Source organism: Pseudomonas sp. GM84 (genome assembly GCF_000282535.1).
GTDB lineage: Bacteria > Pseudomonadota > Gammaproteobacteria > Pseudomonadales > Pseudomonadaceae > Aquipseudomonas.
The window spans coordinates 1-57,671 of sequence record NZ_AKJC01000305.1 but is presented as its reverse complement, the minus strand read 5'-3'; the positions used below and the strand labels follow the sequence as shown (position 1 = coordinate 57,671).

Sequence of the window (57,671 nt, the reverse complement as noted above, 5' to 3'; positions counted from 1 at the left end):
TTTCGACGACTATGGTTTCTGGGGGTGTGAAGGCGTTGCCAGATTGGTTGAAGATTTGGCCGATCACCCGGAATACTTCCTGTTGCGCAACCTCAACGGCCATGCCGTGATGCTCAAGCTGACCGAGGCAACGCATGTTTGAGCTCCTCGATGCCGAGCGTTTCCCAGCCCATTACCAAACGCTGGAAAGCCGTAAGGTTGAACAACTTTTTCAATCGTGGAAGGCAGACAGCAATGCGCCTCTCGCCGTACTCGACTATGGCATGGGGCGCGGCAAGTACTTGCGAATATTTCATGCCATGGGGCTACAGGCCACGGGCGTGGATATCAATGCCGACTACATCGAGCAGGCCAAGAATGCAGGCTTCGAGGCGCTTCACGAAAGTGAGCTGGGCGGCCTCGAAAAGCGTTTCGATGTTATTTTCCTAAGCCACCTGATCGAACACCTGGACCCTGACCAGTTACTGCACTTGCTTGACCGGTTGATCATCCTGCTCAAGCCTCAAGGCCGCCTGGTGATGATCAGCCCGGTGCTGGGCGAACGCTTCTTCCATGACTTTTCTCATGTTCGCCCCTACTACCCGCAAAGCATTCGCCACGCATTCGGCCAGTCCAGCTCGCCGCTATCCTTTGGGGCCAATGAGCGCATCGTGCTCAAGGACATTCACTTTTTCCGCGACCCTTGGCGCACGCGGCTATGGCGCTCTTTCTATATCCAGGACAGTCCGTACGCTCCCCTCACTCGCTTGCTGAACAAAGGTTTCGACCTGGCCTGGAGACTTTCCAATGGCCAACTGGGCGCTACAAGTTCCTGGCTCGGGGTGTACCACAAGTGCTGAATCGATCTACCGGCACGGGCGGACAGCACAGCAAGCGCGTGGTGCTCATGCAACCCTATTTCCTGCCCTACATGGGCTACTACCAGTTGCTGGGTGCGGCCGACCTGTTCATAAGCTACGACACCGCGCAGTTCATGAAGAACGGCTGGATAGAGCGTAACCGCTACTTGCTCGATGGCGAGCCGAAATGGTTCGGTATCGCATTGGAAAACAGCAGTCACACCCTACCGATCCGTGACAAACGAATAAGCCAAAACTTTCACTACCCGCGCATGCTCGAAAAACTCAGGCATGCGTACCGCAAAGCGCCGCATTTCCACACGGTGATGAACTGGCTGACAACCTTGCTGGAACAACCAGCCTCGAGCATTGCTGAGCTGAACCTGAGGGTTCTGCGTGCGAGCTGCGCCCTCATCGGCCTTGACACCCCCATCATTGCAGCCAGCGATCTCTCCCCCGGCGCAGGTCTCGGAGGTCAGGCACGGGTACTTGAACTGATGACCGAAACGGCTGCAACTCATTACCTGAACCCGGCCGCAGGCGCGTTCTTGTACAACGCGGATGCATTTGCCGATGCGGGGGTTCAGCTGGAGTTACTGCGCGCCGAACTTCCCCACTACCCACAGCACAAGCATGAATTCGTGGGTGGCTTATCCGTGCTCGATGCCTTGATGTTCAACCCACCCGAGATCGTTGGCGAATGGGCCAGAAAGGGGAGCATCGAGCATGCCTGAAGCCATCGGCGGTTACTTCGAACTGGAGCTTCGCCAAGGCTACAGCCTCTATCCGCATGCGCTCGGTTTCAACTCTGCGCGCTCAGCGCTCAAGGCGTTGCTGAGCGCCAACGGCACCCTGACGCTACACCTGCCACACTACATCTGCCACGCAGTACCCGATGCCGCCCAATCCGTCGGGGCAGGCCTGCGGCGTTACGCGCTCGACCCACACCTTGAGCTGACGACACTGCCGACGCTGGACGCCAACGAGCAACTGCTCTATGTGAATTATTTCGGGTTGAAGGACAGTTACATCTGCAACGTCCTGGCGCCACATTACGGTGAGCGCCTCATCATCGATAACTCTCAAGGCCTGTTCAGCCCTGCCCTTGCCGGCATCCCGACAATTTATTCCCCTCGCAAATTCGTTGGCGTACCCGATGGCGGATGGCTGCTCAATGCGCCGGCGGGTGATTGGGAACTGCCGGCCAGCCAATCCTCATCGCATTTCGACGCACTCCTCGGGCGCCTCGAAGCTGCCCCCGAGCAACATTATGCCCAGTTCCAGCGTGTTGAAACGGCGCTGGCGGGCGCGCCGGTGGCTGCCATGTCGAACAGCACCAGGCGGGTGCTCGATAGCCTGGATTACCCTTCGATCATGGCACGCCGCCAGAGCAACCTGAGCGTCCTGGCCCACGCTCTGGAAACACACAATCGACTGGATATTGTGCCTACCGCGCCGACGGCAGCACTTTGTTACCCACTGCTGCTGAGCGATTGCGCACACGTGCGCGCCATCCGTGAGCAACTGCTGAGCGAACGAATTTTCGTCCCTTGCTACTGGCAAGAAGTCGTCAACGCCTTGCACAGCCCGCCGATGGAACGGCAGCTGGCAACCTGCTTGCTGCCTCTACCGATAGATCAGCGCTACGACGCTAAACACATGGCAAGGCTGGCCGAGCGAATCAACACGCTGCTGGCGACTTCCTGAAGACTTTTACATTCATCATGGACGGTGCGCAGCGCCGTACCTGGATGGGGCTGCCCCTGGACAACAAACATGAAAATGTCATCACTGCATAGAAAAACGGACAATCCCTACTACATCTATGCGCCCGATTATCGCGACACCTCTTCAGGTGTATGCGTCATGCATTTCCTCTGCCATGCGCTCAATATCAGCGGCCAGGAAGCGTACGTGGTCGGCTGCAAAGTGACCAATCCGAATTTGCGCACACCGGTACTGACGGACGCCATTGTCCAGTTGCACAAAAGCACAGGCGCCGTGTCCATTGCCGTGTACCCGGAAGTGCTCAGTGGCAACCCATTGAATTGTCCAGTCGTGGTGCGTTACATGCTCAACCGCGATGGTTTCATCAGCGGTTTGCAACTGGCGGCACAAGAAAGCGACCTGTTCTTCTATTACGCTCATGACTTCGGTGAAGGCAAACGGCGCAAGGACATGCTCACGCTGCCAATGATCGACTCCGAGCTGTTCGCCCCTCACCCAGAGCCCGTGGTTCGAGGCGGCAATTACCTGTACCTGCACCGCTTCGATAGCTCAAAAATCGACTACAACCTGCTCCCGCCCGATATTCAGGTACTTAGCCTCAGCAATCCTCGTACGCTGCCGCAATTGGCTGAGCTCTTCAAAACAGCGGAAACCTTGTACTCCTACGAAATCTCGGCAACCTGCACCATGGCCTTGATGTGTGGTTGCCCAGTGGTCTATCTGAGCGGCGGTCACGTGAAAACGCTCCCCTTCACCGAACACATCGGCGACGCGGGCACGACCATGTATGAGGAAGAAGGCGGTCTTGAACGGGCGCGAAAATCCGTAGGATTGGCCCGCCAGCGCCTACTGCATATGGAAGATGAGTTCTGGCCACAGCTGGAGCATTTCGTCGCGCGCACTCAGCGCAGTGCGGCAGACCACCATGACGCCACCCGCAATCCGGCCGTACGCGAGTGGTTGCTCAACCGCCTGCTGACACCCACCCAACAGGCCTTGGTCGATGAACGCCGGCAGCATCTGCACGGTGCTACCGGTTTGACCATCGTGGTCAACGATCACCAGCGCGACCAGCAGGCACTGTCTGCCACCCTCGAGAGCCTGCGCCTTTGGAGTACCAGCAGCCCGCTGAAGCTTCGCGCCTATGTCATCAGCCACCTGCCGATGCCGGCAGACTTGCCGGCCAACATCATCTGGCTGGATACCACTCCAGATGCCAGGGCATTGAACCAGATAGCCCGCGAGGATGACGGTGACTGGCTGCTGTTGCTTGATGCCGGGGATGAAATACTGCCTAGCGGCAGCCTGATGGTCGATCTCGAGCTGTCTGGTGCGCAGTCATGCCGAATGATCTACTGCGACGAATACTATCGTGCAGAAAATGGCTCCAGCCCGATATTCCGTCCTGACATAAACCTTGACTACCTGCTCTCCCTCCCGCTGATCATGGGACGCCACTGGCTGCTGCGGCGCGACCTGTTGCTGACTGTCGGTGGTTTCGACGAGCAATTCCAAGGGGCACTTGAGCTCGCAGCGATACTGCGGTTGATCGAGGCCAGCGGTCTCGATGGCATCGGTCACCTCGACGAACCTCTGGTCATCTGCAACAGCCCTGACATGACCAGCAACCCTGATGAACGTGCGGCCATCGAGCGCCACCTGGCAGAGCGCGGATACGCTCATGCGCAAGTACGGGAAGAACCGACCCGGCACTACCAGATCGATTATGGGCACCAGCAACAGCCTTCGGTCTCCATCATCATTCCCGTTCACGATCAGCTGGAACTGGTACAGCGCTGCGTGGAAAGCGTGTTGTCCAAGAGCAGTTATGCGTTTTTCGAGATACTGATTGTCGATCACGCCAGCAGCAACCCCGACCTGCAGACATGGCTGGAGCAGTTGGTGACCGCAGGCGAAGGTCTGATCAAAGTCCTGCGCGATGATCAACCACTCAACCGGAGCGCCCTGTACAACCTCGCCGCCTCCCATGCCGTGGGCGACTACCTCGTCCTGCTGGACAACGACACTGTCATCTTTCAGGACGATTGGCTCCAGCGTCTGCTCAACCACGCCCAACGCCCGGAGGTGGGTATCGTAGGCGCCAAGCAGCTGGACGTCAGTGGCAATGTCGCCCACGCCGGCTGGGTACTGGGCATGAACGGCTCGGCGGCAAGCCCGGCTGTCGGTTTGCCAAACAGCGAACCTGGCTATCTGCAATGTCTACGTGTCGACCGCAACGTCAGTGCTGTCAGCAGCGCGTGCCTGATGATGCGCAGGAACTTGTTCATCAGCATGGGTGGGCTGGACGAAAAGGCATTCGCCCTGCGGTACGCGGATATCGACCTCTGCCTGCGCGCCAGCGCCGAAGGCCTGCTTAATGTCTGGGCCGCTCACGCCATGGTTGCCAACGAGCAAGGCAAAGGCTGGACCAATGCATTGCGTCATCCGGACAACCAGCAGCGCGCGCGACATGATGAAGAAAACCTCTACGAAAAATGGCTCGACGCGCTGGTGCGAGACCCCTGCTACAACAAGAATCTTTCACTGCGTGGTCGTGGCCATGAGCTCCCTGCCCTGCATGGCCTGACATGGCGCCCCTTGAACTGGCGCCCTCTGCCAGTCGTACTGGTACACCCGGACCGTGAAAGCCCCCAGCGTTGCACGCTAGCCTTCCAGCAACTGCAGGCACACGGTCAGATAGAAGGCCACCTGAGCAACACCTTGCTCAGTACCGTGGAGTTGCAACGCCTGCAACCCGACGTGATTGTCTTCCACCACATTGCCGATGCCCGACGCCTGGAAGTCATGGCCCGGGATTACCGCTACAGCCAGGCTTTCAAGGTACTCGAGGTTGCTGAGCTGCCTGACAGCCCCAAGGCTTGGGAGCTGCTGCATGAAGCCATGGCTTGGGTCGATAGAGTCATCGCTGCCAACACCGAAATAGCTGCTGGGCTGTATGGGTTGCATGGCGATGTTCAGGTTCGCGAGTGCCGCCTGGCAAACAACTGGCAAGCATTGCCAGAAGTGATGCCAGTAAACGGCAAACCGCGCGTCGGCTGCCATGTCAGTGTCCAGACACTGCCGATCATCGACCCGATAATACGCGCACGGGCCGATCAGGCTGACTGGATCCTGTGGGGGGAAGTCCCGACGCACCTGGCTGCCCTGGCAACCGAGGTCTATTCCCGCGACATTGGCTCGTCACCCGAAGTCCTTTCGGGCCTTTGCCTGAACATCGTGCTGCATCCGGCGAGCGATGACCCCAAGCGAGCCGATCGTCTCGCGCCGTTGCGCCATGGTGCGTGCGGCCATGCCATCATCAGCAACGACCGACAGGCACGCTATGCACAATGGCCGATGTCCCACGTAGACAACCTGCCCGCCCAATGGCTGAAAGCCCTGGACCACTACCTTGAAACCCCGGAAAGGGTGCAGTCCAGTGGGCAACGATTGCGTGAAAGAACGCACAGCTTCGGTTTCATGGATGCTGAGTACCGAGCGTTATGCCTCATGGCCTGGGCACCCGCTTGATTCAGTGTCTTGAGCGTCTCACCGGATAGTGAGCGCAGAGGGTCGAAAACCGATGCCCCTAGGGGCATCGGTTTTTTTTCGCTCCACGCCACCCAAAGTCTATTAGCCCTGAGTGGCGCGCGTGCCGATACGGCGGATAGCTTGGGCGATATCGCGTTCAGTTTCGCAGCGGGCTTAAATCATCACTCGCCCAATTACCGGCAAACGCCTGTGGCCAACGCGCCTGCAGCGCTTCGCAGGCCGCCAGATCGACCGGTCTCGGCGCATCGTCCAACACCTGCGCAACCGGCGTCCAGACCACCAGCAACCCTGCCTCAGCGGCAGCCAGGCAGATATCCACATCGAATGCTTGCAGCGCTTGCACTCCGCCGCAGTGATCGTAGAGATCGCGACGGAGCAACATGCAGTCGGCCGATACCGCGGTGCAGTTGCGCACCGACGCCGGATGACGGGCCTTGGCGCAATCGGCCAACGTCCACCCTTGCCACGGCGAACGCACGGCAGGCCCCTGCAGCAGGTCGAACCCGGCGTGCACAACCGTGCCATCGCGTGCCAGCAACCGCGCCCCCACCACCCCGACTTCCGGCCTGAGCCCTTCATTGAGCAGCCCTTCGATCCAGGCCGGCGAAATCACTTCACAGTGCTCGGCCAGCAACAGCAGATGCTCACCCCTTGCTTGCTGGGCCGCCAGGTTGAGCAAGTCAGCGCGCCCGCTCACCTTGCCCGCCAACAGCACGACGCGCTGGCCGAACCCTTGCAGTGCCGCGGCGGTCGCTTCGGCCTGCTCGGCGCTGCAGGCTACGCGTACCTCGTATCGAGGGTAACGAGTACGCTGCAGGACGCTGGTCAGGCACGCCTGCAGACGCGGCAGATTGCCCTCGGCTGCCACCAGAATGCTCACCAGCGGCGTAGAGGAATGACGGTAGTCAACCACCAGGCCCGCCTCGCCCTGATCATGCACTTCACCCCGATAGCCCAGCAACGTCAGGTGGCGCTTGAGCGTCACCAGCGCGTCAGCCTGCAGCGAGGCCGTCGCCTGGTGGCCGACCACAAGGTATTCGTCCATGTGCGCAAGGCCACCCTGCCCCTGCTGTTCCACCAGGCGCAGCAGCAAGTCGAACTCCAGCGCATGGCGGCACGTTTCACTGAAGCCGCCCAGCTCCACCACGGTCTGACGGCGCAGGCACCAATGCCGCGACATCAACCCGGGTTGCGCGCGCAGCAGGTCAAGATTGCTGCCTGGGCGAACCACGCCATGCAGGCGGCCGTCCGCGTCGCGTTGCACTTCGTTGGCAGACACGGCGTGGCAGCCCTGGGCCTGCTCAAGTTCCTTCTCCAGGCGCAGCAAACCACCCGTGACCAGGGTATCGCCGGCGTCCAGCAGCAACAGCCAATCGCTGCTCAACTGACGCACCTGCTGATTGAGGTGAGTGACCCAGTTGCTTTCATTGACCTGAACGAAATGCAGGGTATCGCGCGAGGTGGTGATCGCCGGCGGCTTGCCGCCCTTGAGCACCACCAGCTTGAACTGGCGCAAGCCGCTGGCCAGCAGGCTGTCGAAAGTGGCCTGCAAGGCCAGGTCGTCGTCCGCAAGATCGCTGACCACGAAGGTGATCTGAGCAGTCGAGCGCTTGTTCAACGGCGCCAGCAGGCGTTGCTGCGTGGCCTTGTCGGGTGTCGACGCAGTCAGCACGTCGAGGACCTGGCCAGAAACCGTGCTGCGCAGCAGGGCGTTGCCGTCCACGCCAGGAACGCCCTGCAGGCGCACCAGCCAATCGCCCAGCTCGCGGGCGCGCAGTGCATCGTCCTTGCCGGTCAGGGTCGGCACCAGCCGCTGGCATACGTCCAGGTTGAACAGGCCCAGCGCCAGCGCTTTCCAGTAACGCTGCTGAAGCGTCTCGGCAGTGTCGTTCGGATGCACCTGCAACAACTCGCGCTGGCGCACCCACGTGCCCTCCAGCGCCTGGCGATGCGCCTGGCCGGTCGGCCAGACATGGCAGAGAAACTCCAGTGCACTCAACTGCTCGAACAGTGCACGGTTGTAGTAGGGCAACTCGACATACTGACGTGGCTCGAACACGCGGTCCGGCTCGCCAATCACCGTGCCCCAGGGCGAGGTGAACAGCAGCGGCGCATCGCTCTGGTCATAGGTTGCGCGTACAAAGCGATTCAACACGGCGAAGCCGGACTCGTCGGCGCACAGCCCTTGCCGCTGCCCGTCCCATTCGCGCAAGCGGCGCACGGTGTGGCTCAACTGTTCTTCGCGGGCCACCGGTGTCAGCCTGCTCGGCGCCAACTCACAGATCACGGCGGTGTGCGGCAGCGGGGCAATGGCGCCTTCGACGACCAGTGCGTAGGCAAGCGCCACGCGCCAGGCGGCGAAATCAAGCTCGCCTGGCAAGGCGTCGAGCGCCCGCTGCAATGCCTCGACCCGCAAGACTGCACGCCAGGCCTGTTGCCCGGCCAAGGCGTACTGACGCAGGCGCGCCTGCGCATCCGAGGCTGTCTGCGGCTCGAACGCCGAGCCCATCTTGTGATAGGCGAGCTGGGCGTTACCCGGTGCATAGGCCAGCGCATACCCTTGGGCACCCTGGGCCTGAGGTTGTGCGTGCAGCACGGTGACGGCCTGCTGCAACGTCGACGCCAGGACGAAGTCGGCATCCAGGGTCAGGACCACGAATGGTGTGCTGACCTGCCGCAGGGCCTGGGCCAGCTGCGCACTGCACTGCTCCCCTGGGGTCTGAGCCTGCAGCGGCTCCAGCGCCAGGCACGAGATACCGGCCTGGCGATAGAAATGAAGGGCACGCGCTCGATGGTCTGCCTGATCATGCCCCAGCAGGACGACGGTCACTTCGTTGTGCGACCCAGTTGCGATTTCGGCCATAGGGCACCTGTTCATGTTGTTGGTTCGGCGCCCGCCATGGGCGGGTGCCAAGGTTCAATCCGCCAGCCAGGCATTGGCCCACTGTTGCAGGTGGTGTGGCATCAGCACGTAGTCGCGCAATACCACTTCGCGCAAGGCGTCGCCTTGCCGGTAGCTCGCCTGTGGGTCGTCCAGATGCATACGGATCGCTTCCAGCCACTGCTCAGGGGTGTTGTCGCGCACCCGCGTGCACGGCAGGTAGCCTCCGTAGGCCTTGGTGTCGGTGCAAATCACCGGGAATCCGCAAGCGCCGTACTCGAGCAGGCGCAAATTGCTCTTGCAGTCGTTGAACAAGTTCTGCTCAAGCGGTGCCAAGGCCAGGTCGAGGTCAAGGCTGGCCAGCTTCTGCGGGTAGTGCGCCAATGGCACACCGGCGTGAAATTCCTTCACATAGGGCCGCAGCAGGTCCGGGCACATGCCGAAGAACACCCAGTCGACCTCGTCCGCCAAGGCCTTGATCACGTCCAGCAGCAGTTCCAGATCGCCTCGGTGGCTGGTGCCACCGGCCCAGCCCACACGCGGTCGTACACTGCTCTGGCGCCTGCTGGTCAGGCCCGCCCACAGCGGTGCGGCAAGCATGTTCGGGACCACCCGGATGTCGTGGTGCAGGCTCGACAGCGCATCGGCCAGAGGCTGGGTGGACACCACCACCCGGTCACACAAGGCGATGCCCTGAGTCACCAGTTCGCGCATGTTGGCTGGCATGTTGCGAGCGTGCGCGTTCTTCTTCGGCACCTCGATGATGTAGTCATCGATCTCGTAGATGCGCCGGGCATTCGACAGGCGTTTGAAGCGTGTCATCTCTTCGATCGAGTTCACTGTGTAGCGGCATTGCAGGATCATCACGTCCGGCTTTTCGCGCTCGATCTCGATCATTTCCGGGGTGCTGAAATCCAGGCGTCCCTGGATCCATCCTGCGCGCTCCAGCTCCATGAACGGCTGCGCCACCCGATAATGCCCGACCGCAGAGGTGTTGATCGGCAGCGCCAGCACCGATGGCAGCACGCGGCTGATGAACGGGTCCCAACCGCGCCGCAACCCGGCATCCAGGTTGAAGCTGGCCATCTTCAGGCTCAGATTGCGGTTGTAGGCAGGGTCGCGGGCAACCTTGGCCAGCCAGCGCTCATGGAAGTTATCCCGGTCCAGGGCCTTGCGCAGGCTATCGACGCGCACATCACGGCTGGAGGCGCAGCGCGCCAGTACCGCGTGGGGTGTCCAGACTGCCAGGTAGCCCTGTTCGCGCATGCGCAGACACAGGTCGGCCCCCTGCAGTCCCCCCTGCAGCGCTTGTACGTCGAAGCCGCCAAGGGCGTCGAACAGCTCGCGTCGCACCAGCAGGCATTCGTGGCTCAGTGCACTCCAGTTCTGCGCCGCATTGAGGCGGTGCATGTAACCGCCGCTGTTCGCGGGCATGCCGACGAAGGGGCTGCTGACACCGCCATGCAGCCCCAGCACCAGGCCTGCGTTGAAAATTTCCCCGGCAAGGGTACAGAGCTTGGGTGCGACCGCCCCCACCTCAGGACGCTGCGCGTGCGCCAACAGTTCGCTCAGCCAATGGGCATCAATGGCCACGCAAGCGCTGTCGAGCATCAACAGGTAGTCGCCACGTGCGGCCCGGCTGGCTTCGTTCAACTGCGCCACAGCGTCGCTGCTGGCGACTTCGATGACGCGCAGCTGCTCACTGCCCAGCCCCTGCATGGCCTGCAGCCACTGGCGCAGCTCGGCGGGGGTATCAGGCGAGGCAATCAGCAGGATCTCGAACGGCTCATGGCGGTTGTGCTCGAACAGCGACTCGACGCAACGAATGGTTTGTTGCAGGTCAGCCCCGAGGGTTACCAGGATCGAAACCCAGGCTTGGCCCGGATGATGGTAGGTCACCTGACACAACGCAGCATCCTGCGCCCCCACCACCTCGGCATCGATGCCCAGTCGCTGCAAATGCGCCTGGACCACCCGTGGCGCCTGCCGCACGCAACGCGGGTCGGTCAGCCATTGGCCGTAGTCCCACTGGCAATGCACCAGCAGCTCGTCGATGTGCTCGATGGCCTGCAGGCCTTTTTGCTCGGCCAGGCGCCAGAGCAGGTCGTGGGGGGCCAGGATGTCGAAGTCCGCGGCGAACCCGCCAATCTCTTGCAAGGCCTTGCAGTCGAACGCCAGCAGACGTCCGACATAGGGCTGGCTGCGCATCAGGTCGAGGTTGAAGTCCGGCTTGAAGATCGGCAGGGTCGGACGCAGCGAATCGTGGCTGCCTTCGTCGACGTAGATGCACGCACGATCGCGCAATGCCATGCGCTCGGCCATGATTGCCAGCGCATGGGGCACCAGGCGGTCGCCGGCGTGCAACAGGAAAATCCAGTCGGCATCGTCCGAGCGCGTCAGCCGCGCCTGCAACTGGGCCAGCCCATTGCCCTGCACCGGCAGACGTTCGATATCAGCGCTGCCTGCCAGCTCCAATTCGTTGGCAGCGAGCAGCCAGCTTGCTGCAGGGGCATAGGACTGAGCCGCGAGGCTGTCGAGGGTGGCGCGCAGCGCCTGCTCCTGACCCGCCTCGGCCCGGATCACCGTGACGATACGAGGTTGCCACCCCCATTGCTCGATGCGCTTGGGCAGCGCCTTGAGCTGCGCGGCCGTCAGCTCGCGACAGTCCAGCCAGTGGGCATACACCTCATCGAAGGACAAGCAGTCCGTACCGACCTGTTGCGCCTGGCGAGCCTGCTGCGCCCCATAAAGACGGTTGAGTTCGTATTCGTCCCATGGCGCCCCTTGGTCACCTTGGTAACGGTCCAGCGACAGATAGCGCACCCAGCCGGTGGCGGGTGCCGGCTCGCTGGCGCGGGCCGCAAGCATCGCTTTGATCCAGTCGGTCTCGGTGGGGAATGCCATGCTCATGCTCGCCTGGTGGCTCAGGCGCCCCGGGTGCAGACGCTCCATGCTCAGGAAGCGTGCCAGATGCCCCAGGTTGCCACGGCGCATCAGGCAGATGTACAAGGCCATGTCCAGGCGCGCGGAAAAACCCTGGCCGTCCTGCGCCAACGCCGGCAGGAACTCGGCCACCAGCGCTCGGCGCATCAGGGCATGGCTGAGCCCACCAAACAGATTGGGCGCATTGGTCTCCAGCGCTTCGAGCAGATCACTGCCCTTGACCACAGCATCTTCCGGACACATCACGGCATTGAGCATGCGGGGCGGCAGCAAGGCATCGTCGGCGGCGCACAGCATGCGCTGGCAGATGGTCATGCTGACATCGGCATGCCGATTCATGACGTCGGCCTGCAGGCCAACGCACTCCGGGAACAGGCGATCGTCATCGCAAAGGAACTTGATCAGCTCACCCCTGGCCTGCTCCAGACACACCAGCAGGTTGCGCGCAAAGCCCAGCGTCTGCGGGTTGCGCATATAGCGTATTGGCGTTCCGGTCTCGGCCATCACGGCGTCGACGATACCCTGAATTTCCATGTCGCGGCTGTCGTCGCACACCAGCACTTCCAGCGCTGGATAGTCCTGGTTGATGGCACTGAGCAGGGTGGCGCGGAAGAATTCGGGGTTGAAGGCAGGGATGGCGATGCTGACGAGGGTCTGTTGATTCACGGCGAAGACCTTGCAGTGTGCCCGCCTGCCAGCCCGTGACGGGCTGACAGGCGGCGGGTGTCGCTAAAAAAGAGGGATCAGATGTAGTTGACCAGCGACAGACCAGCGACCTTCGCGTACGCCTGCAACGAAGCCTGCAGCATGTTGGTCTGCATCTGCAGGCGCAGCATCACTTCCGCCGGGTCGCTTTCACGGATCGAGCTTTGCGTCTTGGTGTTTTCGGCGCTCAGCGCTTCATTGGTTTCGGCCTGCACGTCCAACGCCTGGCCGCGACCGCCAATGGCGCTGATCGACGACGATACCTGGTTGGTGGCACTGGCGATGTTGCCGATGGCTGAATCCAGCGAAGCCAGGAAGTTCTGCCGGGCAACGGGATCGTTGTCGACCGGGCTGTTCAGCGCCGTGCGCAACTTGCTGATGGTGTCGAGGACGTTCTGGGTCTGGTGCGTGTCGACTTTGACAGCAAACGAGTCACCCGTATTCGGCGCTCCGGAGAGCTCGAAGCTGACGCCAGCCGCCGTAGCGGTAGTGCCGTTCGGCCCGCCCAGGGCACCGGAGGCGACTGGACGACTGTCAGCGGTAACCGGCGCGGCATACAGTTCGAACGTGCTGGTGCCGGTGAACTTGAGCACTGCCCCCCCGGAGGGGAACGCGGCCTTGTAGGCTGCCTGGTCGGTGATGGTGGCACCGGTCACCTGCTGCGACGACGTGTTGCCCGGGCTGCGCGTGCCGGAGACCTGATCGGCCTTGGAACTCAAGCTGAACGTATGACCAGCGATGGCAGCATCTTCATTGCCCTTGTCGCCATCCTTGAAGGTGATATCCAGGCGCAGATCGACACCGCGGAAGCTGATGGTGCCGTTGTCGACGCCAGGATCGAACTTGCCGCCCTGGCTCGCCTCCAGGGTGACGTCGTTGTTGTTGGCGTCGGTGATCTTGTACTCGGTGCTGCTGATGAACTCGATCTTGTACGGCTCCCCACTGCGGAAGCGATCGTTGTAGGTCGAATTGCCGGAAACCTGGCCGTTGGACAGGCTGATGCGGCCATCGTCGGTGGCCGGTGCGGTCAGCCGGGTCTCGCTGCGACTGGTGTTGAGGGCCTGTTCGAAGGCGTCATAACCGGTCTCGTTGGCCGCCAGGGTGAGCATGTCACCCACCTGCAGGTTGAGCTTGCTCTGGTCGCCCTGGTAGCTGTAGGTGCCGTCGGCATTGCGCACGTAGGGCGGTGTATCGCCCTTGGAGCCAGAGAAGAGGTATTTGCCGTTCTCGTCCTTGCTGTTCATGAGGGTGAACAGTTGGTCTTCCAGCGACGCCAGCTCATCGGCATTGGCCTTGCGGTCGGCATCGGTGAAGGTACCGTTGCCCGAGCTGACGGCCAGTTCGTTGACCCGCTGCAGGATGGTACCGATCGAATTCAGGGTACTTTCGGCAGTGCCCAGCGCATTGCGCACGCTGGTGATGTTGCCCTGGTACTGGCTGAGCATGTTCTGCTGCTGCTCCAGCTGCAGCAGGCGCGCCGCACCAACCGGGTCGTCCTTGGCCGACCGCACGCGGATACCATCGCTGGCCTCCTGCTGAGCCTTCACGGCGTTGGCGAAGTTGCGCTGATAGTTGGCCTGGTTGGTGTTGTAGAACTGCGAAGTAGAGATGCGTACGCTCACGATCTACGGCTCCTTAAAGACTGCTGATCAGGGTGGCGAAGGTTTCCTGGGCCGCCTTGATGATCTGCGACGACGCGGTGTAGTACTGCTGGAACTTGATCAGGTTGCCGGTCTCTTCGTCGATCGACACGCCCGACAGGTTGTTGCGGCTTTCCAGCGCCGAGGTGTGCAGCGCCGTGGTGGCATCAGTGTCCATCTGCGCCTGGCCGGCCTTGCCGCCGACGTTGGACACCAGCTTGGCGTAGGCATCGGTGAAGCTGATGCCCTTGCCGTCGGCGCCGACCTCGACGGTGGGTTTGGTCTGCAGGTCGATCACCGACTGGGCGTTGCGGTTGTCGGCTGAGCCGGCAGCGGTCATGCCGACAGTGAAGGTGTCACCGTTCTTCGGCGCACCGGAGACGTTCATCTCGAAGGTGAAGCTGCTGCCCAGCGAGTTGCCGCTGGCATCGACCATCGGTACCGACAGCTGCAGGGTATTGTCCTGGCCCGGCACGATGGTGCCGCTGCCGATCTCGGTGCCCTTGGCGTCGTACATTTTGTAGGCCTGGGGCGAACTGGTGTCGTCGCCGAACACCAGCTTGACCGGGGTGGAGTACTTCAGGCCGGTCTGCAGCTGCGCGCGCTGGGCCGAATCGTAGATGTCCAGCTTCGACGTCAGGTTCGGCTGGGTGATGGTGCCGGTGCCTTTGTTGCCCGAGCCGCTGGTACCGGTCAACGGCGCCGCCATGGCCAGACGCTTGGGGTCGGTCAGGGCGGTTTCGATGTTGGCCGCGGCATTGCGCGTCGGGGTGATCTTGAAGCTGTCACCGGCACTCAGGCCACCGCCGTTGAGCGACAGGGTAAAGCCATCGATGACGGGCGGCGGCGTATCGCTGAGGTCGAAGCTGCCCATGTCGGTGCCTTCTGGCAACTTGCGCACGCTGTAGCCGGTGGCGCTGGTGAAGGTCACCTGGTAGTCGCTGGCGCTCAGCTTGCCGGTGTCCTTGATGGTCACATCGAGGTTGCCGGAGCCGGCACTGTTGCTGCCCTTGGCAATGCTGCGCTCGCTGATGGCCTTGGCGCTGTTGATGTCGCCGAACAGCGAGGCACCAAATTCACCGTTCTTGTCGATGCCCTGGGCCAGTTGGCTGTTGATCGCGTCGGCCACCACCAGGGCTACGCGGCCCAGCTCGTTGAGCGCAGGGTCGAGGGTTTCGCTGCGATAGCGAATCAGGCCGCCCAGCTCGCCACCGGTGGCGCTGCTGGTGATATCCATCTTGGTCGAGCCGCGGTTGAGGATCAGGCTCATGCGCGTGGGATCGGTCGCGCTGGGAGCGACGCCCAGGGTCTGGGTGGTCTTGCCCAGCACCAGGGACTGGCCGTTCTTCAGGTAGATGTCGTAGTTGCCGTCGCGCTCGACCACGTCGGTGCCGATCAGCTTGTTCAACTCGCGCACCGCGCCATCGCGCTGGTCGAGCAGGTCGTTGGGCTGGCCGGTCACGGTGCTGACCCGGGAAATCTGGTCATTGAGCTCGGCGATGGTCTTGGTCAGGTTGTTCACCTGGTCGGCCAGCGACGCCATGTTGGCGTTGATGTTGCTGTTCTGCTGGTTGAGCTGCGCCGACAGGGTATTGAAACGCTTGCTCAGGGACTGGGCGCTGGTCAGCAGCAGCTGACGCGAGGCGTCCTCGGTGGGCTTGGCCGCAGCGTCCTGCATGGCGCTGAAGAAGCTCTGCAGCGCGGCGGTGATGCCGGTGTCGCTGCCAGACAGGGCGGTATCCAGCGGCGTGATCTGTTCCAGGTACGAGGACGCGTCGCTGCTCAGCGAGGTCGTGGTGCGCAACTGGTTCTCGAGGAACGAGTTGTACACCCGGCGCACATCGGCCAGCGTGGTGCCGCTGCCCATGAAGACCTGGCCGACCTGCTGGCCGCCCTTGGTCTTCTGCACGTTCTGCTGGCGCGAGTAGCTCTCGACGTCGGCGTTGGCGATGTTGTTGCCGAGGGTGTACATCCCCGACTGCGCGGCGCCAAGCCCCGACATGCCAATGTTGATCAGACTCGCCATGGTTCCATACCCTTAAAGTTTCGTTGTGGTACCGAGCGCTGCGTATTGCTCGTACGACTTCATCTGTCTTGCGATCTGCGAGATCTTGCTGGCGTAATTCGGGTCAGTGGCGTACCCGGCCTTTTGCAACTCTTGCACGAACTGTTCTGGTTTATCGGCCGACTTCACCGCATCTTGATAGCGGCTGTTGTTCTGCAGCAGGCTGACCAGGTCGTGGAAACTGTCCTGATAGGAATCGTAGGAACGGAACGCCGCCGTCTCCTTGACGAACTGGCCGTCGCGAAACTCGCTGGTGATCGCCCGCGCCGAATCGCCTTCCCAGTTGCCGGTGGCCTTGATGCCGAACAGGTTGTGGCTGCTGCTGCCATCGCTGTTGCGCATGACCGACTTGCCCCAACCGGTTTCCAGCGCCGCCTGGGCCACCAGGTAGCGCGGGTCGACGCCGATGCGTTTGGCGGCCTGTTCGGCCATTGGCAGCATGGTGGCCACGAACGCGTCGCTGTCGCTGAAGGCTTTGTTCGGCGCCAGCGGCGGCTGGGCCACGGCGCGGCCGGTGATACGCAGGCCGCGTTCTGGCACGGCAAAGGTTTTCGCCACTTGCTGGCCGTCGCGGACCGGCACGGCGGCGCTGTTGGTGGCCGCTGCCGGGTTACCCGCCGACGGCACGATGCCGGCCAGCAGGCGGTCGGTGAGCTTGCTGGGCAAGGCCAGGCGCCGCGAATTGAGCGCGGCCACGTCGTTGCGGGAGGCTGACTGCGCGGCATGCACCGGCTCGGCCACCTTGTTGCCCCACAGCGTCGGGGCATTGCCCTCGATCCGCGGGAACGGGCTGGTGTTGACCGGTGCGCTCTTGTTCTTCGACAGCTGGCGTACCAGCACGTCCTGCAGGCCGATACCGCCGCCTTCGCGGGACATGCTCACGGCCAGCTGCTGGTCGTACATGTCGCGGTACTGCTTGACCGTCGCGCTGTTCATCGGGTTGTCGTCGGCCAGCACATCGCTGGCCTTGCGCGAGGCCTTGAGCATCTCGCTGATGAACAGCGACTCGAACTCCTGGGCCACCTTGCGCACGTTGGCATCGCTGTCGCGATCGCCGTGCTTGAGCGAGCTCAGGCGATTGAGGTCGGTATAGGCGCCGCTGTCGGCAGTGCTGGATACCAGGCTCTTGGAGTTCATCGGCTACGTCCTCAGATCACGATCAGGTCGGCTTGCAAGGCGCCGGCCTGTTTCAGGGCTTCGAGGATGGCCATCAGGTCGCTCGGCGCAGCGCCGACCTGGTTCACCGCGCGGACGATCTCATCCAGCGTGGTGCCCGGGCCGAACTTGAACATCGGCTTGGCTTCCTGTTCGGCATTGACCCGCGAGCGTGGCACCACGGCGGTCTGGCCGTTGGAGAACGGCCCCGGCTGGCTGACGATAGGGTCTTCGGTGATGGTCACGGTCAGGCTGCCGTGGGTCACTGCCGCAGGCGAGACCTTGACGTTCTGGCCAATCACGATGGTGCCGGTACGCGAGTTAATGATGACCTTGGCGACCGCCTGGCCCGGGTCGATCTCGAGGTTTTCCAGGATCGACAGGTAGTCGACGCGCTGGCTCGGGTCCATCGGCGCGCTGACCCGTACCGAGCCACCGTCCACGGCCTGTGCCACACCGGGGCCGAGCAGGTCGTTGACCTTGTCGACGATGCGCTTGGCGGTGGTGAAGTCCGGGCGGTTCAAGTTAAGGGTCAGGGTATTGCCCTGGTTGAAACCGCTCGGCACCGCACGCTCGACCGAGGCACCGCCAGGAATGCGGCCGGCCGACGGAACGTTGACGGTGATCTTCGAACCATCGCGACCTTCGGCGTCGAAGCCACCGACCACCAGGTTGCCCTGGGCGATGGCATAGACGTTGCCGTCGATACCCTTGAGCGGCGTCATCAGCAGGCTGCCGCCACGCAGGCTCTTGGAGTTGCCGATCGACGAGACGGTGATGTCCACCACCTGGCCCGGTTTGGCGAAGGGCGGCAGGTCGGCATGTACCGACACCGCAGCGACGTTCTTCAGCTGCACGTTGCCCGAGCCCGGCGGCACCTTGATGCCGAACTGCGACAGCATGTTGTTGAAGGTCTGCAGGGTGAACGGCGTCTGGGTGGTCTGGTCACCCGTGCCGTTGAGCCCCACCACCAGGCCGTAACCGATCAACTGGTTGGAACGCACGCCAGAAATGCTGGCGATGTCCTTCAGGCGCTCGGCATGGGCGCCGAACGCGCAGGACAGGAGCAAGGTTGCGGCAATCAGCTGCCTTAGGTTGAACATGTTCATCCGTACTCAGAAAGGCCAGAGCGGGCTGATGAAGAAGCGGTCCAGCCAGCCCGGCTGGCTGGCGTCGGCGAACGAGCCGGTGCCCGAATAAGTGATGCGTGCATCGGCCACCCGGGTCGAGGGCACGGTGTTGTCGGTGGCGATGTCGTCGGCCCGCACCATGCCGGCAATGCGCACCAGCTCTTCGCCGGTGTTCAGGGTCAGCCATTTTTCGCCGCGCACGGCGATGATGCCGTTGGGCAGCACCTCGGCGACGGTGACGGTGATCGAGCCGGTCAGGGTGTTGCCCTGGGTCGCCTTGCTGTCGCCCTTGGTGGCGCGGTCACCGCTGTAGCCGGCTTCGAGGCTCAGGTCACCGCTGCCGAACGGGTTGTTGGTGCTCGGGGTGGTGCCGAACAGCGAGGTCAGGCCGATGTCGGCCTTGCTGTTCTTCTGGATCTGCGAGCCGGCGTTCTTGCTCGCCGAGGTCTTCTCGTTGAGCGTGATGGTGATGATGTCACCGACCCGGAAAGCCTTGCGGTCGGTGTACAGGCTCTGCTCGAAACCGGCCTGGTAGATCGAACCGTTGTTGGCCGCCGCCGGCAACGGGGTGCGCGGCAGAACCGGCGCATAGTACGGGTCGTTGGGCTTGGGCGTCGGCGCGACGCAACCAGCCAGCAACACCGCCCCCCCCAGGGCGAAGACGGACAACGAACGCTTCATGACACTTACCTCACGGTGTAACAGGGACTAGGGCCTTGGGCTTACAGCTGCTGGGTGACGAACGACAGCATCTGGTCGGCGGTGGAGATGACCTTGGAGTTCATCTCGTAGGCACGCTGAGTGGTGATCATGTTCACCAGCTCCTCGACGGTGCTGACGTTGGAGTTTTCCAGGGTCTGCTGCAGGGTGGTGCCGAAGCCGTTCAGGCCCGGGGTACCGACCTGCGGGGCGCCGCTGGCGGCGGTTTCCAGGAACAGGTTGTCGCCGATCGCCTGCAGGCCGGCCGGGTTGATGAAGTCGGCGGTCTGCAGGTTGCCGATCACTTGCGCGGCCGGGTTGCCGGCGGTGGTGATCGACACGGTACCGTCCTGGCCAACGGTGAAGGTCTGGGCGTCGTTCGGCACCACGATCGCAGGCTCGAGGGCAAAGCCGTTGGCGGTGACGATCTGGCCGTCGGAGTTCAGGTGGAAGGTACCGTCACGGGTGTACGAGACGGTGCCGTCCGGCTGCAGCACCTGGAAGAAGCCACGGCCGTTGACGGCCATGTCCAGGGGGTTTTCGGTGGTCTGCAGGCTGCCGGTCTGGAAGTTTTTCTGGGTGCCGACGATGCGCACACCGGTACCGACCTGCAGGCCCGAAGGCAGCTCGCTGTCCTGGGTGGACTGGGCACCTGGCTGGCGCTTGATCTGGTACAGAAGGTCCTGGAATTCGGCGCGATCACGCTTGAAGCCGGTGGTCGAAACGTTGGCCAGGTTGTTGGAAATGACCGTGAGGTTGGTGTCCTGGGCGGACAGGCCGGTTTTAGCGACCCAAAGAGCCGGAAGCATCAGTTTTCTCCTCGTGCGCCTGTTTTACGGCACCCGTTCAAATGTGGTTAGCCGAGTTGCAAGACACGCGCCATGGCTTCGTCGCCTTCCTTGGCCGCGTTCATCATCTTGACGTGCAGTTCGAATTGGCGGGACAGCGCCAGCACCGAGCTCATTTCTTCCACGGCGTTGACGTTGCTGCCCTCCAGGAAGCCGGAGACCACCCGCACGTTGACGTCGGCAGCGGCCGGCTGGCCATCTTCGGTGTGGATCAGCCCGTCGAGGCCCTTGTTCAGGCCCTTGATGTCGGGATTGACCAGCTTGATCCGGTCGACTTCGGCCATCACCCGCGGGTCTTCGCCCATGGAGCGGATGCTGATGGTGCCATCGGCGCCGACCTCGACTTTCTGCTCCGGCGGAATGGCGATCGGGCCACCGTTGCCGATCACCGGCATGCCGTTGCCGGCGCGCAGCACGCCGAGGGCATCGATGTTCAGGCTGCCGGTACGCACATAGGCTTCGCTGCCATCGGGTGCCTGCACGGCGATGAAGCCCTGCCCGGCCACGGCCACATCCAGCTCACGCCCGGTCTCGACCATCGGCCCTTCGCTGAAGTCGGTGGCTGGGCGCTCGGTCATGGCGAACGCACGTGACGGAAAGCTGTCACCAAACACCGGCATCGAGCGCGCCTGCTCCAGGTCGCGCTGGAAGCCGTTGGTGGAAATGTTCGCCAGGTTGTTGGCGTGTGCCTTCTGCGCAAGCGCGTTCTGGCTGGCGCCGGTCATGGCCACGTAAAGCATCTTGTCCACAGTCATCCTCCGCTGCACTGGCGAGCGTTTGCCGCTTGCCGTTGCTATGCAGGCACTAAAGCAAGTTCCGAACCAACTTCTTGAAAGCGGGAAAAAGCCCGTGAATACGGGCTTTTGGGGGTTTTGCCTGGGAAGTGAACGCCGGTTATCCGGCGCCGACTTGCCGGTACCGGCAATACACCGCGAAGAGGCCGGCGCTGAAAATCACCGGTCGCGACAGCCACCATTGCTGTAAGGGCCGGCAAATCGCTTCCAGCCCTCCCCCGGCGGCCATTGCGAGCACACCAGCCGCCCATCCACCTGGCTCTCCCAGCGCCACCACGGCGCAGTCCCGGCCTGCGCCTGGTACAGGCAAAACGCGGCGAGCAATGCGACAAGCAGCTTTTTCATGTGTCCTCCGGCAAAAACGACGAACCCCTTCACGACAAAGGGGTTCGCCCACACGCCATCAGCCAGCGACCATCAAGCCATCTGGATGATGGTCTGCATGACGGTGCTTTCGGTAGAGATGGTCTTGGCGTTCGCCTGGTAGTTGCTCTGCGCCTTGATCAGCTCGACCAGCTCCTGGGTCAGGTTGACGTTGGAGCCTTCCAGCGCGTTGGACTCGACGCCACCCAAGGTGCCGGTCTTCGGCGCATCGATGCCCGGAATACCCGAGGTGTAGGTCTCGGTCCAGCGCGTACCGCCAATCTGCTGCAAGCCCTGCTCGTTGGCAAAGCTGGCCAGGGCCACCTGGCCGATGGCGCGCGACTGCTGGTTGCTGAAGCTGGCGAACATCACGCCGGTCGAGTCGATGCTCAGGTTCGACAGGATGCCGGTGGCATAACCATCCTGGGACTGCGACATGCGCGCGGTCTCGGTGTTGTAGGAGGTGGTGCTGCTCATCGACAGCTTCATGCCATCGGCATTGCCAGCAGCACCGTTGCTTGCCCAGTTACCCGAAGAATCTTCCACCGCAGGCACCCAGCCAGTCATGGTGAACGTGCTGTCTTTCACCGTGAACGAGGCACCCGGCGGCAGGCCGGTGTTGTTAGCCGTCATGCTGGCAACCGAGCCATCGCTGTTGAAGCTGATGGTACCGCTGAGCGGGGTGGTCGATGACGGGTCGAACGGGTTGCGCCCATCGATCAGGGTGTACGAGGTCCACTCGTTGGTACCGGTCTTGCGGTAGTACTGCTCCATGGTGTGCTCGTTGCCCTGACTGTCGTACACCTTGGTCGGGAACGATTTGGTATAGGTGGATTCGTCAGACGGGTCGAACGCCTTGTTCGGCACCATGTTGCCGGTGCCATCGTCGACCAGCAGCGGGATGTCGGCGGCCGAGGAGTTCAGGTTGATGCCCTGGTCGATCAGGGTGGTGGCCTTGGGCTGCAGCGCCGAGGTGTCGATCTTCAGGTCGGTCAGCACGCCCTTCTGGATCTTGCCGCTGGAATCGGCGGCATAGCCTTGCAGGCGCAGGCCGTCCGAGGTGACGACGAAATTGTCCTTGTCGGCCTGGAAGGCACCGGCACGGGTATAGACACGCGAACCGTTGTCCGAGAGGACGAAGAAGCCTTGTCCCTGGATGCCCATGTCCAGCACGTTGCCAGTGGTGTTCACATCACCCTGGGTGAACTGCTGGGAAATAGCGGCCAGGCGCACCCCGGCGCCTACCTGGTTCTTGCCTACGCCAAGGCGGTTGGCGCCGGCGTAGACGTCGGCGAACTCGGCGCGCGACGACTTGAAACCGGTGGTGTTGACGTTGGCAATGTTGTTGCCGGTAACGTCCAGTTGTTTTTCTGCTGCGTACAGACCGCTAAGGCCGACGTTGAAAGACATGAATTCGCTCCTGTGCCGCGCTAGCGGGCCTTAGATACCGATGGTTTGTACGTCGGAGAGGGAAACCTTGCCGACACCTGCGAGGTTGAGCACCATTTCGCCGGTGGCGTTGAAGCTGACGCTGGTCACCTTGGCCGGCAGCAGGGTGTTCATCTGCACCGACTGGCCATCGACGGTGGTGCTGGCGGTGAAGGTGTAGGTGCCTGGGTCGACTTTTTCGCCGCTGGCATTGGTGCCGTCCCAGATGAAGTCGGCATAACCGGCTTTCTGTTCGCCCATTTCGATGGTCTTGACGGTGTTGCCGTCCTTGTCCTTGATGGTGATCTTCGCTTCGCTGATCGCCTGCGGCACGATGAACTGGCCGTTGAAGCTTTCAGCGGTATCGACCACCGCCTTGTCGTTCTGCACGATCACCGAACGGCCCACCAGCGACGAGGCCTGCAGAGCCTGGGACGACGCCATCGCATTGGTGATGCTGGTGACCGAGTCGTTCAGGTTGGTGATGCCTTCAAGGCTGCTGAACTGTGCCAACTGGGCGACGAACTCGCTGTTGTCCTGGGGATCGAGCGGGTTCTGGTTCTGCATCTGGGTAACCAGCAACTGCAGGAACGCGTCCTTGCCGAGCGTGTCGGAACCGGTCTTGGAAACGGTATCGGTGGTCTTCTTGGTGGGCGTACCGACACCCGATGCCGTGAGGACTTCGTTGAGGTTTACACCGCTGGTGCTATCGACTGCCATGGTCTGGATTCCTTATCACTGACCCAGGGTCAGGACTTTCTGCATCATGTTCTTGGCGGTGTTCATCAGCTCGGCGTTGGTCTGGAACGCGCGGCTGGCGGAGATCATGTCGGCCATCTCCTCGACCACGTTGACGTTCGGGTAGTAGACGTAGCCGTCCTTGTTCGCCGCCGGATGGTTCGGCTCGTAGCGCGCCTCGAGGTTGCTCTGGTCTTCGACGATGCCCTTGACCTGCACGCCCTGCCCGGCCTCGCCCTGGTCTTCGAACAGCGACTGGCTGCTGCCCGCCTGGGCGTCCTGGAAGGTGGTGGCGAACACCGGGTGACGGGCGCGATAGGTCTGGTCGATGCTCGACGACACGGTCTCGGCGTTGGCGATGTTGGAGGCCACGGTATTGAGGCGGGTGTTCTGCGCACTCATGCCGCTACCGGCGATGTTGAAGACACTGGCAAGTGACATGCTTATTCTCCGCGCAGGGCCGAAACCAGCCCTTTGAATTTACTGTTGAGCAAGGTGAAGCTGGCCTGGAAACCGATGGCGTTTTCGGTGTAGTTCGATTGCTCGATGTGCGCGTCCACGGTGTTCTGGTCGATCGACGGCTGGGTCGGGGTGCGGTACTGCAGGGTTTCGTCGTTCATCGCCAGGCCTTCGGCCTCGATGTGGCGGCTGTTGGTACGGTCCATGGCGAAGCGGCCACCGCTTTGCTGCTTCTGGCTTTCGGCGGCGAGCACCGAGGAGAAGTCCATGTCACGCGCCTTGTAGTTGGGCGTGTCGGCGTTGGCGATGTTGTTGGCCAGTACCTCGGCACGCTGGGCGCGAAAGCCCAGGGCTTTTTCGTGGATACCAAGTGCCTTGTCGAAACTGATGCTCATGTCGGGGAAACCTTCGAAGGTTGACCGGAATGTCGTTGGCGAAGCTATAGCAAGGGCTGTGCCAAGGTTTTGAATGCCCGTGAATGCTGGGCTGTGAGGGCGGTGTGAGCGAGGGGCATGCCAGAAAAGCGGCAAAGTGCTTCCGCCTGGCCATGGGAAAGCGGCAATTGGCGGGTGGCAAAAGCGGCAAAACAAAAAATTGACGTCAACTGGAATGGGGCCGCTTCGCAACCCATCGCCGGCAAGCCGGCTCCCACACAAACTCAGCGGGGGTTTTCTGTGGGAGCCGGCTTGCCGGCGATGAGGCCAGTGCAGACAACAAAAAGGCCGGCAACTTTCGTTGCCGGCCTCTTGGCTTACTTGGCCTGGTAGATGATCCCGGGGCTGCACTGCACCATCTGGTAATGGTCCGGCAACCCATTGAGCGCCTCGGACGCCCCGAGGAACAGATACCCCCCCGGTTTCAGCGTGCTGTGAATCCGCAACAGAATGTCCTTCTTCACCTGCGCCGAGAAGTAGATCAGCACATTGCGGCAGAACACGATGTCGAACTTGCCCAAGGCCGCGTAGCTGTCGAGCAGGTTGAACGAGCGGAACTCGACCCGGCTGCGAATCGCCGGCTTCACCGCCCAGCGCCCCGGCCCCTTGGGGTCGAAGTAGCGCTGCAGGCGCTCCTGGGACAAGCCGCGGGCAATCGCCAGGCTGTCGTACTCACCGGTCTTGCAGTTGTTCAACATCGACCCGGAGAGATCGGTAGCGACGATCTGCGCGCCCATCTTCAACTGGCCCAGGTTGCTGCGCTCGAACTCATCGATGGCCATCGAAATGGAGTACGGTTCCTGGCCCGACGAGCAGGCCGCCGACCACATGCGCAGGCGCTGGCCGGGGTTGTTCCTGATGAACTCGGGGATGACCTTGTTCTTCAAAACTTCAAACGGGTAGCTGTCGCGAAACCACAGGGTCTCGTTGGTGGTCATGGCGTCGACCACCTGCTCGCGCAGGCCGCCGCGCGGCTGGGTCTGGATGCGCTGCACCAGCTCACCCAGGCTCTTGATGCCCTGTTGCTCCATCAGCTTGTTGAGACGGCTGGAAACCAGGTACTGCTTATTCTCCCCCAACAGGATGCCACAGGCTTTCTCCAGGAAGACCCGGAACTGTTCGAACTCCAAATTACCCGTAGACACTACTGCCGCCTCTTTTCAATCTCTGGTGCCGGGAGCGCGCCCCCGGCTGCTTCAATGCGCCGCCTTGATCCGGTCGACCACGCGTTGGGCCAGGTCGTCCGGCTTGAACTTGGCCAGGAAGTCATCGGCACCGACCTTCTTGACCATCGCCTGGTTGAATACCCCGGACAGGGAAGTATGCAGGCAGATGTGCAATTTTTGCATGCGCGGATCGTTGCGGATCTCCGCGGTCAGCGTATAGCCGTCCATTTCTGGCATTTCAATGTCCGAGATCATCATCAGGAACTCTTCTTCCGGCCGTTTACCCTCCTCCACCAGCTTGCGCAGGTAGTTCAGTGCCTGGCGACCGTCGTTGAGCGCCACCACTTCCACGCCCACCGTCTGCAGGCAGCGGCTGACCTGCTTGCGTGCCACCGACGAATCGTCAACGGTCAGCACCCGCAACAGCACAGCCTTGTCCTGCACCTCGGCATCCACCACACCCGCGGACACCTGCTCGGAAGACGGCGCCACCTCGGCCAGCACCTTCTCCACGTCGATGATCTCGACCATGCGGTTGTCCACCCGGGTGACCGCCGTCAGGTAGTGGTCGCGGCCGGTGCCCTTGGGTGGCGGATGGATCTCTTCCCAGTTCATGTTGACGATGCGCTCGACCGAATGCACCAGAAAGCCCTGGGTCTTGGTGTTGTACTCGGTGATGATCACGAAACTGTTGCGCGTTTCTTCCTGCAGCCCTGGCAGGCCGGTGGCCATCGACAGGTCAAGGATCGGAATGGTCGCCCCGCGAATGTTGGCCACGCCGCGCACCACCGGGTGCGATTTGGGCAGCACGGTCAAAGCCGGGCACTGCAGCACTTCGCGAACCTTGAACACGTTGATGCCGTAGAGCTGCTGGCCATTAAGGCGGAACAACAGCAATTCCAGGCGATTCTGCCCAACCAGCTGAGTGCGCTGGTTGACTGAATCCATTACCCCCGCCATGCCTGACTCCTTCTGTTTTCTGCCTGTTGGTAGCGACTCGATCAGCGAGTCGGCACGGGCTTTGCTTTTTTGAGCGCCATGTACATGAAAACGACAATTTTCCGACGACTGACGCCGCTACTGAGCGCTGCGCTGGCCGCATTGTGCCTGCTGGCACCCGGCGTTCGCACGCTGGCGGACGCGGTTACCTTGCCTGAACAGCTTATCGGCGTCACCCAAGGGTTTCTTGAATTCGCCGTCGAGGATTACCTGGCCACCACCCAGACGGCCGGACGCTACGAAATCCAGGTCAGCCCGCTCGACCCTCGCCTGCGCATGCCGCTGTGCAGCCAGCAGCTGGACGCCTCGCTGGAAAGCCCGTCGCAACCGGTGGGCCGAGTGACCGTGCGAGTGCGTTGCGATGGCGGCGCACCCTGGACACTGTTCGTACCGGCGACGGTGCGGCTGTTTCGCGATGTGGTTGTGGTTACCCGCCCGCTCAAGCGTGACAACGTGATTGGCGAAGGCGACGTGGCCCTGCGCGAGCGCGATGTGGGCACCTTGACCCAGGGCTTTCTCAACGACCTCGACCAGGCGGTGGGCATGAAGATGGTGCGCTCCACGGTGATCGACCAGGTGCTCACCCCACAGCACCTGGAGCAGGCCGAGGTGGTGCGCAAGGGCGATCACGTGGTCATCACCGCCCACAGCGGCAGCCTCAGCGTGCGCATGCCGGGCGAGGCGCTGGCCAAGGGTGGCCAGGGCGAGCAGATTCGGGTGCGCAATCTCAATTCGAAACGGGTGGTCAAAGCACGTGTCACCGGCCCCGGCCAGGTCGAGGTGGCCATGTAAATGGGCTGGCGATGCGCGGGCGGTTTTCCTAAACTGTGTCGGAAACGGGTACACGGGCTTGCCGACAGGCGGCTGTGCATTTGTGCCTAAAGTTTTATTCGGGTTGGCCGAAAACAAGGCAAGCGTCCAAATACCCAGAGGTTTCTGATCATGGTCATCGACTTCAGTCGTTTGAATAACTCTCCGTCGGTCACCGGCGGCGTTCGCGGCAATGCCGCGCCGGGCACTGCCGACAAGGCGGGCGAGCCGGTCGAAGCGCCGAAAAGCGCCAGCGGAGAAGCGGTACACCTCAGTCAAGAGGCCCAGCAGTTGCAGAAGATCAGCGACAAGCTGCGCGACCAGCCCGTTGTCGACAGTGCCCGCGTGGCGCAGTTGAAGCAGGCGATCGCCGATGGCAGCTACAAGGTCGATGCCGGCCGGGTCGCCAGCAAACTGCTCGATTTCGAAGCTCAGCGCTGACCGTTCGGCGCGCTGACTTCACGGACGCTATAAAAGCCAAGAGTTAGCCATGCACGACATCACTTTGCTGCAACTGATCGAAGACGACCTCGCCCCGACCCAGGAACTGCTCGACCTCCTGCAAAAAGAGGCCGTGGCCCTGCACAGTCGTGACCTGGCGCCGCTGGAAGGCATCCTCGCCCGCAAGCAGTCGCTGATCGTTCTGCTCGAGCAGCAAGGCCTGCGCCGCAACAACCTGCTCGCCAGCCTCGGCCTCAGCGCAGATCGCGCCGGGGTGCAAGCAGTGGCCGCGCAGTCGCCAAACGGCGACGTGATCATGCAACAGCTCAATGTGCTCACCCAGCTGATGGATGCCTGCCAGAAGGTCAACGAGACCAATGGCCGGATCATCCAGGTGCAACAGCACGTCACGGCCAACCAGGTCAGAATCCTCATGGGCGGCGATTCTCCGTCGCTCTACGACAACCGTGGCGCCACCTCGCCACTGGCCAAGCCCCGGGCGCTCAGCCAAGTTTGATTATTCCTATTCAAGGCACAGGACATACTGGCAAAATGCCGTTACTTGCGTGTGTCGTTTTTGCCTGGAGATTGATAACCCGTGTTCAATGAAACCGATGCTCCGCAGCCGCCCAAGGTGCTGAACACTCCTCTGGAGATTGCCGCCAACCTGCGCCAGTTGCAGGAGAGCCATGATCCCTTGATCATCACCTTCCACGAGCGCAGCCAGCGGTTCCAGAGCTATGTGGTACACGTGGACCGCGAGAGCAACACCCTGGCGCTGGACGAAATGATTCCGCGCGATGGTGAAAAATTCATCGAGAACGGTGAAGCGTTCCGTGTCGAAGGCTTCCACGATGGCGTGCGCATCGCCTGGGAATGCAACCACGAACTGAAGATCACCGAAGTCGACGGCCACCGCTCGTACCGTGGCGCCCTGCCGGAAGAAGTGACCTACCACCAGCGCCGCAATGCTTTCCGCGCTGCGCTGAAGCTGTCGCAACTGGTCGACATCATTCTCGACGGCAGTCACCTCAAGGGCAACGGCGCCCTGCGCGGCAAGCTGCTGGACATCTCCGCCACCGGCTGCAAACTGCGCTTCGACGGCAATGTCGAAGAACGCCTGCAGCTGGGCCAGGTGTACGAGCGTTTCAAGGCGGGTAACCCGCTGGGCCTGGTGGACTGCATGGTCGAGTTGCGTCACCTGCATTATGAAGAGCGCATCAACACCACCTTCGCTGGCGTGCGTTTTCACAACCTCAGCGGCCAGGCGCAACGCAAGATCGAGAGCTTCGTGTACCAGCTGCAGCGTGAAGCGCGGCGGTTCGATAAAGACGATTATTGATCGGCTGCTGGATGTAAAAAAACGCCACCCATTGGGTGGCGTTCTTGTTTGTACGCTTCCTGTACCGGCCTCTTCGCGGGGCAAGCCCGCTCCCACAGGAGCATACCTGGCTTCGAGAACTGCACAGTAACTGTGGGAGCGGGCTTGCCCCGCGAAGAGGCCGGTAAAGCCAGTACACGCCTCAAACCGTCTTGCTGACTTCTCCCGCCTCAGCGGGTTCGCCCTTCTCTTCCACCTCGGTATCTTCGGCCGCCACCGGTGTCTGCATCACATCCTGCACGGTCTGCTCATCCACCCGAGGGTCAAGCGCTGCCGACAAAGGCGAACCCGCCGCCGGCATCGCCACGTGCCCCAGTGGCGCGTCCTGCACCTGGTGAAGCCCGGTAACCGCCTTCGGCCGAATGCGCCACACCAGCACCAGGGCGAAGAACGCGAAAAAGGCATAGAGCATCTGCGCGCCCAGCACCTTCATCAACACCCCTGCCGCCAGCGGCCCGATACAGGCGCCCACGCCATAGGTCACCAGCAACATGGCGGTCAGCGAAACCCGTCGCTCGCTTTCCACATGGTCATTGGAAAACGCCACCGCCAGCGGATACAGGCAGAACTGCAGCAACGAGACCACAAAGCCCATGCCGAACAGCAACTCCAGCGGCACGCTGGGCAGGAATGCCAGCGGTGCCGAGACCAGCGCCAGGCCCACCGCCACACTGCGGATCAGCACGGCCCGGTCGTAGCGATCGGACAGCCAGCCCAGCGGCCACTGCACCACCAGGCCGGCGAAGATGCAGCAGCCCATGAACAGACCGATCTGCTCGGTGGTCAACCCTTGGCTGGAGGCATACAGCGGCGCCAGGCCGTAGAACGAACCGACGATCAACCCCGAACCCAGCACCGTACTGAGCGACTGCGGCACCCGCTTGATGAAGAACTTCGGCTCCATCGGTGCCGGGCGCAACGGTGCCGGGTGGATGCGCCGGGTCATCGCCACCGGCACCAGGCACAGGGCAAAGCACATGGCGACCAGCATCAACAGTTCAGGCCCCAGCTGCGGATGCACCACCAGGATCAACTGGCCGAGCACCAGCCCCAGGTAGGAGGCGATCATGTAGCCACTGAACACCGCGCCACGGTGCTTGGCATCGGCCTGCTCGTTGAGCCAGCTCTCGATGACCATGTACTGGCACATCATCCCCAGGCCGACAATCATCCGCAGCCCGACCCAGGCCGGTAGCCAGCTGGTCAGGCCATGGCCAAGCACCGCCGCGCCGACGATACCGGCGCAGGTGGCATAGGCGCGGATGTGCCCTACCCGCCCGATGAGCCGGTGGCCGACCTTGCCGCCTACGGCAAGACCGAAATAGTTGGCCGCCATCAACGCACCGACCCACAGGCTGTCGACATGGTCGGCCGCCAGGCGCAGTGCCAGATAGGTACTGAGCAGGCCCGAGCCGATCAGCATCATCAAGGCAGCGAAATACAGCGACTGAAAGGGCTTCCAGATGTTTCGCATACGTCCCCTCGGGCTCCCTGGTCAGGTGGCGTTGACCTGGCAAGCATAAAAGCAAATGCGCCGTGGCGCAGGCCCCCCAAGGCGAAATACTTCGCCAGGGGCGCGTCCAGTAGCGCTCGTGTCGCGATCAGGCTTGTGCCGCCAGCACTCGCCGCTCCCAAGGCGTGATCTCGTCGAAGAAGTCGGACAGTTCCAGTGTCTTGCTGGCCACGTAACCTTCGATGAATTCGCTGCCGAACAGTTGCTGCGCCAGTGTGCTGCGCTTCAGCCGCTCCAGCGCGGCGTGCAGCGTGCAAGGCAGGCTCAGATTCTCGGGCACCTCGAACTCGCCCTGGATGGCCGGTGCCGGCTGCAGGCGCTGCTCGATACCGTGCAGGCCAGCTGCCAGGCTGGCGGCAATGGCCAGGTAGGGGTTGGCGTCGGCGCCGGGCAGCCGGTTCTCCACGCGCCGCGCCACCGGGGCGCTGGCCGGAATGCGCAAGCCCGCGGCACGGTTGTCATGGGACCAGCAGGCATTGTTCGGCGAGGCATAGGGATGGCACAGGCGCTGGTACGAGTTGACGTTGGGGGCGAACAACGCGGTGAAATCGGCCAGGCAAGCCTGCAGGCCACCAATGAAATGATGGAAGGTCTCGGTCGCTTGCCCGTGTTCGTCGGTGAACACATTTCGCCCGCTGGCCGTATCGACCAGGCTCTGGTGAATGTGCATGGAACTGCCGGGCGTGTGCGCCAGCGGCTTGGCCATGCACACCACGATCAGGCCATGCTTGAGCGCCACTTCCTTGAGCAGGTGCTTGAACAGGAAGGTCTGGTCGGCCAGCAGCAGCGGGTCGCCATGCAGCAGGTTGATCTCGAACTGGCTGACGCCCATCTCGTGCATGAAGGTATCGCGCGGCAGGCCCAGTGCCGCCATGCACTGGTAGACCTCCTGGAAGAACGGGCGCAGGCCGTTGTTGGAGCTGACGCTGAAGGCCGAGTGGCCAAGCTCGCGGCGGCCGTCCTTGCCGAGCGGCGGCTGGAACGGTTGCTGCGGGTCGCTGTTGGGCGCGAAGACGAAGAACTCGAGCTCCGTCGCCACCACCGGCGCCAGGCCAAGGGCCGCGTACCGAGCGATCACCGCCTTGAGCTGGCCGCGGGTGGACAGCCCCGAAGGCCTGCCATCGAGTTCGACGGCATCGCAGATGGCCAGGGCCAGGCCCTCTTCGCTCCACGGCAAGCGGTGGATTTGCGCGGGCTCTGCCACCAGCGCCAGGTCGCCATCGTCGCTGCCGTAAAAGCGCGCCGGCGGGTAGCCGCCCATGATGCACTGCAGCAGAACGCCACGGGCCATCTGCAGGCGGCGGCCTTCGAGGAAGCCTTCGGCGGTCATCACCTTGCCGCGGGGCACGCCGTTGAGGTCGGGGGTGATGCATTCGATCTGGTCGATGCCCTTGAGGGACTCGGCGAGGGGGCGTTGGGCGGCGCTGGTCATGACACTTGTCCTTGTTGTTATCAGCTGGCAACAACATAGGCTGGGGGTGTTTAAAATATCAAGCACCTGGTGTGGTGCCTGTACCGGCCCTTTCGCGGGACAAGCCCGCTCCCACAAGCACACCGCCGAATATGACTACTGCAGAGTATCTGTGGGAGCGGGCTTGTCCCGCGAAGAGGCCGGCACTGCCCCCTTCATTCCCGCAAGGTCATGCCATTGGCCGGCAATGGCAATGCAGTCTTGTACCGCACCTGCTTCAAGGCAAAACTCGACCGAATATTGGCCACCCCCGGCAACCGCGTCAGGTAGTCGAGAAACCGCTCCAGCGCCTGAATGCTCGGCAGCAGCACCCGCAGCAAGTAGTCCGGGTCGCCCGTCATCAAGTAGCACTCCATCACTTCCGGCCGCTCGGCAATCTCTTCCTCGAAGCGGTGCAGCGCCTGCTCCACCTGCTTCTCCAGGCTGACATGGATGAACACATTGACATCCAGCCCCAGCACTTCTGGCGACAGCAAGGTCACCTGCTGGCGAATCACGCCCAACTCCTCCATGGCCTTGACCCGGTTGAAACAGGGCGTGGGCGACAGGTTCACCGAACGCGCCAGCTCCGCGTTGGTGATGCGGGCGTTGTCCTGCAGGCTGTTGAGAATGCCGATATCGGTACGATCGAGTTTGCGCATGAGACAAATTCACCGGTTTTTTGTGTTTATTCAGAATGTTTATCTTCAGTGCGCGTTAAAGGCAATCAACTTGAGAGAAAAATTCTCCCGGGCTGTCACTACTATGTAACTGACGCTGACCTACCAGTCACAAGCCGGTACTCAGCGGCGACCGCTTCAGAGCTCACAAAAACAACACCCGAGCGAGCGTAAAAAGCATGAACGAGTACGCCCCCCTGCGTTTGCATGTGCCCGAGCCTACCGGCCGGCCAGGCTGCCAGACCGATTTCTCCTACCTGCGTCTGAACGATGCCGGTCAAGTCCGTAAACCCCCGATCGATGTCGACGCTGCCGACACCGCCGACCTGTCCAAGAGCCTGGTCCGCGTGCTCGACGAGCAAGGCAATGCGCTGGGCCCCTGGGCCGAAGACATCGACCCGCAGGTCCTGCGCCAAGGCATGCGTGCCATGCTCAAGACGCGCATCTTCGACAGCCGCATGGTAGTCGCCCAGCGCCAGAAGAAAATGTCCTTCTACATGCAGAGTCTGGGCGAGGAAGCCATCGGCAGCGCCCAGGCGCTGGCGCTCAACCGCACCGACATGTGCTTCCCCACCTACCGCCAGCAGAGCATCCTGATGGCCCGCGACGTGTCGCTGGTGGAGATGATCTGCCAGTTGCTGTCCAACGAGCGCGACCCGCTGAAGGGCCGCCAGCTGCCGATCATGTATTCGGTGCGCGAGGCCGGCTTCTTCACCATCAGCGGCAACCTGGCGACCCAGTTCGTGCAGGCGGTCGGCTGGGCCATGGCCTCGGCGATCAAGGGCGATACCAAGATCGCCTCGGCCTGGATCGGCGATGGCGCCACTGCTGAATCCGACTTCCACACCGCCCTGACCTTCGCCCACGTGTACCGCGCGCCGGTGATCCTCAACGTGGTCAACAACCAGTGGGCGATCTCCACCTTCCAGGCCATCGCCGGCGGTGAATCGACCACCTTCGCCGGGCGTGGCGTGGGCTGCGGCATCGCCTCGCTGCGCGTCGACGGCAACGACTTCGTCGCCGTGTACGCCGCCTCGCGCTGGGCTGCCGAACGCGCCCGCCGTGGCCTGGGTCCGTGCCTGATCGAGTGGGTCACCTACCGCGCCGGCCCGCACTCGACCTCCGACGATCCGTCCAAGTACCGCCCTGCCGATGACTGGAGCCACTTCCCGCTGGGCGACCCGATCGCCCGCCTGAAGCAGCACCTGATCAACATCGGCCACTGGTCCGAGGAAGAACACCAGGCGGTCACCGCCGAGTTCGAGGCCGCGGTCATTGCCGCGCAGAAGGAAGCCGAACAATACGGCACCCTGGCCAACGGCCACATTCCGAGCGCGGCCTCGATGTTCGAGGACGTGTACAAGGACATGCCCGACCACCTGCGCCGTCAGCGCCAGGAACTGGGGGTTTGAGATGAACGACCACAACAACAGCATCAAACCGGAAACCGCCATGGCCACCACCACCATGACCATGATCCAGGCCCTGCGCTCGGCCATGGATGTCATGCTCGAGCGCGACGACGACGTGGTGATCTACGGCCAGGACGTCGGCTACTTCGGCGGCGTGTTCCGCTGCACCGAAGGTCTGCAGAACAAGTACGGCAAGTCGCGCGTGTTCGACGCCCCGATCTCCGAGAGCGGCATCGTCGGCACCGCGGTGGGCATGGGCGCCTATGGCCTGCGGCCGGTGGTGGAAATCCAGTTCGCCGACTACTTCTACCCGGCCTCCGACCAGATCGTCTCGGAGATGGCCCGCCTGCGCTATCGTTCGGCCGGCGAGTTCATCGCCCCGCTGACCCTGCGCATGCCTTGTGGCGGCGGCATCTACGGCGGCCAGACCCACAGCCAGAGCCCGGAAGCGATGTTCACCCAGGTCTGCGGCCTGCGCACGGTGATGCCGTCCAACCCGTATGACGCCAAGGGCCTGCTGATCGCCTCGATCGAATGCGACGACCCGGTGATCTTCCTGGAGCCCAAGCGCCTGTACAACGGCCCGTTCGATGGCCACCACGACCGCCCGGTGACCCCGTGGTCCAAGCACCCGCAAAGCGCAGTGCCGGACGGCTACTACACCGTGCCGCTGGACAAGGCGGCGATTACCCGCCCCGGCAACGATGTCACCGTGCTGACCTACGGCACCACGGTCTACGTGGCCCAGGTGGCCGCCGAGGAAACCGGTGTCGATGCCGAAGTGATCGACCTGCGCAGCCTATGGCCGCTGGACCTGGAAACCATCGTCGAGTCGGTGAAGAAGACCGGCCGCTGCGTGGTGGTGCATGAAGCCACGCGTACCTGCGGCTTCGGTGCCGAACTGGTGTCGCTGGTGCAGGAGCACTGCTTCCATCACCTCGAAGCGCCGATCGAGCGCGTCACCGGCTGGGACACCCCTTACCCGCATGCACAGGAATGGGCGTATTTCCCAGGCCCATCGCGGGTAGGCGCGGCATTGAAACGGGTCATGGAGGTCTGAATGGGCACGCACGTCATCAAGATGCCGGACATTGGCGAAGGCATCGCGCAAGTCGAGCTGGTGGAGTGGTTCGTCAAGGTCGGCGATGTGATCGCCGAAGACCAGGTGGTGGCCGATGTCATGACCGACAAGGCCACGGTGGAAATCCCTTCGCCGGTCAGCGGCAAGGTGCTGGCCCTGGGTGGCCAGCCAGGTGAAGTGATGGCGGTCGGCAGCGAGCTGATCCGCATCGAAGTGGAAGGCAGCGGCAACCATGTGGACGTGCCGCAGGCCAAGCCGGTGGAACCGCAGGCCGCAGCCGTCGTCGCCCAACCGGCGCCGCGTGTCGAAGCGCAACCGGCGGCCAGCCAGCCAGCCGCGGCTTGCAGCGCAGCGCCCATCGTGCCGCGCCAGGCCAACGAAAAACCACTGGCCTCCCCCGCCGTGCGCAAGCGCGCCCTGGATGCCGGTATCGAGCTGCGCTACGTGCATGGCAGCGGCCCGGCCGGGCGCATCCAGCACGAAGACCTCGATGCCTTCATGAGCAAGCCGCAGAGCACTGCCGGTCAAGCGCCTGGCGGTTACGCCAAACGCACGGACAGCGAGCAGGTGCCAGTGATCGGCCTGCGCCGCAAGATCGCCCAACGCATGCAGGATGCCAAACGCCGCGTGGCGCATTTCAGCTATGTCGAGGAAATCGACGTCACCGCGCTGGAGGCCCTGCGCCAGCAGCTCAACAGCAAGCACGGCGACAACCGTGGCAAGCTCACCCTGCTGCCGTTCCTGGTACGCGCACTGGTCGTGGCCTTGCGCGACTTCCCGCAGATCAACGCCACCTATGACGACGAAGCCCAGGTCATCACCCGCCACGGCGCGGTGCACGTGGGCATCGCCACCCAGGGTGACAACGGCCTGATGGTGCCGGTGCTGCGCCATGCCGAAGCCGGCAGCCTGTGGGGCAACGCCAGCGAGATTTCCCGCCTGGCGACGGCCGCGCGCAACAACAAGGCCAGCCGCGAAGAGCTGTCCGGTTCGACCATCACGCTCACCAGCCTGGGCGCCCTCGGTGGGATCGTCAGCACACCGGTGGTCAACACCCCGGAAGTGGCGATCGTCGGTGTAAACCGCATGGTCGAGCGGCCGATGGTGATCGATGGCCAGATCGTGATTCGCAAGATGATGAACCTGTCCAGCTCGTTCGACCACCGGGTGGTCGATGGCATGGATGCCGCGCTGTTCATCCAGGCCGTGCGTGGCCTGCTCGAACAACCCGCCTGCCTGTTCGTGGAGTGAGCATGGACCAGACTATCGAAACCACCCTGCTGATCATCGGTGGCGGCCCTGGCGGCTACGTGGCCGCCATCCGCGCCGGGCAGCTGGGCATTCCCACCGTGCTGGTCGAAGGCCAGGCGCTGGGTGGCACCTGCCTGAACATCGGCTGCATTCCGTCCAAGGCACTGATCCATGTGGCCGAACAGTTCCACCAGACAGCGCGCTACAGCGGCGAGTCCGAGCTGGGCATCAGCGTCTCTTCGCCGCGCCTGGACATCGGCCGCAGCGTGGCCTGGAAGGACGGCATCGTCGACCGCCTGACCACGGGTGTGGCGGCGCTGTTGAAAAAACATGGGGTCAAGGTCATCCACGGCTGGGCGAAGATCCTCGACGGCAAGCAGGTCGAGGTCGACGGCCAACGCATCCGCTGCGAGCACCTGTTGCTGGCCACCGGCTCGAACAGCGTGACGTTGCCGATGCTGCCGTTGGGCGGGCCGATCATCTCGTCCACCGAGGCCCTGGCGCCCAAGGCCCTGCCCAAGCACCTGGTGGTGGTGGGCGGCGGCTACATCGGCCTGGAGCTGGGCATCGCCTACCGCAAGCTGGGCGCTCAGGTCAGCGTGGTGGAAGCGCGCGAGCGCATCCTGCCCACCTATGACAGCGAGCTCACCGCGCCGGTGGCCGAGTCGTTGAAGAAGCTGGGCATCGCCTTGCACCTGGGGCACAGCGTCGAAGGTTATGCCGACGGTTGCCTGCTGGCCCGCGATGGCCAGGGTGCACAGTTGAGCCTGCAAGCCGACCAGGTGCTGGTGGCCGTGGGTCGCCGGCCGCGTACCCAGGGCTTCAACCTGGAATGCCTGGATTTGAAAATGAACGGCGCCGCCATTGCCATCGACCCGCGCTGCCAGACCAGCATGCGCAACGTCTGGGCGATCGGCGACGTCGCCGGCGAGCCGATGCTGGCCCACCGGGCCATGGCACAAGGCGAGATGGTCGCTGAAATCATTGCCGGCAAGACGCGGCGCTTCGAGCCGACCGCCATTGCGGCGGTGTGCTTTACCGACCCCGAGGTGGTGGTGGTTGGCCAGACACCGGAGCAGGCCAGCCAGCAAGGCCTGGACTGCATCGTTGCGCAGTTCCCGTTCGCCGCCAATGGCAGGGCCATGAGCCTGGAGTCGAAAAGCGGCTTCGTGCGGGTGGTGGCGCGGCGGGATAACCACTTGATCGTGGGCTGGCAGGCGGTGGGCGTGGCGGTTTCGGAACTGTCCACGGCCTTTGCCCAGTCACTGGAAATGGGTGCCCGGCTGGAAGATGTGGCCGGCACCATCCACGCCCATCCGACCCTGGGCGAGGCGGTACAGGAAGCGGCACTGCGCGCGCTGGGACACGCTTTGCATATCTGACACTGAAGCGGCTGTGGCCGATTTTGGCCCGCAGTGCCTGTCCGGCATCGCGGGTCTTTTTTTTTGCCCTCTATTGCCTGTCCCGGCACTGAAAGCTGCGCTGAACCTGTGGGAGCCGGCTTGCCGGCGATGAGGCCCGACCAGCCCCCACAAAGCGCCAGTCGAGTCACTCGCTGATGGCGTCCTTGCCGGCCCCCTTGGCCCGGTACAACGCCTCGTCCGCGCGCGCCAGCAGCTCATGCTGGGACTCCCCATCCTGTCGCACGACCACCCCATAGCTGAGGGACAGCGCGTATTCCTCCACAGGCTCGACCTTCGCCATCGCCCGTCGCAGCTGTGCCGCCACTTCGAGTGCCTCCGCTAGCGAGGTCTGCGGCAGGACCATGACGAACTCGTCCCCGCCCCAACGCGCCAGCAGGTCCTGCTCACGCAGGCAGCCACGCAGCGTTTCCACCACCTGGATCAACGCTGCATCCCCTCGGACATGGCCATAGCGATCATTGATCGGCTTGAAGTCATCCACATCCATGGCAATCAGGGCCAACGGCTGACGAAAACGCTGGGCGCGCTCGCATGCCTGCTGCAAGGCCTGCTCCAGGCGGTAGCGGTTAGCGACCCGAGTCAGCGCATCGCGCTCGGCCAGCTCGCGGTTCTCGTCGAGCTGGCACTGCAACTGCTGATTGACCCACGACAACTCGCGGGTGTGTTCGGCCACCAGGGTTTCCAGCGACTGGTTCTTCAGTTGAAGCTCGGCCACCAGGCGCTTGCCGGCGTCGATATTGCGGTGGGCGCCGAGCATGCGGGCCACGGTGCCATCGTCGTTACGGGCGATGATGTAGCCACGGTCCTCGACCCAAAGGTAGCTACCGTCCTGGCACAGGCAGCGGTATTCGACGAGATAGCGCTCGGCGCGCTGGTCGATGTAGGCCTCGAAATGCTCCATCACCCGCGGGTAGTCTTCCGGGTGGATGACACCCTCCCAGGTCAGCACGGTGTTGGCCATGGAATGGCTGGCGTAGCCGAGCATGCTGTACCAGCCTGAATTGCGATAGACGTAGCCGGTATTGGCGTTCCAGTCCCAGATGCCGTCGCTGATCAGCTCGAACAGCATGTGCAGCTGCTCTTCGCTGAAGCTGGCAGGTATCGGCCTTGATTCCTCACTCATCGGACGCTCTCCCTAGTGTCCAGGAACTGCGCTACGTTCGGGTAGCGCGGATATTCGCCGCAGGCGGCAGGGTTGCACCCCTGCCTGGCAAGCATATGCCTGGCAGCCCTTCACGCCAACTGCATCAGCGCTTCTTCCACCGCAGCCACACGCACCGACCCGGCAAAGTGCGCAACGATTGAGGCACTGGTTACTGTAAGCGCATGGCTTGAAGTTCGCGGGACGTTTCTTCACTCATCACCGGTAGGCCGTATAATCCCGCGCCCACCCCCTCGATGATGTTTTCTCATGAAGAAACTGCTGTACGTCGTAACCCTCGCCCTCGCCGCCATACCCAGCGCCTTCGCCACTCCCCCCGCGACTTTTACCGAAGCCAAAGTCATCGCCAAGCAGAAGGTCTACCTCGATCAGGCCAACAGCGCCATGGGCGACCTGTACTGTGGCTGCAAGTGGACCTGGGTCGGCAAGTCCGGTGGCCGCGTCGACCTCAAGTCCTGTGGCTACGAAACGCGCAAGCTGCAGACACGTGCCGAACGCACGGAATGGGAACACATCGTGCCGGCCTGGACGTTCGGCCACCAGCGCCAATGCTGGCAGAGCGGCGGGCGCGAGCACTGTGTCGACACCGACCCAACCTTCCGTGCCATGGAAGCCGACCTGTTCAACCTGTACCCCTCCGTGGGCGAAGTGAACGGTGATCGCAGCAACTTCAACTATGGCATGGTCTCGGGTGTTGCCCCCCAGTACGGCCAATGCACGACCAAGGTGGATTTCCAGCAGAAAGCCGCAGAGCCGCGTGACGAAGTGAAGGGGCTGGTGGCGCGCACCACGTTCTACATGTTCGACCGCTACCGACTGAGCATGTCTCGCCAGCAGCAACAGCTGCTCATGGCCTGGGACAAGCAGCACCCGGTGTCTGCCTGGGAAAAAGAGCGTGACCAGCGCATTGCCCGGATCATGGGGCACTCCAACCCGTTCGTCACCGGCGAACGTCACTGGACACTCGGCTACAAGCCTGCGGGCGCTGCTGACGTAGCCACCACCGCAAGCCCGAAATCGGCAGCCAAGCCAGTGCCCCAGCCTACCCTGGCGAGCGCATCGACCGAGGGTGCGATCATCGGCAACCGCAACAGCCATGTGTATCACCTTGCCAGTGGCTGCCCCGGATACAGCCAGGTGTCGCAAAAGAACCAGGTAACCTTTGACAGCGAAGCGCAAGCGCTGTCTGCCGGGTATCGCAAGGCAGGGAACTGCAAGTAACCCAGCAGCCCTGCGGCCACCGCCCCACATGGGCGGTGGCTTTCGGTGCTTCAGCGAAATTCAGAAAGATCCAGTCCCTGACCCGGCGCGCGCGCTCAAATCCACGTCGTGTATTCGAACCACACATACCAATCGACATGCTGTGCGATCTGCGATCGGCCATAGGGCGACTCGCCGCGATGCTATGGCAGCTTGAGGCAACGATGAGCAGAAATGTACTTGAAAGAGTGGCGTCCCAGGGCAGGTTCGAACTGCCAACCTTCCCCTTAGGAGGGGGATGCTCTATCCAATTGAGCTACTGAGACACAAGAACCGGCAGCGAACGCTGCACGGTAGGACGGCGAGCATGTTAACCAGCGGGCTGCCGTTTGTCAGCCTTAATCGGGCCTTTTGCACGTAGGTTTTTTCTGCCTATCAATCGATCAGCTTCTCCTCACGCAGTAGCTGGAGCAGCCCGCCCACCGCAGTAGCCAACGATCCCGAGTTGTCCAACAAGTGCACCGTCGAATCCTGGTCAAGCCGCATCCCCGCACTGCGCGCCAGGCGTTCGTCGATTTCCTGCGGCGTCTCCCGCCCTCTTGCGAGCAGGCGTTCGCGCAGTACCTCGGGCTTCACCACCAGGCATACGGCCAGCAAGTCAGGGTAACGCAGGCGCGCCTGGGGTAGATAAGCACGAGAACCATTGACCAGCACCGAATGCCCTTGCGCCAGCCACTGGTCCACTTGCGCCGGAATGCCGTATTCCAACCCATTGGCCTGCCAATGCATGGCAAATTCGCCGGCTGCACGCATCGCTTCGAAGCGCTCGGGCGTGACGCCATGGGCGGCTTCACCCTTGGCTTCGGCAGAACGGGTAATCACCCGACGGGCAATTTCCACCCCCGCTGCGGCCAGTGGCTCACGCGATTGTTCGATCAAGGAATCTTTTCCCGATCCGGAAGGTCCTATCAGAAATATCAGGCGGCCTGAGGCTTTGCCTTGGGCGCTTGCGTCATGTTGCATAGCCACTATGCTCTATGGAAGGAAACCCGCGCATTTTAGGGGTTTTCTCTACCCTTTGCTGTGTTTTACGGGTTTTTGACGGCAAGGGGCTGACGCAAGGCCGAGCCGGAATATGTAAAACTTTTCAAACCAGTACTCATTTCTGATAATTGGTACTGGCAAAAAGCCTGTATCCGGCCCACTATTTGTCACAGAATTGACGCCAAGGAAACGGCGACCATGGGCAAAAATGAGCACCAAATTTTCCTGTCGGTTGAACATTTTGTCGTCGCCACGGTCGTACCACCATCCCGTGCGGCCAATTTGAGAACCGCTTCCCCTGAACCAAAAACCGGTCAATTTATATGCGCCCAATGAAACAGGCTATTTATTCGAGCCGTACCGCTGACAAGTTCGTCGTCCGCCTGCCAGACGGGATGCGTGAGCGCATTGCCGAAGTAGCGCGCAACCATCACCGCAGCATGAACTCCGAGATCATCGCGCGCCTGGAGCAGAGCCTTATCCAGGAAGGCGCGCTGGGTGACGAGCTGAGCATGCGCCTGGACAGCCCTGAGCTGTCGCTGCACGAGCGCGAGTTGCTGCAGCGCTTCCGCCAGTTGTCCCATCGACAGCAGAACGCACTGGTGGCCCTCATCGCTCACGATGTGGAGATGGCTGCCGACGCCTCCTGAGGCTAACTCACGGCCAGCACACCCAAGGTCCTGCCCTGCAGCAGGCCTTCGACAGAAACGCCCGATGCCCCGCATCGGGCGTTTCTTTTTCCAGCACCCCTAACCCTGCACCACATGGCCTTTTCTCCCGGCAACAGAATGGACGACCCATTCGTACAGTTGCTCAGGAGAAACAGCATGCAGAACCTACAGAAAGACGCCTCGACCCTCGCCAGGGAGAAAGAAATTCTCGATGCTCTACAGCATCTCGTCGGCACTGAATACAGCACTGGGGTGAAGGACACCGTTGCTGCCGTCAGCCATTTCGAAATCGACAATGTCATTGGTCCTGACGACGCTGCAGCAATGACTTATCAGTTGTATATCCACACCGATGAGGGCCGCATGATTACTGGATTTGGTTTTACCCAGTGACTGCGGACACAAAAAAGCCAGCGTAAGCTGGCTTTTTTGTTTTGCCTGTTCCGACCCTATCGCCGGCAAGCCGGCTCCCACAGGTACGGCGCTGCGTTTGAGGGCTACTCGATACCTGTGGGAGCTGGCTTGCCAGCGATAAGGGCTGCGCAGCAGCCCCTGGCTTTTTCCTGCTTACAGCAGGAACACCGTTGCCAAGCCCAGGAAGATGAAGAAGCCGCCACTGTCGGTCACTGCCGTGATCATCACGCTGGATCCCATCGCCGGGTCGCGCCCCAGCCGCGTCAGAGTCATTGGGATCAACACGCCCATCAATGCTGCCAACAGCAGGTTCAAGGTCATCGCAGCCGTCATCACCAGGCCCAGCGACCAGCTGCCATACAACCAGAACGCCACCGCACCGATCACACCGCCCCAGATCAGGCCATTGAGCAGCGACACCGCCAGCTCCTTGCGCATCAGGCGGCTGGTGTTGCCCGGCGAGACCTGGTCCAGCGCCATGGCGCGGACGATCATGGTGATGGTCTGGTTGCCGGAGTTGCCACCAATACCCGCAACGATCGGCATCAGCGCCGCCAGTGCCACCAATTTCTCGATCGAGCCCTCGAACAGGCCGATCACCCGCGATGCGACAAAGGCCGTGATCAGGTTGATGGCAAGCCAGGCCCAACGGTTGCGCAGCGAGCGCCAGACCGAGGCGAAGATATCTTCCTCTTCGCGCAGACCGGCCATGTTGAGGACTTCGCTCTCGCTTTCCTCACGGATCAGGTCGACCATCTCGTCGATGGTCAGACGACCGATCAGGCGATCGCTCTTGTCAACCACCGGCGCCGAGACCAGGTCGTAACGCTCGAAGGCCTGGGCAGCGTCGTAGGCATCTTCCTCGGGATGGAAGGACACAGGGTCAGTCGCCATGACCTCCGCTACCTTCTTCTCCGGGTCGTTGACCAGCAGACGCTTGATCGGCAACACGCCCTTGAGGATGCCGTCATAGTCGACCACGAACAGTTTGTCGGTATGGTTAGGCAGCTCTTTCAGGCGGCGCAGGTAACGCAACACCACTTCCAGGCTGACGTCTTCGCGGATGGTGACCATCTCGAAGTCCATCAGCGCACCCACCTGCTCCTCGTCGTAGCTCAACGCCGAGCGAACACGCTCACGCTGCTGGGCATCGAGGCTCTCCATGAGCTCGTGAACCACATCACGTGGCAGCTCAGGCGCCAGGTCGGCCAGTTCGTCAGCGTCCATTTCCTTCGCCGCAGCGAGGATTTCGTGATCGTCCATGTCGGCGATCAGCGATTGGCGAACGGCGTCGGATACTTCAAGGAGAATGTCGCCGTCACGATCCGAGCGCACCAGCTGCCAGACCGTCAGACGGTCTTCCAGGGGCAAGGCTTCGAGGATGTAGGCGATGTCTGCAGGGTGCAGGTCGTCGAGCTTGCGTTGCAGCTCGACCAGATTCTGGCGGTGGACGAGGTTTTCCACCAGGTCATGGTGATGACCTTCCTGACGGTGGGTCAGGTCCTCTACCACGCGCTGGCGCTGCAGCAGTTCGACCACCTGGGCCAGGCGATCCTGCAGGCTCTCTTGCGCTTTCTTTACTTCTACTTCGGTCATAGGCGAACTCCACTCCCAGCAGCGGAGCACGCCGGGAGAATCAATCGGTCAGATCAATCTGTATGCAGCTTGTTAAGGAGTAACTACTGGGTAAGTCCATGGTGGTATTCCACAAGCCCCGGCGGGGCTGACGGGCGCAATCATACACTGCCTAAGCTGTCAGATCGCTTAAAATTTTGGCCAGAACAATCGTTTGCGCGATAAAGCTAGGACAACGCTCGAAGCCTTCAGTGCGACGGCGGGCGCGGAACAAAGAACACATCTGCCACACAAAAGAATGGCGGACCGGCTTCTTTGCAGTCTAGTCAGGCATCACCGACAAATCAGTGAAAACAGAAAACAAAAAGCCCGCTCAAATGAGCGGGCTTCTTGATGTATGGCGGACTCAGCAGGATTCGAACCTGCGACCGCTCGGTTCGTAGCCGAGTACTCTATCCAGCTGAGCTATGAGTCCGTGGTCGGTAGTTTTAGACCAGATTACCACTGGTTTGTTGAAGTGCCTTTGCAAGCAGAGCCACTTCAAAAGTGGCGGACTCAGGAGGATTCGAACCTCCGACCGCTCGGTTCGTAGCCGAGTACTCTATCCAGCTGAGCTATGAGTCCGTAGTTGGTAGTTTTAGACCAGGTTACCACTGGTTGGTTTGAAGCAGCTTCTTAAGCAAAGCCACTTCAAAAGTGGCGGACTCAGGAGGATTCGAACCTCCGACCGCTCGGTTCGTAGCCGAGTACTCTATCCAGCTGAGCTATGAGTCCGTGTCTTGCCGCGCATTATAGGCCGCTAAATCATTTTAGCAAGAACTTTTTTCGTTTAATTTCAACGACTTAGCGTTCTTACCGATTACAGCGTCCTAAGCGAATAATGGCGGTGAAGGGGGGATTCGAACCCCCGATACCCTTATGAGGTATACTCCCTTAGCAGGGGAGCGCCTTCGGCCACTCGGCCACCTCACCGCAACACGAGGCGAATATTAAACAGGCTCTTCCTCGTTTGCAACCCTTTTTTTTAAAAAAACTTCAAAAAAATTAAAGGCTTGGCTCTTCATCCTTCTCTTTCTTGATCCGCAGGTAGATTTCCTCGCGGTGAACGGCCACTTCCTTGGGCGCGCTGACGCCAATACGCACCTGGTTGCCTTTTACGCCGAGCACCGTCACGGTGATCTCGCCGTCTCCAATGATCAGGCTCTCGGCGCACCGACGAGTCAGAATCAACATAGCTTTCTCCTTACGCAAAACAATTCAGGGATAACAGTCTTGGAATGCCAGGCCCTGGCCGCGGACAACGGCACAAGACCTGGATGATCGCCACGCCGACAGGACAGGGCCTGCGTGGCGAGCAGAAACGCGAAGGGCGCGGCTTAGCCGCGCCCTTCAGGCAAAGCCTTACTCGCCCTGTCGGGCAGGGGCATCGAGCTCGAACGCGGTGTGCAGCGCGCGTACGGCCAGCTCCAGGTACTTCTCTTCGATCACTACGGAAACCTTGATCTCGGAGGTGGAGATCATCTGGATATTGATGCTCTCCTTGGCCAGGGCTTCGAACATGCGGCTGGCAACACCTGCGTGGGAGCGCATGCCAACGCCGACGATCGACACCTTGGCGATCTTGATGTCGCCGACCACTTCGCGGGCACCGATTTCACGTGCGGTGTTTTCCAGCACGGCGTGGGCCTTCTCGTACTCGTTGCGGTGTACGGTGAAGGTGAAGTCGGTGGTGTTATCGTGCGAAACGTTCTGCACGATCATGTCCACTTCGATGTTCGAAGCGCTGATCGGGCCGAGGATCTTGAAAGCGACGCCCGGGGTATCCGGCACGCCACGAATGGTCAGCTTGGCTTCATCACGGTTGAAGGCGATACCGGAAATGATCGGCTGTTCCATGGATTCCTCTTCATCAATGGTAATGAGGGTACCCGGACCCTCCTTGAAGCTGTGCAGCACGCGCAGCGGAACGTTGTACTTGCCGGCGAACTCCACCGAACGGATCTGCAGCACCTTGGAACCGAGGCTGGCCATTTCCAGCATCTCTTCGAAGGTGATCTTCTCCAGGCGGCGCGCCTGAGGCACGACACGCGGGTCGGTGGTGTAGACGCCATCGACGTCGGTGTAGATCTGGCACTCGTCAGCCTTGAGCGCAGCCGCAAGGGCCACACCGGTGGTGTCGGAGCCACCACGACCGAGGGTGGTGATGCTGCCGTGCTCGTCGACACCCTGGAAACCTGCCACCACCACCACGCGCCCGGCCTTCAGGTCGGCGCGAATTTTCTGGTCGTCTATCTGCAGGATGCGCGCCTTGTTGTGCGAGCTGTCGGTGAGAATGCGCACCTGGTTGCCGGTGTAGGACACCGCCGGCACGCCACGCTTGATCAAGGCCATGGCCAGCAAGGCAATGGTGACCTGCTCGCCGGTGGACACGATCACGTCCAGCTCACGTGGAACCGGCTGGTCGGTAATCTGCTTGGCCAGGTCGATCAGGCGATTGGTTTCTCCGCTCATGGCCGACAGCACAACCACCAGGTCGTCGCCCGCCTCACGGTGTTTCTTGACCTTGTCGGCAACCTGCTCGATCCGCTCGATGGAACCGACAGAGGTGCCGCCAAATTTCTGTACGATCAACGCCATTTCAATGGTGCCTCAGCCCATACAGGGCCCCAAAAAAACCATCCAACATGAAGGGGCGACGACTAGACCGCCGCCCCCTCATCTCAAAGTCCCTGCTCAGCGAACGGCACGGCCAGCGCCAGGGCCTGGTCCAGCGCAGCGACGTCGACGCCACCACCCTGGGCCATGTCCGGACGGCCACCGCCCTTGCCACCCACTTTTGCCGCGGCTTGTTTCATCAGGTCGCCAGCCTTGAGTTGGCTGGAGAGGTCTTTGGTCACGCCGGCCACCAGCACGACCTTGCCCTCATGCTCACTGCCCAGCAGGATCACTGCGTGGCCGAGCTTGTTCTTCAGCTGATCGACGAGGGCCAGCAGTGCCTTGCCATCCTGCCCATCCAGGCGGGCGGCGAGCACCTTGGCACCCTTGACCTCAACAGCCGCATTGGAGAGATCATCCCCGGCGGCGCTGGCGGCCTTGGCCTGCAGCTGTTCCAGCTGCTTCTCCAGCTGACGGTTGCGCTCGAGCACCGCCGACAGCTTGTCGATCAGGTTGTCACGGTTGCCCTTGACCAGCTGCGCGGCTTCCTTGACCTGCTCTTCGGCAGCGTTCAGGTAGGCCAGCGCGGCGGCACCGGTAACCGCTTCGATGCGGCGCACGCCCGAGGCCACGCCACCTTCGCTGATGATCTTGAACAGGCTGATATCGCCGGTGCGCTTGGCGTGGATACCGCCGCACAGCTCGACGGAGAAATCGCCACCCATGCTCAGCACGCGCACGGTGTCACCGTACTTCTCGCCGAACAGGGCCATGGCGCCCTTGCGCTTGGCGGTTTCGATATCGGTCAGTTCGGTTTCGACCGGGGTGTTCTTGCGCACTTCGCGGTTGACGATGTCTTCCAGGGCCTTGATCTGCTCTGGCTTGACCGCTTCGAAGTGGCTGAAGTCGAAGCGCAGGCGCTGGCTATCGACCAGCGAGCCCTTCTGCTGCACGTGATCGCCCAGCACCTGGCGCAGCGCTTCGTGCAGCAGGTGGGTGGCGGAGTGGTTCAGCGAGGTGGCGTGCTGCACCTCGGCATCGACCTTGGCTTCAACGGGCGCGCCAATGACCAGTGCGCCGCTGGCGACCACGCCGTGGTGCAGGAAGGCACCGCCAGTCTTGGTGGTGTCGCGCACATCGAAACGCACGGCGCCGGACTGCAGGTAGCCGGTGTCACCGACCTGACCACCGGATTCGGCGTAGAACGGGGTGCGATCAAGGACCACGACGCCCTCCTCGCCTTCACCCAGCTGGTCGACCGACTGGCCATCCTTGTACAGGGCGATGACCTTGCCCTGGCCTTCGGTGGCGTCGTAGCCAAGGAAGTCGGTAGCGGTGTCGACCTTGACCAGGCTGTTGTAGTCCATGCCGAAGGCGCTGGCGGAACGGGCACGCTCACGCTGGGCGTCCATCTCGCGCTCGAAGCCGGCTTCGTCGATGGTCAGCTCGCGCTCGCGGGCGATGTCTGCGGTCAGGTCCATCGGGAACCCGTAGGTGTCGTACAGCTTGAACACCACGTCGCCCGGCACCACGTCGCCTTGCAGCTGCGCCAGGTCCTGCTCGAGGATGCGCAGGCCCTGCTCCAAGGTCTTGGCGAACTGCTCTTCTTCGGCCTTGAGCACGCGCTCGATGTGCGCCTGCTGGCCCTTCAGTTCAGGGAAGGCCTCGCCCATCTCGGCCGCCAGGGCCGCGACGATCTGGTAGAAGAAGCTGCCCTTGGCGCCGAGCTTGTTGCCGTGACGGCAGGCGCGACGAATGATGCGACGCAGCACGTAGCCACGGCCTTCGTTGGACGGCAGCACGCCGTCGGCGATCAGGAAGCCGCAGGAACGGATATGGTCGGCGACTACTTTCAGCGAAGCCTGGCCGTCGTTGCTGCAGCCGATGGCCTTGGCCGCGGCAGTCAGCAGGTTCTGGAACAGGTCGATCTCGTAGTTCGAGTGCACGTGCTGCATCACCGCACTGATGCGCTCCAGGCCCATGCCGGTGTCCACCGACGGCGCTGGCAGCGGGTGCAGCACGCCATCGGCCGTGCGGTTGAACTGCATGAAGACGTTGTTCCAGATCTCGATGTAGCGGTCGCCGTCTTCTTCCGGCGAGCCGGGTGGGCCGCCCCAGATGTCGGCGCCGTGGTCGTAGAAGATCTCGGTGCACGGGCCGCACGGGCCGGTGTCGCCCATGGTCCAGAAGTTGTCGGAGGCGTACGGAGCGCCTTTGTTGTCACCGATGCGCACCATGCGCTCGGCCGGCACGCCGACTTCCTTGGTCCAGATGTCGTAGGCTTCGTCGTCGCTGGCGTAGACGGTGACCCAGAGCTTTTCCTTGGGCAGGTTCAGCCACTGCTCGGAGGTCAGGAAGTTCCAGGCGAAGGTGATCGCATCGCGCTTGAAATAGTCGCCGAAGCTGAAGTTGCCCAGCATTTCGAAGAAGGTGTGGTGACGCGCGGTGTAACCGACGTTTTCCAGGTCGTTGTGCTTGCCGCCGGCGCGCACGCATTTCTGGCTGCTGACGGCGCGCGTGTACGCACGCTTCTCTGCACCGAGGAAGCAGTCCTTGAACTGGTTCATGCCTGCGTTGGTGAACAGCAGGGTCGGGTCGTTGTTCGGGATCAGCGAACTGGAGGCGACTCGGGTGTGTCCCTGCTCTTCGAAGAAGCGAAGGAAGGCTTCACGGATTTCTGCGCTTTTCATAGGTTCTTCCACGGAAACGGCGGCCCTTGGGGCAAACGCGTCGACGAAACGACGGCAAAGGGCCGCATTATATCGGTCCTGCAGTCTCGGTGCAGTGTGTTTATGCGATAGAAAGCGTCGAACGGATGGCTTTTCAGCTCATGCAAACGAAAAAGACATTACCGGATGCTAAATGGTGGCTTTTGCCGCTGGCAAGCCTATTACCGCCCAAGGGAAGGGAAAATGGAACAGACGGTGAATTCAGTTCGTTCAAGGGGTGGATTGGGATCCAATTGCGCCTGTTCGGGCCCTATCGCCGGCGAGCCGGCTCCCACAGGTACGGCGCCGCCCTCAGGCTCCGCACTCTTCCTGTGGGAGCCGGCTTGCCGGCGATAGGACCCCAGAAATCAACCCAGCCGCTGGCCCGAGTCCGGCACGATGAGAATCCCGGCGCGCAGCCCATTCTTGACCCGGGGATTGGGGAAGATGATCCGCGCCCCCTCCTCCTCGACCACCCAGCGCATTTCCGCCAGGTCCTCGGCCAGCAGGTAGCCCTTGCTCAGCTCGGAGAAGTTCTCGATATCCGCCGGCAGGTGCAGGTGGAAGCTGTCGCTGTGCTTGATGATCTCACGGGCGACACTGAACAGCTTCAGCCCATCCAGCGATTCATCGATTTCGGGCTCGGTGTCCTCGATGATGCGGATCAGCCGCTCTTCGAGCTTGTCGAGGTTGACCTGCTCGTTCTGCCCGAACGGTCGCGCCTTGCCCAGCTCCAGGGTAAACGCCTCGGCATCGAGTTGTTCATAGGTGAAGGCACTGAAGGTGATCGACGACTTGCTCTGCAGCAGCACCGCCTCCATGCCGGCCGCCGCCAGGCGAGCCAGCTCGCGGCGAGAATGCTTGCGCCCCTCTTTATAGGGGTACAGGGCGAACTGCTCGATCTTCGAACCACGAATCGCGGTGTGCAAGTCGTAATGCAGTCGGGTGCGCTCAGGCTTGCTGAAGAACACCCGGGCGAACTGTTCGAGCTCCGCCGCCCTCAATGCCTCGAAACCACTGGACAGCTCATGGCGGCCGTTGAACAGGCGGTTGATGTCCTGCTCGATGAAGCGCTCGCCCTTGCGGATCGCCACCGGGTTGCCGAACAGGAACAGAAGCCGTGCACGCGGCTTGATCTTGCCGTTTGCCACACCATGCAGCAGCCGTTCGAGCAGTTCGATCGGCGCGGTCTCGTTACCATGGATACCGGCCGAGAGCAGCAGGTCCAGCCCGCAATCCTCGCCTTCCGGCGGACGCACTTCCAGTGCGCCCTCCCCCAGCCAGCGCAAACGCACGCCCTTGGGTGTCACTTGGGTCTTCTCGGCCGGCTCGTGATCGGTCAGGGTCAGCTCAAGCAGTTTGCCAAGGGCGAGCATAGGCACTTCCTTAGTGGTGGTGGCCGCAATCGGGGCCATGGACGTGGTCGTCGCCTTCGTCGACTTCCGCCGGTTCCATCTCCAGCTGCAGGCTGACCAGGTTGGTGGCCATCGGGCGCAGCAGCAGGTTGGCGTACTCGGCGGCGTCTTCCTCGACGTCCACGCCGATCAGCAGCTGGCCGCGGCCATCCTGCTGAATCCACACTTCCTTGCCTTGCCAGACTACGGCAAAGCGGGTGCAGGAGGTTTCCAGCTGGGTGCCGTCGGTGTCTTCGAGGATCAGGCGCATGGCGTCGGTCATTACAGGTTCTCTCTTCAAGGTTGGCGTTGGAACGGATAGACCGAACCCAACTTCAGGATCTGGGTCAACTCATCCAGCGCGGTACGGCATTCCACCAGCAACTGCGGATCGGCAAGGTCCGCTTCGCCAAGGCGGTCGCGGTAGTGCTTGTCGACCCACTGCAGCAGCGTGTCGTACAGCGGGGCGGTCATGATAACGCCTGGATTGACCGCTGCCAGTTCCGATTCCTTCAATGCCACGCGCAAGCGCAGGCAAGCCGGGCCACCGCCGTTCTGCATGCTCTGCTTGAGGTCGAACACCTTGACCTCCTGTACTGCGCCACCCTGGGCGGTCAGCTGGTTCAAGTACGTCCAGACCCGCTCGTTGTTGCGGCACTCTTCCGGCACCACCAGCAGCATGGAGCCGTCGTCGCGGCTGAGCAGCTGGCTGTTGAACAGGTAGGAACGCACCGCATCCTCTACCGTCACTGCCGCACGTGGCACGCGGACGGCCTGGAAACGGCCGCCCTTGCTGGCCAGTTTAGCCTGTAGTTGGCCAAGCACCGCGTCGGTCTCGAGGAAGGCGTCTTCGTGGTAGAACAGCACCTCGCCGTTGCCCACCGCAATCACATCGTTATGGAACACACCCTGGTCGATCACCGCCGGGTTCTGTTGAGCGTAGACCACACCGTCGTCGCTCAGGCCATGCAGCCGCGCCACGGCCTGGGAGGCCTCCAGGGTCTGGCGCGCCGGGTATTTCTGTGGCGCGGGGTAGCGGCTGTCGAAAGCGCTGCGGCCATAGACGAAAAACTCGACGCCCGCCTCGCCATAGCGGCGGCAGAAGCGCGTGTGGTTGGCGGCGCCCTCGTCGCCGAACTGCGCCACGGCGGGCAGTGCCGGGTGATGGGCAAAGTGCTTGTCGTCGTTGAACATGGCCGCCAGCACGCGGCTGGTGGTCGGGTGCTCGATGCTGCGGTGGTACTTGCAGTTGAGGTTGGCGGCAGTGAAATGCACGCGACCATCGGCGGTGTCGGCGCTGGGGCTGACGGTGGCGGCATTGGCCACCCACATGCTCGACGCCGAGCAACTGGCGACCAGCAGAGGCATGGCCTCCTTGGCCGCACGCTGAATCACTTCGGCATCGCTTCCAGCAAAGCCCAAGCGGCGCAGCGCAGCCACGTCCGGGCGCTCCTGGGGTGCCAGCACGCCCTGCTGGAAGCCCATGTCGGCCAGCGCTTTCATCTTCGCCAGGCCCTGACGCGCCGCTTCACGCGGGTTGGAGGCCTGCTGGCTGTTGCTCTGCGAAGCCACGTTACCGTAGGACAGGCCGCCGTAGTTGTGGGTAGGCCCCACCAGGCCATCAAAATTCACTTCATAGGATTTCATCGGCAAGGCTCCGTGACCTGTTGTTATAGGGTGACGCCCGGCGTCAGGGACGCCGGCAAGGCAAGGCTGGCGGTCTCCAGCGAAGCCACGGGGTAAGCGCAGTAATCGGCCGCGTAGTAGGCACTTGCCCGATGATTGCCGCTGGCGCCCACGCCACCGAACGGCGCGCTGCTGGCGGCACCGGTCAGTTGCTTGTTCCAGTTGACGATGCCGGCGCGACTGCGCAGCCAGAAGTACTGGTAGCGGGCACGGGAATCGGACAGCAGGCCAGCGGCCAGGCCGTACTGGGTATTGTTGGCTTCGTCGATGGCGGCGTCGAAGTCGGCGTAGCGGATCACCTGCAACAGCGGGCCGAAGAACTCTTCATCGCGGCGCTCGGCCACACCGGTGACATCGAGGATGCCCGGTGTCAGCAGCGCGGCATTCGCCTGCGGCTGGGTCAGCGGCAACAACGCCACGGCGCCCTTGCCGAGCAGTTCGGTCTGGGCCGCCACCAAGGCCTGCGCAGCCTGCAGCGAGATCACCGCCCCCATGAATGGCGCAGGCTGCTGGTCGAACGCACCGACCGTGAGGGTTTTGCTCACCTCGACCAGGCGCGCGATCAGCGCATCACCCCAGGCACCGTCTGGCACCAGCAGCCGCCGGGCGCAGGTGCAGCGCTGGCCAGCAGAGATGAAAGCCGACTGGATGATGGTGTACACCGCCGCGTCCAGGTCCTTGACCTCATCGACCACCAGCGGATTGTTGCCGCCCATTTCCAGGGCCAGGATCTTGTCCGGGCGCCCGGCGAACTGCTGGTGCAACAGGTTGCCGGTACGGCTGGAGCCGGTGAAGAACAACCCATCGATACCGGGGTTGGCAGCCAGTGCCACGCCGGTTTCGCGGGCGCCCTGGACCAGGTTCAGCACACCGGCCGGCAGGCCGGCGGCGATCCAGCAATTGACGGTCAGCTCGGCAACCTTGGGGGTCAGCTCGCTGGGTTTGAATACCACGCAGTTGCCTGCCAGCAGCGCGGGCACGATATGGCCGTTGGGCAGATGGCCGGGGAAGTTGTAGGGCCCGAATACGGCCACCACACCATGGGGCTTGTGGCGCAACACCGCCGTGGCATCGGCCAGCGGCCCGCTTTTTTCACCCGTGCGCTCGCGGTAGCTCTGCACCGAGATCGCCACCTTGTTGACCATGCTGGTGACTTCGGTTGCCGACTCCCACAGTGGCTTGCCGGTTTCCTCGCCAATGCAATGGGCCAACGCTTCGGCATGCTGCTTGAGCTGTTCGGCGAACTTTTCCAGCACGTCGATACGCGCTTCCAGGCTCAACTGCGCCCAGGCCGGGAAGGCCTGGCGAGCCGCCTGCACGGCGGCCTCGACCTGGCTGGCAGCGGCGCCCTGCCCTTGCCAGACGACGGCTTGGGTTACCGGATTGAGTGACTGCAGGGGTTCACCCTGGCCGGCCTGCCAGGTGCCGGCGATGTAATGCGTGGTCATTTACTGGGCCTCCCGGCTTGCCGACAGCGGCACGGCGCGCACGTTGTCGCCTGCGCCCATGCGCAGGCGCTTGGCAGTCAACGGGTCGACCACCAGGGTGCCGGCGGCCAGGCGCGCAGGCGCAGCGGTGATGCGGCAGTCGTCGCGCTTGCGGTTATGGATGATGTAAGGGGTAGCGTCATCGCCTGGCGTGCCAATCGCCAGCACCAGGGTCTGGCTCTCGCGCACGGCGCGAATCTTCGAGGTTTCGCATTCGATGGCAGGGCCGGCGTCGAAGATGTCGACGTACCCCTGGTAGCTGAAGCCTTCCTGCTTGAGCATGGCCAGCGCAGGCTCGGTGTCGGTGTGCACACGGCCGATGACACTGCGCGCCGCCTCCGAGAGGAAGCAGGTGTACAACGGGAACTTGGGCATCAGCTCGGCAATGAACGACTTGTTGCCCACGCCGGTGAGGTAGTCCGCCTGGCTGAACTCCATCTTGAAGAAGTGCCGGCCGAGGCTTTCCCAGAACGGCGAGTGCCCATGTTCGTCGGACATGCCGCGCATCTCGGCGATGATCTTGTTGCCGAACAGTTCCGGGAACTCGGCAATGAACAGCATGCGCGCCCGCGACAGCAGGCGGCCATTGAGGCCGGAACGGTGATCGCCGCGCAGGAACAGCGAGCACAGCTCGGAGTTGCCGGTGAGGTCGTTGGCCAGGAACAGGGTCGGGATCTCGCGGTAGATGCCCAGCTCCTGGGAAGCGCTGACCGTCAGGCCGACCCGGTAGTTGTACCAGGGCTCGCGCAGGCCGACAGCGCCGGCGATGGCGCTGATGCCGACCACCAGGCCTTCGTCGTTCTCCATCACGAACAGGTAGTCGGTGTCGCCACGCTCGGCTTCGCCACGGAAGCTCTTCTCGGCCCAGCCGACGCGATGCCCGAGGCGTTCCTCGTTGGCCGGCAAGGTGGTCAGCCCGGTGGTGCCGGTGCTGCGAGCCAATTCGATCAGCGCGGGTAAATCGCTGCTGCGTACAGGACGAACGATCATGCTATCTCCTTGTGCGGCAGCGAGCGCTGCCGCAAAACTCTGTTCCCAGGCTTCAGACCGCGACCAGGCGCACGCTGGCGCCCTCGCCCACACCCAGCGCATCGGCCGCTTCGGCGCTCAGGCCGACCGGCTTGCCCGGCACCCAGTCCAGCTCCAGCAGCACCGCGCGGTAGTCCTGCAGCTGGCCATTGCACACCAGGTACTGACGCCCGCCCTTGGCCGGCGCCTCTTCAAGCTTGACCGGCACCACACGGCTCTGGGCGATCGAGCGAATACCCGAAGCCCGTGCGTGCAAGGTCGGCCCGCCGTCGAAGATGTCGATGTAGTGCTCGGTCTCGAAACCTTCGCGCATGAGAATGTCGAAGGTGATCTGCGCACGCGGATGGACCTGGCCCATGGCCTCCTGCGCAGCATCGGGCAGCAGTGGCACGTAGATCGGGTAGTGCGGCATCAGCTCGGCGAGGAACGTGCGGCTCTTCAGGCCGCACAGGCGCTCGGCGTGGGCGTAGTTGAGGTCGAAGAAGTTGCGGCCGATGGCGTCCCAGAACGGCGACTCGCCCTGCTCGTCGCTGTAGCCGACGATCTCGGTGACCACCGACTCGGCAAAACGCTCCGGGTGCGAAGCCATGAACAGCAGGCGTCCGCGCGAGTTGAGCTCGGCCCAGCCGCTGTCGACCAGCTCGGGCAGCACATAGAAGCTGGTCAGCAGGCTGTTGCCGGTGAGGTCGTGGCACAGCGACAGGACGTGGATCTTGTTGTGGATCTTCAGCTCGCGCGAGGCGTGCACGAAGGTTTCGTTACGGAAGCTGTAGAACGGCTCGGAATAGCCGGCCGAGGCGACGATGGCCGAGCAACCGGCGAGCTTGCCGGTGGCGCTGTCCTCGAGCACGAAGAAGTAGCTCTCCTCGCCGTTGAAGCTGACTTCGGCAGCGAACGATGTTTCCGAGGCGGCGATCTTGTCGCCCAGACGGGCAGCGTCGTCCGGCAGCGAGGTGACACCAACGGGGCTGTCCGCAGCCATGCGCTGCACTTCGTTCAGATCAGCCATTTGCGCGGGGCGCATCACCAGCATGGTGTCACTCCTTTGGAAAAACTGGCCGTGCACGACGGCGCGAAAAAACGGCGGGCGCCTGCAAGCACGCACCCGCTGTGGAAATCGGGGTTCGCCGGCGCCACCAGGTGCCGGCGAGAATCGCAGGCGAATCAGCCCTTGATCAGGTTGCCCACGGCACGCTCGAAGCGGTCCAGGCCTTCATCGATGTCGGCGTCTTCGACCACCAGGCTCGGCGCGAAGCGCACCACGTCCGGGCCAGCCTGAAGCACCATCACACCTTCTTTCTCGGCGGCGTTGAGGATGTCCTTGGCCTTGCCCATCCAGGCATCGCTCAGCACACAACCGATCAGCAGGCCGACACCGCGCACCTGGGTGAACAGGCCGGTCTGCTGGCCGATCTTTTCCAGGCGAGTCTTGAAGCGCTCGTGCTTGGCCTTGATACCGGCCAGGGTCTCTGGGGTGTTGATCACGTCCAGTACGGCGCAAGCCACGGCGCAGCCCAGCGGGTTGCCACCATAGGTGGTGCCGTGGGTACCGACGGCCAGGTGCTTGGCGATTTCGCTGGTGGTGAGCATGGCACCGATCGGGAAACCACCGCCCAGGCTCTTGGCGCTGGTGAGGATGTCCGGGGTCACGCCGTAGTGCTGGTAGGCATACAGCGAGCCGGTACGGCCGACACCGGTCTGCACTTCGTCGAAGATCAGCAGCGCATTGTGTTCGTCACACAGTTTGCGGGCGCCTTCCAGGTAGGCCTTGTCGGCCGGCACCACGCCGCTCTCGCCCTGGATCGGTTCGATCACCACGGCGCAGGTCTTGTCGGAAATCTGCGCTTTCAGCGCTTCCAGGTCGTTGTACGGCACATGGCTGATGCCGGTGATCTTCGGGCCGAAACCGTCGGAGTACTTCGGTTGGCCACCGACGCTGACGGTGAACAGGGTGCGGCCGTGGAAGCTGTTCACGGTGGCGATGATTTCGTGCTTGTCCGGGCCGAAGCGGTCATGGGCCACGCGACGGGCCAGCTTGAAGGCGGCCTCGTTGGATTCGGCGCCGGAGTTGCAGAAGAAGGCACGCTCGGCAAAGGTGGCGTCGACCAGCTTGTGCGCCAGACGCAGGGCCGGCTCGTTGGTGAAGACGTTGGATACGTGCCAGAGGGTATTGGCCTGTTCGGTCAGGGCCTTGACCAGCGCCGGGTGGCAATGGCCCAGGGCGTTCACCGCGATGCCGCCGGCAAAGTCGATGAGCTCGCGCCCCGACTGGTCCCACACGCGGGAGCCCTCGCCTCGCACAGGAATGAAGGCCGCCGGAGAATAGTTGGGAACCATGACCTGGTCGAAATCGGCACGTTGCACCGGGGCTTGCTCAACGGACATCTGAGTCTCCTGAAGAGGAACGCTGGCCTGAAAATGGCGAGCGATGGGGGGATTGTAAGGACTGATCCGCGCCTGTCCTTGCGGCCAAGCGACAACTTGTTACAGCGCAAAACCCAGTTTTAGCCAGGCTTTCGGCAATGCGACAAACACTGTCGCAATCGCGCAGTGTAACGGCAGCGGGGGGCTGGGTGAACGGGTGTTCACATTCAATTGGAGGGGGCTGCGGGGTGTTGGGCGCAGATTTTGCGGCGC

The 57,671-nt window shown here is 62.5% G+C and carries 48 protein-coding genes and 5 tRNA genes (1 of these 53 running past the window's edge); 16 read left to right on the top strand and 37 right to left on the bottom strand.

Translation table 11 applies throughout. From position 1 onward, the window contains the following. From PMI38_RS21475 to PMI38_RS21455, 5 genes are all read left to right on the top strand, one after another. Positions 1–142 carry the end of a TylF/MycF/NovP-related O-methyltransferase gene (locus tag PMI38_RS21475; protein ID WP_008098742.1) on the top strand. 620 nt of this gene lie to the left of the window's left edge, so only the last 142 of its 762 coding nucleotides appear in the window; its start codon lies off the left edge, out of view; the stop codon is at positions 140–142. Next, a complete protein-coding gene (locus tag PMI38_RS21470; protein WP_008098740.1) occupies positions 135–839 on the top strand; it encodes a class I SAM-dependent methyltransferase in 705 nt (234 codons plus the stop codon). Before PMI38_RS21475 ends, PMI38_RS21470 begins: the two co-directional genes overlap by 8 nt. Beyond that, positions 833–1,573 carry a WbqC family protein gene (locus PMI38_RS21465; protein ID WP_050548643.1) on the top strand — a complete coding sequence of 247 codons (741 nt, stop codon included), beginning with the start codon at positions 833–835 and terminating at the stop codon, positions 1,571–1,573. The genes PMI38_RS21470 and PMI38_RS21465 overlap by 7 nt, the downstream gene beginning before the upstream one ends. Beyond that, positions 1,566–2,546 carry a hypothetical protein gene (locus PMI38_RS21460; RefSeq protein ID WP_008098736.1) on the top strand — a complete coding sequence of 327 codons (981 nt, stop codon included), beginning with the start codon at positions 1,566–1,568 and terminating at the stop codon, positions 2,544–2,546. The genes PMI38_RS21465 and PMI38_RS21460 overlap by 8 nt, the downstream gene beginning before the upstream one ends. 69 nt (positions 2,547–2,615) lie before the next feature. After that, positions 2,616–6,098, top strand: a complete 3,483-nt coding sequence (locus PMI38_RS21455; RefSeq protein WP_008098734.1) for a glycosyltransferase — start codon at positions 2,616–2,618, stop codon at positions 6,096–6,098. 157 nt (positions 6,099–6,255) lie between these two features. On the opposite strand, the gene PMI38_RS21450 is transcribed toward PMI38_RS21455, so the two are convergent. The 16 genes from PMI38_RS21450 to PMI38_RS21375 form a co-directional block, all read right to left on the bottom strand. Beyond that, the gene (locus tag PMI38_RS21450; RefSeq protein ID WP_008098733.1) at positions 6,256–8,982 is read right to left on the bottom strand and encodes a glycosyltransferase family 2 protein; all 2,727 of its coding nucleotides are present in this window, start codon (positions 8,980–8,982) and stop codon (positions 6,256–6,258) included. A 54-nt stretch (positions 8,983–9,036) separates the two neighbouring features. Further along, positions 9,037–12,609: a glycosyltransferase gene (locus PMI38_RS21445; protein ID WP_008098731.1), complete on the bottom strand. Its 3,573-nt coding sequence runs from the start codon at positions 12,607–12,609 to the stop codon at positions 9,037–9,039. Between the two features lie 77 nt (positions 12,610–12,686). Next, entirely contained in the window at positions 12,687–14,270 is a 1,584-nt protein-coding gene (locus tag PMI38_RS21440) for a flagellar hook-associated protein 3 (protein WP_008098729.1), read from the bottom strand. Positions 14,271–14,283: 13 nt separating this feature from the next. Next, on the bottom strand, positions 14,284–16,314 hold the full coding sequence (flgK, locus tag PMI38_RS21435; protein ID WP_008098727.1) for a flagellar hook-associated protein FlgK: 2,031 nt from the start codon (positions 16,312–16,314) through the stop codon (positions 14,284–14,286). A 12-nt stretch (positions 16,315–16,326) separates the two neighbouring features. Next, the gene (gene flgJ / locus PMI38_RS21430; protein ID WP_008098726.1) at positions 16,327–17,490 is read right to left on the bottom strand and encodes a flagellar assembly peptidoglycan hydrolase FlgJ; all 1,164 of its coding nucleotides are present in this window, start codon (positions 17,488–17,490) and stop codon (positions 16,327–16,329) included. 11 nt (positions 17,491–17,501) lie between these two features. Further along, complete coding sequence (locus PMI38_RS21425; protein ID WP_008098724.1) at positions 17,502–18,611, bottom strand: flagellar basal body P-ring protein FlgI; 1,110 nt, start codon at positions 18,609–18,611, stop codon at positions 17,502–17,504. A gap of 12 nt (positions 18,612–18,623) precedes the next feature. Next, entirely contained in the window at positions 18,624–19,319 is a 696-nt protein-coding gene (flgH, locus tag PMI38_RS21420) for a flagellar basal body L-ring protein FlgH (RefSeq protein WP_008098722.1), read from the bottom strand. Between the two features lie 41 nt (positions 19,320–19,360). Then, entirely contained in the window at positions 19,361–20,146 is a 786-nt protein-coding gene (flgG, locus tag PMI38_RS21415; RefSeq protein WP_008098720.1) for a flagellar basal-body rod protein FlgG, read from the bottom strand. A 47-nt stretch (positions 20,147–20,193) separates the two neighbouring features. After that, entirely contained in the window at positions 20,194–20,934 is a 741-nt protein-coding gene (locus PMI38_RS21410) for a flagellar basal body rod protein FlgF (RefSeq protein WP_008098718.1), read from the bottom strand. 204 nt (positions 20,935–21,138) lie between these two features. After that, positions 21,139–21,324 carry a hypothetical protein gene (locus tag PMI38_RS21405; RefSeq protein WP_008098715.1) on the bottom strand — a complete coding sequence of 62 codons (186 nt, stop codon included), beginning with the start codon at positions 21,322–21,324 and terminating at the stop codon, positions 21,139–21,141. Positions 21,325–21,396: 72 nt separating this feature from the next. Then, positions 21,397–22,752, bottom strand: coding sequence for a flagellar hook protein FlgE (gene flgE, locus PMI38_RS21400; protein WP_008098713.1), 1,356 nt, complete (start codon positions 22,750–22,752; stop codon positions 21,397–21,399). A gap of 30 nt (positions 22,753–22,782) precedes the next feature. Further along, on the bottom strand, positions 22,783–23,490 hold the full coding sequence (flgD, locus tag PMI38_RS21395) for a flagellar hook assembly protein FlgD (RefSeq protein WP_008098711.1): 708 nt from the start codon (positions 23,488–23,490) through the stop codon (positions 22,783–22,785). A 15-nt stretch (positions 23,491–23,505) separates the two neighbouring features. Further along, the gene (gene flgC / locus PMI38_RS21390; protein ID WP_008098709.1) at positions 23,506–23,949 is read right to left on the bottom strand and encodes a flagellar basal body rod protein FlgC; all 444 of its coding nucleotides are present in this window, start codon (positions 23,947–23,949) and stop codon (positions 23,506–23,508) included. 2 nt (positions 23,950–23,951) lie between these two features. Then, complete coding sequence (gene flgB, locus PMI38_RS21385) at positions 23,952–24,362, bottom strand: flagellar basal body rod protein FlgB (protein ID WP_008098707.1); 411 nt, start codon at positions 24,360–24,362, stop codon at positions 23,952–23,954. 356 nt (positions 24,363–24,718) lie between these two features. After that, a complete protein-coding gene (gene cheR, locus PMI38_RS21380; protein ID WP_008098705.1) occupies positions 24,719–25,546 on the bottom strand; it encodes a protein-glutamate O-methyltransferase CheR in 828 nt (275 codons plus the stop codon). A 51-nt stretch (positions 25,547–25,597) separates the two neighbouring features. Further along, positions 25,598–26,527: a chemotaxis protein CheV gene (locus tag PMI38_RS21375; RefSeq protein ID WP_008098703.1), complete on the bottom strand. Its 930-nt coding sequence runs from the start codon at positions 26,525–26,527 to the stop codon at positions 25,598–25,600. A 78-nt stretch (positions 26,528–26,605) separates the two neighbouring features. Here PMI38_RS21375 and flgA point away from each other — a divergent pair, with 78 nt between their 5' ends. From flgA to PMI38_RS21355, 4 genes are all read left to right on the top strand, one after another. Beyond that, positions 26,606–27,358: a flagellar basal body P-ring formation chaperone FlgA gene (gene flgA / locus PMI38_RS21370; RefSeq protein ID WP_043274057.1), complete on the top strand. Its 753-nt coding sequence runs from the start codon at positions 26,606–26,608 to the stop codon at positions 27,356–27,358. A 150-nt stretch (positions 27,359–27,508) separates the two neighbouring features. Next, positions 27,509–27,817 (top strand): flagellar biosynthesis anti-sigma factor FlgM, encoded by a 309-nt coding sequence (gene flgM / locus PMI38_RS21365; RefSeq protein ID WP_008098699.1) that lies wholly within the window; start codon positions 27,509–27,511, stop codon positions 27,815–27,817. Between the two features lie 49 nt (positions 27,818–27,866). Continuing rightward, complete coding sequence (locus PMI38_RS21360; RefSeq protein WP_008098697.1) at positions 27,867–28,334, top strand: flagella synthesis protein FlgN; 468 nt, start codon at positions 27,867–27,869, stop codon at positions 28,332–28,334. A gap of 81 nt (positions 28,335–28,415) precedes the next feature. After that, positions 28,416–29,159 carry a flagellar brake protein gene (locus tag PMI38_RS21355; RefSeq protein WP_008098695.1) on the top strand — a complete coding sequence of 248 codons (744 nt, stop codon included), beginning with the start codon at positions 28,416–28,418 and terminating at the stop codon, positions 29,157–29,159. Positions 29,160–29,340: 181 nt separating this feature from the next. On the opposite strand, the gene PMI38_RS21350 is transcribed toward PMI38_RS21355, so the two are convergent. The 3 genes from PMI38_RS21350 to bkdR form a co-directional block, all read right to left on the bottom strand. After that, positions 29,341–30,672: an MFS transporter gene (locus tag PMI38_RS21350; RefSeq protein WP_008098694.1), complete on the bottom strand. Its 1,332-nt coding sequence runs from the start codon at positions 30,670–30,672 to the stop codon at positions 29,341–29,343. 127 nt (positions 30,673–30,799) lie between these two features. Then, positions 30,800–32,041, bottom strand: coding sequence for a glutamine synthetase family protein (locus PMI38_RS21345; protein ID WP_177324922.1), 1,242 nt, complete (start codon positions 32,039–32,041; stop codon positions 30,800–30,802). 296 nt (positions 32,042–32,337) lie between these two features. Then, the gene (bkdR, locus tag PMI38_RS21340) at positions 32,338–32,823 is read right to left on the bottom strand and encodes a Bkd operon transcriptional regulator BkdR (RefSeq protein WP_008098689.1); all 486 of its coding nucleotides are present in this window, start codon (positions 32,821–32,823) and stop codon (positions 32,338–32,340) included. A 197-nt stretch (positions 32,824–33,020) separates the two neighbouring features. Between bkdR and PMI38_RS21335 the strand changes: the two genes are divergently transcribed. Genes PMI38_RS21335 through lpdA form a run of 4 tightly spaced genes read left to right on the top strand, consistent with a single transcriptional unit; the run spans position 33,021 to position 37,967 of the window. Beyond that, positions 33,021–34,253: a 3-methyl-2-oxobutanoate dehydrogenase (2-methylpropanoyl-transferring) subunit alpha gene (locus tag PMI38_RS21335; protein WP_008098687.1), complete on the top strand. Its 1,233-nt coding sequence runs from the start codon at positions 33,021–33,023 to the stop codon at positions 34,251–34,253. Between the two features lies 1 nt (position 34,254). Further along, entirely contained in the window at positions 34,255–35,313 is a 1,059-nt protein-coding gene (locus tag PMI38_RS21330) for an alpha-ketoacid dehydrogenase subunit beta (RefSeq protein ID WP_008098685.1), read from the top strand. Beyond that, entirely contained in the window at positions 35,314–36,585 is a 1,272-nt protein-coding gene (locus PMI38_RS21325; RefSeq protein ID WP_008098683.1) for a dihydrolipoamide acetyltransferase family protein, read from the top strand. It abuts the gene before it with no gap. Between the two features lie 2 nt (positions 36,586–36,587). Next, positions 36,588–37,967 carry a dihydrolipoyl dehydrogenase gene (gene lpdA, locus PMI38_RS21320; RefSeq protein ID WP_008098681.1) on the top strand — a complete coding sequence of 460 codons (1,380 nt, stop codon included), beginning with the start codon at positions 36,588–36,590 and terminating at the stop codon, positions 37,965–37,967. Positions 37,968–38,133: 166 nt separating this feature from the next. Here the strand turns inward: lpdA and PMI38_RS21315 are convergent, their stop codons facing one another. Further along, positions 38,134–39,132, bottom strand: coding sequence for a sensor domain-containing diguanylate cyclase (locus PMI38_RS21315; protein WP_008098679.1), 999 nt, complete (start codon positions 39,130–39,132; stop codon positions 38,134–38,136). A 288-nt stretch (positions 39,133–39,420) separates the two neighbouring features. Here PMI38_RS21315 and PMI38_RS21310 point away from each other — a divergent pair, with 288 nt between their 5' ends. After that, positions 39,421–40,392 (top strand): endonuclease, encoded by a 972-nt coding sequence (locus PMI38_RS21310; RefSeq protein ID WP_008098677.1) that lies wholly within the window; start codon positions 39,421–39,423, stop codon positions 40,390–40,392. Between the two features lie 228 nt (positions 40,393–40,620). Here PMI38_RS21310 and PMI38_RS21305 read toward each other — a convergent pair. Both PMI38_RS21305 and phnN read right to left on the bottom strand, forming a co-directional pair. Then, positions 40,621–40,697 (bottom strand) — tRNA-Arg (locus PMI38_RS21305). A gap of 109 nt (positions 40,698–40,806) precedes the next feature. Then, positions 40,807–41,394 carry a phosphonate metabolism protein/1,5-bisphosphokinase (PRPP-forming) PhnN gene (gene phnN, locus PMI38_RS21300; protein ID WP_008098676.1) on the bottom strand — a complete coding sequence of 196 codons (588 nt, stop codon included), beginning with the start codon at positions 41,392–41,394 and terminating at the stop codon, positions 40,807–40,809. A 344-nt stretch (positions 41,395–41,738) separates the two neighbouring features. On the opposite strand from phnN, the gene PMI38_RS21295 reads away from it, so the two are divergent. Next, positions 41,739–42,065, top strand: coding sequence for an Arc family DNA-binding protein (locus tag PMI38_RS21295; RefSeq protein ID WP_003254499.1), 327 nt, complete (start codon positions 41,739–41,741; stop codon positions 42,063–42,065). 177 nt (positions 42,066–42,242) lie between these two features. Then, entirely contained in the window at positions 42,243–42,479 is a 237-nt protein-coding gene (locus tag PMI38_RS21290) for a hypothetical protein (RefSeq protein ID WP_008098672.1), read from the top strand. A 174-nt stretch (positions 42,480–42,653) separates the two neighbouring features. Here PMI38_RS21290 and mgtE read toward each other — a convergent pair whose 3' ends face one another. From mgtE to PMI38_RS21215, 15 genes are all read right to left on the bottom strand, one after another. Next, complete coding sequence (gene mgtE, locus PMI38_RS21285; protein WP_008098671.1) at positions 42,654–44,096, bottom strand: magnesium transporter; 1,443 nt, start codon at positions 44,094–44,096, stop codon at positions 42,654–42,656. A gap of 377 nt (positions 44,097–44,473) precedes the next feature. Next, positions 44,474–44,550: transfer RNA gene (locus tag PMI38_RS21280), tRNA-Arg, on the bottom strand. 72 nt (positions 44,551–44,622) lie between these two features. Then, a tRNA-Arg gene (locus PMI38_RS21275) sits at positions 44,623–44,699 on the bottom strand. A gap of 73 nt (positions 44,700–44,772) precedes the next feature. Next, positions 44,773–44,849 (bottom strand) — tRNA-Arg (locus tag PMI38_RS21270). A 107-nt stretch (positions 44,850–44,956) separates the two neighbouring features. Continuing rightward, a tRNA-Ser gene (locus PMI38_RS21265) sits at positions 44,957–45,047 on the bottom strand. A 72-nt stretch (positions 45,048–45,119) separates the two neighbouring features. Continuing rightward, a complete protein-coding gene (csrA, locus tag PMI38_RS21260) occupies positions 45,120–45,308 on the bottom strand; it encodes a carbon storage regulator CsrA (protein ID WP_003254503.1) in 189 nt (62 codons plus the stop codon). A 168-nt stretch (positions 45,309–45,476) separates the two neighbouring features. Next, a complete protein-coding gene (locus PMI38_RS21255) occupies positions 45,477–46,712 on the bottom strand; it encodes an aspartate kinase (RefSeq protein WP_008098658.1) in 1,236 nt (411 codons plus the stop codon). Between the two features lie 83 nt (positions 46,713–46,795). After that, positions 46,796–49,420 (bottom strand): alanine--tRNA ligase, encoded by a 2,625-nt coding sequence (gene alaS / locus PMI38_RS21250; RefSeq protein WP_008098656.1) that lies wholly within the window; start codon positions 49,418–49,420, stop codon positions 46,796–46,798. Between the two features lie 386 nt (positions 49,421–49,806). Beyond that, positions 49,807–50,814, bottom strand: a complete 1,008-nt coding sequence (astE, locus tag PMI38_RS21245) for a succinylglutamate desuccinylase (RefSeq protein WP_008098654.1) — start codon at positions 50,812–50,814, stop codon at positions 49,807–49,809. 10 nt (positions 50,815–50,824) lie between these two features. Next, entirely contained in the window at positions 50,825–51,115 is a 291-nt protein-coding gene (locus PMI38_RS21240; RefSeq protein WP_008098652.1) for a hypothetical protein, read from the bottom strand. Between the two features lie 14 nt (positions 51,116–51,129). Beyond that, positions 51,130–52,479 carry an N-succinylarginine dihydrolase gene (astB, locus tag PMI38_RS21235; protein WP_008098650.1) on the bottom strand — a complete coding sequence of 450 codons (1,350 nt, stop codon included), beginning with the start codon at positions 52,477–52,479 and terminating at the stop codon, positions 51,130–51,132. A gap of 23 nt (positions 52,480–52,502) precedes the next feature. Then, positions 52,503–53,966 carry a succinylglutamate-semialdehyde dehydrogenase gene (gene astD / locus PMI38_RS21230; RefSeq protein ID WP_008098649.1) on the bottom strand — a complete coding sequence of 488 codons (1,464 nt, stop codon included), beginning with the start codon at positions 53,964–53,966 and terminating at the stop codon, positions 52,503–52,505. Continuing rightward, a complete protein-coding gene (gene astA, locus PMI38_RS21225) occupies positions 53,967–54,995 on the bottom strand; it encodes an arginine N-succinyltransferase (RefSeq protein ID WP_008098647.1) in 1,029 nt (342 codons plus the stop codon). Positions 54,996–55,047: 52 nt separating this feature from the next. Next, on the bottom strand, positions 55,048–56,067 hold the full coding sequence (gene aruF, locus PMI38_RS21220) for an arginine/ornithine succinyltransferase subunit alpha (protein WP_008098644.1): 1,020 nt from the start codon (positions 56,065–56,067) through the stop codon (positions 55,048–55,050). Positions 56,068–56,198: 131 nt separating this feature from the next. Next, complete coding sequence (locus tag PMI38_RS21215) at positions 56,199–57,419, bottom strand: aspartate aminotransferase family protein (protein WP_008098642.1); 1,221 nt, start codon at positions 57,417–57,419, stop codon at positions 56,199–56,201. Positions 57,420–57,671 lie beyond the last annotated feature (252 nt).

What these genes read in the sequence shown, in the direction of transcription:
- PMI38_RS21470 (WP_008098740.1), top strand. Translation starts at nt 135, where the DNA reads ATGTTTGAGCTCCTCGATGCCGAGCGTTTCCCAGCCCATTACCAAACG.
- PMI38_RS21460 (WP_008098736.1), top strand. Translation starts at nt 1,566, where the DNA reads ATGCCTGAAGCCATCGGCGGTTACTTCGAACTGGAGCTTCGCCAAGGC.
- PMI38_RS21455 (WP_008098734.1), top strand. Translation starts at nt 2,616, where the DNA reads ATGAAAATGTCATCACTGCATAGAAAAACGGACAATCCCTACTACATC.
- PMI38_RS21450 (WP_008098733.1), bottom strand. Translation starts at nt 8,982, where the DNA reads ATGGCCGAAATCGCAACTGGGTCGCACAACGAAGTGACCGTCGTCCTG.
- flgK (WP_008098727.1), bottom strand. Translation starts at nt 16,314, where the DNA reads ATGGCGAGTCTGATCAACATTGGCATGTCGGGGCTTGGCGCCGCGCAG.
- flgJ (WP_008098726.1), bottom strand. Translation starts at nt 17,490, where the DNA reads ATGAACTCCAAGAGCCTGGTATCCAGCACTGCCGACAGCGGCGCCTAT.
- PMI38_RS21425 (WP_008098724.1), bottom strand. Translation starts at nt 18,611, where the DNA reads ATGTTCAACCTAAGGCAGCTGATTGCCGCAACCTTGCTCCTGTCCTGC.
- flgH (WP_008098722.1), bottom strand. Translation starts at nt 19,319, where the DNA reads ATGAAGCGTTCGTTGTCCGTCTTCGCCCTGGGGGGGGCGGTGTTGCTG.
- flgG (WP_008098720.1), bottom strand. Translation starts at nt 20,146, where the DNA reads ATGCTTCCGGCTCTTTGGGTCGCTAAAACCGGCCTGTCCGCCCAGGAC.
- PMI38_RS21405 (WP_008098715.1), bottom strand. Translation starts at nt 21,324, where the DNA reads ATGAAAAAGCTGCTTGTCGCATTGCTCGCCGCGTTTTGCCTGTACCAG.
- flgE (WP_008098713.1), bottom strand. Translation starts at nt 22,752, where the DNA reads ATGTCTTTCAACGTCGGCCTTAGCGGTCTGTACGCAGCAGAAAAACAA.
- flgD (WP_008098711.1), bottom strand. Translation starts at nt 23,490, where the DNA reads ATGGCAGTCGATAGCACCAGCGGTGTAAACCTCAACGAAGTCCTCACG.
- flgC (WP_008098709.1), bottom strand. Translation starts at nt 23,949, where the DNA reads ATGTCACTTGCCAGTGTCTTCAACATCGCCGGTAGCGGCATGAGTGCG.
- flgB (WP_008098707.1), bottom strand. Translation starts at nt 24,362, where the DNA reads ATGAGCATCAGTTTCGACAAGGCACTTGGTATCCACGAAAAAGCCCTG.
- PMI38_RS21375 (WP_008098703.1), bottom strand. Translation starts at nt 26,527, where the DNA reads ATGGCGGGGGTAATGGATTCAGTCAACCAGCGCACTCAGCTGGTTGGG.
- flgA (WP_043274057.1), top strand. Translation starts at nt 26,606, where the DNA reads ATGTACATGAAAACGACAATTTTCCGACGACTGACGCCGCTACTGAGC.
- flgM (WP_008098699.1), top strand. Translation starts at nt 27,509, where the DNA reads ATGGTCATCGACTTCAGTCGTTTGAATAACTCTCCGTCGGTCACCGGC.
- PMI38_RS21360 (WP_008098697.1), top strand. Translation starts at nt 27,867, where the DNA reads ATGCACGACATCACTTTGCTGCAACTGATCGAAGACGACCTCGCCCCG.
- PMI38_RS21350 (WP_008098694.1), bottom strand. Translation starts at nt 30,672, where the DNA reads ATGCGAAACATCTGGAAGCCCTTTCAGTCGCTGTATTTCGCTGCCTTG.
- PMI38_RS21345 (WP_177324922.1), bottom strand. Translation starts at nt 32,041, where the DNA reads ATGACCGCCGAAGGCTTCCTCGAAGGCCGCCGCCTGCAGATGGCCCGT.
- bkdR (WP_008098689.1), bottom strand. Translation starts at nt 32,823, where the DNA reads ATGCGCAAACTCGATCGTACCGATATCGGCATTCTCAACAGCCTGCAG.
- PMI38_RS21335 (WP_008098687.1), top strand. Translation starts at nt 33,021, where the DNA reads ATGAACGAGTACGCCCCCCTGCGTTTGCATGTGCCCGAGCCTACCGGC.
- PMI38_RS21330 (WP_008098685.1), top strand. Translation starts at nt 34,255, where the DNA reads ATGAACGACCACAACAACAGCATCAAACCGGAAACCGCCATGGCCACC.
- PMI38_RS21325 (WP_008098683.1), top strand. Translation starts at nt 35,314, where the DNA reads ATGGGCACGCACGTCATCAAGATGCCGGACATTGGCGAAGGCATCGCG.
- lpdA (WP_008098681.1), top strand. Translation starts at nt 36,588, where the DNA reads ATGGACCAGACTATCGAAACCACCCTGCTGATCATCGGTGGCGGCCCT.
- PMI38_RS21315 (WP_008098679.1), bottom strand. Translation starts at nt 39,132, where the DNA reads ATGAGTGAGGAATCAAGGCCGATACCTGCCAGCTTCAGCGAAGAGCAG.
- PMI38_RS21310 (WP_008098677.1), top strand. Translation starts at nt 39,421, where the DNA reads ATGAAGAAACTGCTGTACGTCGTAACCCTCGCCCTCGCCGCCATACCC.
- phnN (WP_008098676.1), bottom strand. Translation starts at nt 41,394, where the DNA reads ATGCAACATGACGCAAGCGCCCAAGGCAAAGCCTCAGGCCGCCTGATA.
- PMI38_RS21295 (WP_003254499.1), top strand. Translation starts at nt 41,739, where the DNA reads ATGCGCCCAATGAAACAGGCTATTTATTCGAGCCGTACCGCTGACAAG.
- PMI38_RS21290 (WP_008098672.1), top strand. Translation starts at nt 42,243, where the DNA reads ATGCAGAACCTACAGAAAGACGCCTCGACCCTCGCCAGGGAGAAAGAA.
- mgtE (WP_008098671.1), bottom strand. Translation starts at nt 44,096, where the DNA reads ATGACCGAAGTAGAAGTAAAGAAAGCGCAAGAGAGCCTGCAGGATCGC.
- csrA (WP_003254503.1), bottom strand. Translation starts at nt 45,308, where the DNA reads ATGTTGATTCTGACTCGTCGGTGCGCCGAGAGCCTGATCATTGGAGAC.
- PMI38_RS21255 (WP_008098658.1), bottom strand. Translation starts at nt 46,712, where the DNA reads ATGGCGTTGATCGTACAGAAATTTGGCGGCACCTCTGTCGGTTCCATC.
- alaS (WP_008098656.1), bottom strand. Translation starts at nt 49,420, where the DNA reads ATGAAAAGCGCAGAAATCCGTGAAGCCTTCCTTCGCTTCTTCGAAGAG.
- astE (WP_008098654.1), bottom strand. Translation starts at nt 50,814, where the DNA reads ATGCTCGCCCTTGGCAAACTGCTTGAGCTGACCCTGACCGATCACGAG.
- PMI38_RS21240 (WP_008098652.1), bottom strand. Translation starts at nt 51,115, where the DNA reads ATGACCGACGCCATGCGCCTGATCCTCGAAGACACCGACGGCACCCAG.
- astB (WP_008098650.1), bottom strand. Translation starts at nt 52,479, where the DNA reads ATGAAATCCTATGAAGTGAATTTTGATGGCCTGGTGGGGCCTACCCAC.
- astD (WP_008098649.1), bottom strand. Translation starts at nt 53,966, where the DNA reads ATGACCACGCATTACATCGCCGGCACCTGGCAGGCCGGCCAGGGTGAA.
- astA (WP_008098647.1), bottom strand. Translation starts at nt 54,995, where the DNA reads ATGATCGTTCGTCCTGTACGCAGCAGCGATTTACCCGCGCTGATCGAA.
- aruF (WP_008098644.1), bottom strand. Translation starts at nt 56,067, where the DNA reads ATGCTGGTGATGCGCCCCGCGCAAATGGCTGATCTGAACGAAGTGCAG.
- PMI38_RS21215 (WP_008098642.1), bottom strand. Translation starts at nt 57,419, where the DNA reads ATGTCCGTTGAGCAAGCCCCGGTGCAACGTGCCGATTTCGACCAGGTC.